Origin of the sequence: Fibrella aquatica, from assembly GCF_041321135.1 — a bacterium.
In the GTDB taxonomy this organism is placed as follows: Bacteria; Bacteroidota; Bacteroidia; order Cytophagales; family Spirosomataceae; genus Fibrella; species Fibrella aquatica.
Genome location: NZ_JBGGWF010000002.1, coordinates 519,044 through 576,714, shown reverse-complemented (window position 1 = coordinate 576,714; position 57,671 = coordinate 519,044). Strand labels below are relative to the sequence as shown.

Annotated in this window: 39 protein-coding genes (2 of these 39 running past the window's edge); 16 read left to right on the top strand and 23 right to left on the bottom strand. The window is 51.3% G+C overall.

All coding sequences use genetic code 11. The annotated features are described in order from the left end of the window. The 4 genes from ACAW87_RS06240 to ACAW87_RS06225 all read left to right on the top strand — a co-directional run. On the top strand, nucleotides 1-906 hold the 3' portion of the coding sequence (locus ACAW87_RS06240; RefSeq protein WP_370722298.1) for a T9SS type A sorting domain-containing protein. Its footprint begins 3,387 nt before the window's first position; the window shows 906 of its 4,293 coding nt (coding positions 3,388-4,293); its start codon lies off the left edge, out of view; it ends in the stop codon at nucleotides 904-906. A gap of 177 nt (nucleotides 907-1,083) precedes the next feature. Beyond that, the gene (locus ACAW87_RS06235; RefSeq protein WP_370722297.1) at nucleotides 1,084-3,921 is read left to right on the top strand and encodes a M16 family metallopeptidase; all 2,838 of its coding nucleotides are present in this window, start codon (nucleotides 1,084-1,086) and stop codon (nucleotides 3,919-3,921) included. 93 nt (nucleotides 3,922-4,014) lie between these two features. Beyond that, entirely contained in the window at nucleotides 4,015-5,436 is a 1,422-nt protein-coding gene (locus ACAW87_RS06230; protein WP_370722296.1) for a tetratricopeptide repeat protein, read from the top strand. A gap of 105 nt (nucleotides 5,437-5,541) precedes the next feature. Beyond that, entirely contained in the window at nucleotides 5,542-6,966 is a 1,425-nt protein-coding gene (locus ACAW87_RS06225; protein ID WP_370722295.1) for a leucine-rich repeat domain-containing protein, read from the top strand. A gap of 99 nt (nucleotides 6,967-7,065) precedes the next feature. Here the strand turns inward: ACAW87_RS06225 and ACAW87_RS06220 are convergent, their stop codons facing one another. After that, nucleotides 7,066-7,920, bottom strand: coding sequence for an LOG family protein (locus ACAW87_RS06220; RefSeq protein WP_370722294.1), 855 nt, complete (start codon nucleotides 7,918-7,920; stop codon nucleotides 7,066-7,068). A gap of 203 nt (nucleotides 7,921-8,123) precedes the next feature. Beyond that, complete coding sequence (locus ACAW87_RS06215; RefSeq protein ID WP_370722293.1) at nucleotides 8,124-9,536, bottom strand: hypothetical protein; 1,413 nt, start codon at nucleotides 9,534-9,536, stop codon at nucleotides 8,124-8,126. A gap of 63 nt (nucleotides 9,537-9,599) precedes the next feature. On the opposite strand from ACAW87_RS06215, the gene rbfA reads away from it, so the two are divergent. Then, nucleotides 9,600-9,977, top strand: a complete 378-nt coding sequence (gene rbfA, locus ACAW87_RS06210; RefSeq protein WP_370722292.1) for a 30S ribosome-binding factor RbfA — start codon at nucleotides 9,600-9,602, stop codon at nucleotides 9,975-9,977. Between the two features lie 132 nt (nucleotides 9,978-10,109). Here rbfA and ACAW87_RS06205 read toward each other — a convergent pair whose 3' ends face one another. Then, complete coding sequence (locus ACAW87_RS06205; protein WP_370722291.1) at nucleotides 10,110-10,535, bottom strand: hypothetical protein; 426 nt, start codon at nucleotides 10,533-10,535, stop codon at nucleotides 10,110-10,112. A gap of 163 nt (nucleotides 10,536-10,698) precedes the next feature. Here ACAW87_RS06205 and ACAW87_RS06200 point away from each other — a divergent pair, with 163 nt between their 5' ends. Next, the gene (locus ACAW87_RS06200) at nucleotides 10,699-11,616 is read left to right on the top strand and encodes a histone deacetylase family protein (RefSeq protein ID WP_370722290.1); all 918 of its coding nucleotides are present in this window, start codon (nucleotides 10,699-10,701) and stop codon (nucleotides 11,614-11,616) included. A gap of 91 nt (nucleotides 11,617-11,707) precedes the next feature. On the opposite strand, the gene ACAW87_RS06195 is transcribed toward ACAW87_RS06200, so the two are convergent. Beyond that, nucleotides 11,708-14,674, bottom strand: coding sequence for a PD-(D/E)XK nuclease family protein (locus tag ACAW87_RS06195; protein WP_370722289.1), 2,967 nt, complete (start codon nucleotides 14,672-14,674; stop codon nucleotides 11,708-11,710). A 374-nt stretch (nucleotides 14,675-15,048) separates the two neighbouring features. Here ACAW87_RS06195 and ACAW87_RS06190 point away from each other — a divergent pair, with 374 nt between their 5' ends. From ACAW87_RS06190 to ACAW87_RS06180, 3 genes are read left to right on the top strand one after another with little or no spacing between them, the layout of a single operon-like run. Beyond that, the gene (locus ACAW87_RS06190) at nucleotides 15,049-15,459 is read left to right on the top strand and encodes a sugar 3,4-ketoisomerase (protein ID WP_370722288.1); all 411 of its coding nucleotides are present in this window, start codon (nucleotides 15,049-15,051) and stop codon (nucleotides 15,457-15,459) included. A gap of 3 nt (nucleotides 15,460-15,462) precedes the next feature. Further along, nucleotides 15,463-16,401: a glycosyltransferase family 2 protein gene (locus ACAW87_RS06185; RefSeq protein ID WP_370722287.1), complete on the top strand. Its 939-nt coding sequence runs from the start codon at nucleotides 15,463-15,465 to the stop codon at nucleotides 16,399-16,401. Beyond that, the gene (locus ACAW87_RS06180) at nucleotides 16,394-17,176 is read left to right on the top strand and encodes a class I SAM-dependent DNA methyltransferase (protein ID WP_370722286.1); all 783 of its coding nucleotides are present in this window, start codon (nucleotides 16,394-16,396) and stop codon (nucleotides 17,174-17,176) included. The genes ACAW87_RS06185 and ACAW87_RS06180 overlap by 8 nt, the downstream gene beginning before the upstream one ends. On the opposite strand, the gene ACAW87_RS06175 is transcribed toward ACAW87_RS06180, so the two are convergent. Next, the gene (locus tag ACAW87_RS06175; protein WP_370722285.1) at nucleotides 17,173-18,981 is read right to left on the bottom strand and encodes a hypothetical protein; all 1,809 of its coding nucleotides are present in this window, start codon (nucleotides 18,979-18,981) and stop codon (nucleotides 17,173-17,175) included. The two genes, ACAW87_RS06180 and ACAW87_RS06175, sit on opposite strands and share 4 nt — an antisense overlap. A 105-nt stretch (nucleotides 18,982-19,086) precedes the next feature. Between ACAW87_RS06175 and ACAW87_RS06170 the strand changes: the two genes are divergently transcribed. Beyond that, on the top strand, nucleotides 19,087-22,032 hold the full coding sequence (locus ACAW87_RS06170) for a leucine--tRNA ligase (RefSeq protein WP_370722284.1): 2,946 nt from the start codon (nucleotides 19,087-19,089) through the stop codon (nucleotides 22,030-22,032). Nucleotides 22,033-22,156: 124 nt separating this feature from the next. On the opposite strand, the gene ACAW87_RS06165 is transcribed toward ACAW87_RS06170, so the two are convergent. Further along, nucleotides 22,157-22,918 carry a 5'-methylthioadenosine/adenosylhomocysteine nucleosidase gene (locus ACAW87_RS06165; RefSeq protein WP_370722283.1) on the bottom strand — a complete coding sequence of 254 codons (762 nt, stop codon included), beginning with the start codon at nucleotides 22,916-22,918 and terminating at the stop codon, nucleotides 22,157-22,159. Between the two features lie 538 nt (nucleotides 22,919-23,456). Here ACAW87_RS06165 and ACAW87_RS06160 point away from each other — a divergent pair. Further along, nucleotides 23,457-25,511 (top strand): DEAD/DEAH box helicase, encoded by a 2,055-nt coding sequence (locus tag ACAW87_RS06160; RefSeq protein WP_370722282.1) that lies wholly within the window; start codon nucleotides 23,457-23,459, stop codon nucleotides 25,509-25,511. 123 nt (nucleotides 25,512-25,634) lie between these two features. Here the strand turns inward: ACAW87_RS06160 and ACAW87_RS06155 are convergent, their stop codons facing one another. The 5 genes from ACAW87_RS06155 to apaG all read right to left on the bottom strand — a co-directional run bounded on the left by ACAW87_RS06155 (nucleotide 25,635) and on the right by apaG (nucleotide 30,761). Then, nucleotides 25,635-27,161 (bottom strand): serine hydrolase domain-containing protein, encoded by a 1,527-nt coding sequence (locus tag ACAW87_RS06155; RefSeq protein ID WP_370722281.1) that lies wholly within the window; start codon nucleotides 27,159-27,161, stop codon nucleotides 25,635-25,637. A 36-nt stretch (nucleotides 27,162-27,197) separates the two neighbouring features. Further along, nucleotides 27,198-28,133, bottom strand: coding sequence for a M23 family metallopeptidase (locus tag ACAW87_RS06150; RefSeq protein ID WP_370722280.1), 936 nt, complete (start codon nucleotides 28,131-28,133; stop codon nucleotides 27,198-27,200). Nucleotides 28,134-28,206: 73 nt separating this feature from the next. Further along, nucleotides 28,207-29,565 (bottom strand): monooxygenase, encoded by a 1,359-nt coding sequence (locus tag ACAW87_RS06145; RefSeq protein ID WP_370722279.1) that lies wholly within the window; start codon nucleotides 29,563-29,565, stop codon nucleotides 28,207-28,209. 10 nt (nucleotides 29,566-29,575) lie between these two features. Beyond that, a complete protein-coding gene (locus tag ACAW87_RS06140) occupies nucleotides 29,576-30,355 on the bottom strand; it encodes an O-methyltransferase (RefSeq protein WP_370722278.1) in 780 nt (259 codons plus the stop codon). Nucleotides 30,356-30,374: 19 nt separating this feature from the next. Beyond that, nucleotides 30,375-30,761, bottom strand: a complete 387-nt coding sequence (gene apaG / locus ACAW87_RS06135; protein ID WP_370722277.1) for a Co2+/Mg2+ efflux facilitator ApaG/CorD — start codon at nucleotides 30,759-30,761, stop codon at nucleotides 30,375-30,377. 168 nt (nucleotides 30,762-30,929) lie between these two features. On the opposite strand from apaG, the gene ung reads away from it, so the two are divergent. After that, a complete protein-coding gene (gene ung, locus ACAW87_RS06130; RefSeq protein ID WP_370722276.1) occupies nucleotides 30,930-31,595 on the top strand; it encodes a uracil-DNA glycosylase in 666 nt (221 codons plus the stop codon). Nucleotides 31,596-31,711: 116 nt separating this feature from the next. On the opposite strand, the gene ACAW87_RS06125 is transcribed toward ung, so the two are convergent. The 7 genes from ACAW87_RS06125 to ACAW87_RS06095 form a co-directional block, all read right to left on the bottom strand. Continuing rightward, nucleotides 31,712-32,233, bottom strand: a complete 522-nt coding sequence (locus ACAW87_RS06125) for a hypothetical protein (RefSeq protein WP_370722275.1) — start codon at nucleotides 32,231-32,233, stop codon at nucleotides 31,712-31,714. Between the two features lie 27 nt (nucleotides 32,234-32,260). After that, nucleotides 32,261-33,742, bottom strand: a complete 1,482-nt coding sequence (locus ACAW87_RS06120; protein WP_370722274.1) for a SusD/RagB family nutrient-binding outer membrane lipoprotein — start codon at nucleotides 33,740-33,742, stop codon at nucleotides 32,261-32,263. A gap of 21 nt (nucleotides 33,743-33,763) precedes the next feature. Further along, nucleotides 33,764-36,937: a SusC/RagA family TonB-linked outer membrane protein gene (locus ACAW87_RS06115; RefSeq protein WP_370722273.1), complete on the bottom strand. Its 3,174-nt coding sequence runs from the start codon at nucleotides 36,935-36,937 to the stop codon at nucleotides 33,764-33,766. Between the two features lie 1,048 nt (nucleotides 36,938-37,985). Further along, nucleotides 37,986-39,488, bottom strand: coding sequence for a RagB/SusD family nutrient uptake outer membrane protein (locus ACAW87_RS06110; protein WP_370722272.1), 1,503 nt, complete (start codon nucleotides 39,486-39,488; stop codon nucleotides 37,986-37,988). A 15-nt stretch (nucleotides 39,489-39,503) separates the two neighbouring features. After that, nucleotides 39,504-42,653, bottom strand: coding sequence for a SusC/RagA family TonB-linked outer membrane protein (locus tag ACAW87_RS06105; protein WP_370722271.1), 3,150 nt, complete (start codon nucleotides 42,651-42,653; stop codon nucleotides 39,504-39,506). 501 nt (nucleotides 42,654-43,154) lie between these two features. Beyond that, on the bottom strand, nucleotides 43,155-44,636 hold the full coding sequence (locus tag ACAW87_RS06100; RefSeq protein WP_370722270.1) for a RagB/SusD family nutrient uptake outer membrane protein: 1,482 nt from the start codon (nucleotides 44,634-44,636) through the stop codon (nucleotides 43,155-43,157). Between the two features lie 104 nt (nucleotides 44,637-44,740). After that, the gene (locus ACAW87_RS06095; RefSeq protein ID WP_370722269.1) at nucleotides 44,741-47,893 is read right to left on the bottom strand and encodes a SusC/RagA family TonB-linked outer membrane protein; all 3,153 of its coding nucleotides are present in this window, start codon (nucleotides 47,891-47,893) and stop codon (nucleotides 44,741-44,743) included. 143 nt (nucleotides 47,894-48,036) lie between these two features. Here ACAW87_RS06095 and ACAW87_RS06090 point away from each other — a divergent pair, with 143 nt between their 5' ends. Beyond that, on the top strand, nucleotides 48,037-49,365 hold the full coding sequence (locus tag ACAW87_RS06090; RefSeq protein WP_370722268.1) for an amidohydrolase: 1,329 nt from the start codon (nucleotides 48,037-48,039) through the stop codon (nucleotides 49,363-49,365). Nucleotides 49,366-49,457: 92 nt separating this feature from the next. On the opposite strand, the gene ACAW87_RS06085 is transcribed toward ACAW87_RS06090, so the two are convergent. Further along, nucleotides 49,458-50,255 carry an SDR family oxidoreductase gene (locus ACAW87_RS06085; protein ID WP_370722267.1) on the bottom strand — a complete coding sequence of 266 codons (798 nt, stop codon included), beginning with the start codon at nucleotides 50,253-50,255 and terminating at the stop codon, nucleotides 49,458-49,460. 118 nt (nucleotides 50,256-50,373) lie between these two features. Next, nucleotides 50,374-51,003, bottom strand: coding sequence for an orotate phosphoribosyltransferase (pyrE, locus tag ACAW87_RS06080; RefSeq protein WP_370722266.1), 630 nt, complete (start codon nucleotides 51,001-51,003; stop codon nucleotides 50,374-50,376). Nucleotides 51,004-51,171: 168 nt separating this feature from the next. Here pyrE and ACAW87_RS06075 point away from each other — a divergent pair, with 168 nt between their 5' ends. From ACAW87_RS06075 to rodA, 3 genes are all read left to right on the top strand, one after another. Further along, a complete protein-coding gene (locus tag ACAW87_RS06075) occupies nucleotides 51,172-52,170 on the top strand; it encodes an SMP-30/gluconolactonase/LRE family protein (RefSeq protein WP_370722265.1) in 999 nt (332 codons plus the stop codon). 230 nt (nucleotides 52,171-52,400) lie between these two features. Next, complete coding sequence (locus tag ACAW87_RS06070; protein ID WP_370722264.1) at nucleotides 52,401-54,368, top strand: peptidoglycan D,D-transpeptidase FtsI family protein; 1,968 nt, start codon at nucleotides 52,401-52,403, stop codon at nucleotides 54,366-54,368. A gap of 21 nt (nucleotides 54,369-54,389) precedes the next feature. Beyond that, entirely contained in the window at nucleotides 54,390-55,667 is a 1,278-nt protein-coding gene (gene rodA, locus ACAW87_RS06065; RefSeq protein WP_370722263.1) for a rod shape-determining protein RodA, read from the top strand. On the opposite strand, the gene ACAW87_RS06060 is transcribed toward rodA, so the two are convergent. From ACAW87_RS06060 to ACAW87_RS06050, 3 genes are all read right to left on the bottom strand, one after another. Continuing rightward, nucleotides 55,660-55,878, bottom strand: a complete 219-nt coding sequence (locus ACAW87_RS06060) for a cysteine-rich CWC family protein (protein WP_370722262.1) — start codon at nucleotides 55,876-55,878, stop codon at nucleotides 55,660-55,662. The genes rodA and ACAW87_RS06060 overlap by 8 nt on opposite strands. 1 nt (nucleotide 55,879) lies before the next feature. After that, entirely contained in the window at nucleotides 55,880-56,584 is a 705-nt protein-coding gene (locus ACAW87_RS06055; RefSeq protein ID WP_370722261.1) for a Dph6-related ATP pyrophosphatase, read from the bottom strand. Nucleotides 56,585-56,675: 91 nt separating this feature from the next. Next, on the bottom strand, nucleotides 56,676-57,671 hold the 3' portion of the coding sequence (locus tag ACAW87_RS06050; RefSeq protein WP_370722260.1) for a YncE family protein. Its footprint extends 129 nt past the window's final position; only the last 996 of its 1,125 coding nucleotides appear in the window; its start codon lies beyond the right edge, outside the window; it ends in the stop codon at nucleotides 56,676-56,678.

The following is a 57,671-nucleotide window of genomic DNA, read 5'->3' as shown; positions in this document are numbered from 1 at the left end:
TCCATTGTCAACGTGGCCAACCAATGTGGAGTGGGGCAGGCAACGGGTGTGTCTTCGGTATCGGTTATTCCTGCCACCGGCGTAACAATCCGGCCAACAATTTATGGTAGTGTATACTGCACAGGAAAAGACTACCAGGTCTTCCTGAGCACTTCCGGCGTATTCAGCACCACGAATACCTTCACGGCCTACCTGACCGATTTAACCGGAGTCAATATTCGTACCTTGCCAACGGTCAGTAGTGCATCGCAATTAACGGTTACCATACCGGCGGGCTTACCTGACGGCGGCCGCTATGCTATTCGGGTAGGGTCGAGTAGTCCTCAGCATGTGGGGGCATCTACCTACCAAAGTTTCGAAATTGGTCAGTCTCCTACAGGTACGTTGACGGGCAACACCTCTCTGGTTAAAGGCGATTCGGCACGTATCAGCGTGGCGCTTACCGGCACACCACCCTGGCAATTTGTGATCACCGATTTCTTTGGACCACGCACGTTCACTACCTCAACCACGCCTTATTCGCTTACTGTGAAGCCCGATACGACGGTTGGTTTCCGGCTCACGGAAGTGCGCAACAATCAGTGTGGGGTGGGTACCGCCATGGGCACGGCCCTGATTACGGTGACCAAACTACTGGCTACGGAGCCCGCTTTGCCCTTGGAGGTACGTACCTGGCCTAACCCCACGTCGGGCTGGCTCCAGATCGAAGGCAACGTACCTGGCCGGGGAGATGTGCTGTTTGGCTTGCGTACAGTGTCAGGTACGTTGGTACAGCAGTCGGTTGGCGCTGTACGGCAGGGACAGCTTCAACACCGCCTCGATTTGAGCAACCAACCCGCTGGCATCTATATCCTGACGGTCGAGCAGGAGGGGCGGCGTAGTCAGTTTAAGGTGCTCAAGCAATAGCACGGCCAGTCGTTCTTCAGCAATACAGCACTATCCAATCAATCAGTTAGCTGATTTAACATCCGTTAACCATCTAGAGTAGGTACGTGAATGCTGGAAAAGTTACCTTGCAATACTCAGCGGCCGAGTTTGAAAATAGAGCTAACTCATCTTTAATCCAGTAAGGTAAAGAACAGCATGAATACGCATTTACAGAGCCGAAACAGCACCCGGATGGGGGTATTGCCGGTTGGCCGGTGGTTTATTGCCGCCGCCATGATCACCACAAGTTGCACGTTTTCCCTGGCTCAGGCACCGGTTAAACTGCCCGATGGCGTCAGCAAAGGTGCTTCGGTAGAGGGTATTTCAGAATACACCCTGAAAAACGGGATGAAAGTACTGATGTATCCCGACCCGTCTAAACCGACGGTTACGGTCAACATTACGTACCTGGTGGGGTCGCGGCACGAGGGGCTGGGCGAAGCAGGTATGGCTCACTTGCTCGAACATATGGTGTTTAAAGGGTCGACTAAACACCCCAACATTCCGCAGGAGCTGACCTCTCACGGTGCCCGCCCCAATGGTACTACCTGGCTCGATCGAACCAACTATTTCGAAACCTTCGCCGCCACCGACGAAAATCTGAAATGGGCACTCGACCTCGAAAGCGACAGGATGGTCAACAGCTTCATTAAAAATGAAGACCTGCAGTCTGAGTTTTCGGTGGTGCGCAACGAGTTTGAAATCGGTGAAAACTCACCGCAGAGTGTACTGAACGAACGCGTAATGTCAACGGCCTATCTGTGGCACAACTACGGCAAATCGACCATCGGTAACCGGTCAGACATTGAGCGGGTACCCATTCAGAACCTACAGGCCTTTTACAAGAAATATTACCAGCCCGACAATGCCGTACTGGTGGTGGCTGGAAAAATTGATGAGCCCAAAACACTGGCGATGGTCAACGAGTATTTTGGCAGTATTCCCCGGCCAACACGGGTATTACAGGAACCCCGTACAGAGGAACCTGTGCAGGATGGCGAACGAAACGTGTTGCTACGTCGCGTGGGCGATACCAAAGTAGTGGCAGCGGGTTATCACATTATGCCCGGCTCACACCCCGATTACCCAACCATGGATGTGCTGGTAGAACTGCTGACCAGCGAACCGGCGGGACGTCTGTATAAAAAACTGGTCGAAACAAAAAAAGCATCGACTCAGTATGGCTACGCTTTCAGCCTTAAAGATCCGGGCTACGTGTATTTCGCTACCGAGCTGCTGAAAGAAAAGTCGATCGATGAGGCCAAAGCGTCCATGTTGAACACCCTCGATTCGGTCAGCATCGACGTACCTACCAAAGCCGAAGTAGATCGGGCGCGGGCCAAGCTGCTAAAAAATGTGGAGTTGCAGCTTCGTAACACCGATCAGGTTGGGCTGGCGCTCAGCGAATTTATTGCTACCGGCGACTGGCGACTGGGGTTCATCTACCGTGATTTGCTGGAAAAAGTTACCCCCGCCGATGTACAGCGCGTGGCCGCTTATTATTTCAAGCCAAGCAACCGGACCGTAGGGTTGTTTATTCCCGAAGCTAGCCCCAGCCGTACCGAGGTACCCCAGGCACCTGATATTGCCAAAGTGGTTGATGGCTACAAAGGCCGCGCACTGATGGCGCAGGGCGAAGCATTTGAGGCTACTCCGGCTAATATTGACGGGCGTACCAAACGCATTGAACAGCCAAACACGATCGAACTGGCCCTTTTGCCCAAGAGTACCAAAGGCAACGAAGTAAATGCGCGTATGACCCTCCGCTATGGCGATATCAAGAGCCTGGCCAACAAAAATACAGTTAGTCAACTCACGGCGTCTATGCTGAACAAGGGCACCACAACCCGGTCGCGGCAGGCTATTCAGGATGAACTGGACAAGCTGAAGGCCCAGGTACAGGTGTTTGGCGGCGGCAATTCGGTCGGCGTCAACATTAAAACCGACAAAGCTAACCTGCCCGCCGTGGTTCGGCTAGTGAGCGATATGCTGAAAAATCCGGTCTTCAGCGCCGAGGAATTTGAGAAGTTGAAGCAGGAAGAACTGGCCGGTATTGAATCGCAGCGGTCGGAGCCCACGGCACAGGCCAGCATTGCGTTTAGCCGCGCCATCAGCCCTTACTCGAAAGATGACATTCGGTATACGCCTACCTTCGACGAGCAGGTGCAGAGCCTTAACGCCACCAAACTCGATGACCTGAAAGCGTTTCACAAGCAGTTTTACGGTGCCCAGAACGCCACCGCCGCCGTGGTGGGTGACTTCGACGAAACGGTGCTGCGCAAAGTGATCATGGATGAGTTTGGTTCGTGGAAATCGAAAACACCGTTTAGCCGCATCATTAGCGAAGTGAAACCGGTGAAAGCAGAACTGATTTCGCTCGAAACACCCGACAAAGCCAATGCTATGATGTTGGCCGGCTACATGTTCCCCATGCGCGACGATGACCCTGACTATGCGGCACTGGTGATGGGCAATTACATGCTCGGCGGCGGTTTCCTGAACTCCCGGCTGGCGACCCGTATTCGGCAGAAAGAGGGCATCAGCTACGGAGTTGGCTCACAATTGAGCGTAAATGCGCTCGATAAGTCAGGCAATTTCACCACCTACGCTATGTACAACCCTGAAAATACAGACCGGCTGGATAAGGCATTCCGGGAGGAGTTGGAAAAAATCAGGACTGAAGGGTTTACCGCCGAAGAAGTGAAAGCGGCCAAATCGGGACTGTTGCAATCGCGTCAGGTTACACGGGCGCAGGATCCTTCGCTGGCGGCAACGCTGAACAACTACCTGTACCTGAATCGTACGATGGCTTTTGATGCCGAACTCGACAAGAAACTCGAAGCCTTAACGCCGGAAGTGATCAATGCCGCCGTTAAGAAGCACATTGATCCGTCGAAAATTGTAACCGTACGGGCGGGTGATTTTGCGAAGGTGAAAAAGCCGGTAGCCGACAAACCAGCCCCTGCCGCCGCTGGTAGTGGCAAGAAAAACTAACGATGCAATGCTTTGCGCAGTAGGTTGCTGTCGCTGGGCCCAGCGACAGCAACCTACTGCGTACTCAGTTTAAGGGAGTAAAAACAATAAAAAATGAAGATAATAAAAGTAGCCGTGTTCAATTTTTTCTGGCTACAGGCTATCCTGTTGCTTGGCGCAACAGCCGGTTATGGTCAGAAAGTAAATAAGCCGATTATCAGTGAGCCATCACTTAAATTCCTGAGTCAGCAGATTTGTGAGTGCCTGAACAAAAAACAACTTGAAAAGACGGAATCTGCCGAGGCGCTTAAATCATGCTTTGAGGATGAGTTTACAGAGCATGGTGAACAGATTCTGTCAGACAATAATCTGGAAGGGTCTACGGAGGTCGGGCAACAAATAGGGTTGCTGTTGTCGAAGGAACTGAGTAAAGATTGTGCCTCCTACGTGTCTTTTTTAGCGGAGTCACCCCAAAAAAAACTCATAAACGAAGCGGAAGCTCTACAACGTGCTGGTAAGCATGAACAGGCCATGAACCTGTTCACCAAACTGATGAAGACAAAATTGATCCTGATTGACTGGACGATTTACAATCAGCGTGGCCTGAGTAAACTGGAGACTGGCGATTATTATGGCGCTCTGGCCGATTTTGAGTACGCTATTCAACGCGATTCTACCGGCGTAGTTGCCTACAATAACCGGGGGTTGGCCAAATACCGCCTGGGTGATAAACGGGGTGCTTTCGATGACTTCACTAGCGCTATCGACCTTGATTCTACGCTGGCGCTTGCCTACGAAAACAGAGGCGTGGTTCTCTATGACGATGATCAGTATGATCGGGCAAAGGTCGATTTGCTAAAAGCCATCGCATTGAATCCATCGTCAATGACAGGCTACTACTACCTTGGCCTCAGTGGCAAAGCGTTGGAAAATTATTCAGATACTACGGCAGGTTATTTCACCAAAGCGATCGAACTGGCTCCGGTCAAGCATGAGTACCAGAACGCCCGGGGCCTTTTTTACAACGATAAAAAAGACTTCAAACGGGCTCGAGCCGATTATGCCGCTGCTATAAAGCTGAGTCCTAATTATAATCCCGCTTTCTACAACTTAGCCCAACTTGACTTATCGGAAAACAAACTTACCGATGCCTTACGTAATCTGGATACTGCTATCCGTCTGGATTCGACCTATGAGATTTACTTTAATAAGAAAGCTCAGGTACTGCTTCAGCTAAAACGGTACAATGAAGCATTGGCCTCCTGCAAGCAAGCTATTGATCTGAATCCTGAAAGGGCTGATTCGTATGATACGCAGGGGGCAATTTTTGATGAAATGGGTGATGCGAAGAATGCCGTTGTCGCCTACACAAAATCGCTGGACATAGCGTCACAGGATGGCCATATCTATTACCGTAGGGGGATGGCCAAACTTAAAGTGAAAGATGCAGCAGGTGCCTGTCAGGATTTTCAGATGGGAAAACTATTAAAGAACACCGATGCATCGAAAGCCGCTCAACAACATTGTAACCGGTAGAAGGGACACTTAATCGGTCGAAAAAATCCAAGGAAGAATGATGAAATGATTTATGGAAACAGGCTTGATTCGGCATCTATTGTCTACTCCTTTTCGATATTCTTCATGAAACCCACTCTGTTTATCCTGCTCAATGCCCTGCTTTTCAGCCTGACAGCCCGCGCTCAGGTGACCGTAATGCTACCCGCCGATACGGCGAAATACGGGATCAGTCCGGCAAAATTAGAGGCGCAATACCTGCCGCTTCGGAAACTGACAGAGTCAATGACTTCCGAACAGAAGACTGGTTTTCAGAAAGTGCGGGCCGAATATGACCGCAGCCGTTACGCCTCCATTGAGAAGCAGGGGCCATTGCCCGGCTATGGTTTTCAATACCAGACAACCGAGTATATTCGGGCCAATGGTAAGGCAGAGTGGGTGATTGTGCGGCCCTACGGCATTGTTCCCGATAAGCTGGTGCAGGAGTTAATCGGTCGGCTGCGGGTTTTTTATGCCGAAACGAAATTTCCGGTTACCGTTTCGAAGCCTTTTCAAACCGTATATGCAACATCGTATGGCCGGCCTATGATGAGTGAAAAGCGCCGGGTACGTACGGGCGACAGCACCATCAGTACGCTAGAAGCGGCTCGTACTACTGCCCGGCCGGATACAGTAAAGTATTTGCATTTCAATCAACTGGGACTGGCAAACGTACCTGAGGTAGTGTACCGATTTCCGAATCTGGAAGAGCTGGATTTGTCTAAAAATCAGCTGACGAAACTGCCTTTGCGGCTGACCGCTCAAATTCCCAGCCTGCTTCGCCTGAGTGTGCTTTACAACCTGATTGGAGACGATAGCGTGTTTATCGCCAAGAATACGCGCCTTCGGGCACTCACCTTGCAAGGCAACAAACTCACGCGCATTCCAGCGTCGGTGCGCAAATGCAGGGAGTTAGAAAGTCTTTGGATGGGGAACAACAACCTGACCCGGTTAAACATCAAGCCATTGCGTGGATTAAATCGCCTGAACGACCTGAATCTATACAACGCCGGACTCACCTCATTACCCAAACAAATCAGGAAGTTGAAGCACGTAGCGGTACTGGACCTGTACTACAACCAGTTGACCAGCCTTCCTCGCCAAATTGGCCGAATGAAACGTATGGAACAACTGGCGGTTGCCAATAACGAGCTTAAGGCCCTGCCACCACAATTGGCTCGCCTGAAACGGTTAACGGTGCTTTTTGCGCACCACAACAAGCTGAGTCAGTTGCCTGCGTCATTTACCCGGCTTACATCTCTGCAAAGTCTGGATATTGGCTATAATCAGTTCAGTAACGTACCCGAGGTAGTGGCCGGACTAGGTATGCTGGAAACCGTAAACATCAGCAACAACAACGTGCAAACCCTACCCAACACACTTGTTGGCTTAAAGAACCTAAAGAAGCTGTATCTCCGCAGTAACCCCCTCACAGAAAACGACGCCAAAGCGGGCCCTTACGCGCAACTCATCGAAGCCTTGGAAACAAACAAAACTGAGGTGTTCTACTAAACAGACCCCACCCCAACCCCTCCCCGTAATGGAGGGGCTTTTAGTCGGCTGATCAGCGAAGCGTTAGCCCCTCCCTTACGGGGAGGGGTTGGGGTAGTGTCAGAAGTTTGGCTTCATCAGGTACTTGTCGTAGAAATCGTCGATGGCTTTTACGGCTTCCGTTGGTGTGTCAACCACCGTGATTAGCTTCATGTCTTCGGGGCTGATATTCTGCTCCTGGTTCAACATGGTCTCTACTATCCAGTCAATTAGACCTGTCCAGTACGATTTACCGACCAGTACGATTGGGAAACGCGCAATTTTCTTGGTCTGAATCAGGGTAATGGCCTCAAACAACTCATCGAGCGTACCCATACCACCGGGCATCACCACAAATCCCTGTGCGTATTTTACGAACATCACTTTGCGGACGAAGAAGAAGTCGAAGTTGATGTTTTTATCCTGGTCGATGTAGATGTTGCTATGCTGCTCGAAAGGGAGTTTAATGTTCAGACCAACCGATTTGCCGCCTTGCTCAAACGCGCCCTTGTTGCCAGCTTCCATAATGCCAGGCCCGCCGCCTGTGATGACGCCATACCCGTGCCGTACCAGTTTGGCAGCAATATCTTCGGTCATTTTGTAATACGGGTTATCCGGCTTAGTGCGGGCCGACCCGAAAATCGATACGCAAGGGCCAATTTGGGCGAGTTTATCAAACCCTTCCACAAATTCGGCCAGCACTTTAAAAATGACCCACGAATCAGATGTTTTGATTTCGTTCCAGTTACGATCCTGAAAGGCTTCTTTAATACGTAGCTCGTCTGGCGTCAGCAGCGATTCGTCGCGTTTGGGGAGCTCTTTCTGAATTTCGCTGGTACTTTGAATATCCGACCGTTGGGTTGTTTCTTTTGAACCGGGGCCGGTATTCACTTGCTGCGGTGTGGTATCAGTTGAGAGGGGATTAGTAGTCTCCATGTGGTTTTGTGTAAACAGCAGCAGCTTTACTAAGCTATTGCTGTGGCTATTGTCAATTCAATTGAAGTTGTCTCACAAACAACCTTCCGGGAAAGTAAGAAAAGGCCCGGAGAACAATAACACGCTTTTAGGGGAAAGCTGTTCAAACGAATCAATGATTTTTTTGTGAATGTGAGTCACACCGGGCAAAACCCGGTGTGACATCATCGAATCCGTTCGTAGATACCGGGTGTTTCGGTGGGTTTATACAGCGCCGCCAGTGCCGGTACCCGCTGGAAAAGCCTTGGCATTACCTGCTGTCGGTCAACGACAAAATCGGGCGGGTCACGCCGGAAATTGTCGTAAATGTCGATTACTGCTTCGTAGTTATCCAGGTTACGCAGGTCATACTTGGCCAGATCCCAATTGAGATAAGGCGTTGCAGGTCGGTTATACCGGTAGCCGCTCAGGTCTTCACCAATAATCAGTAGTTTTTGATTCCGGATACGTTCGGGCAGCGAAGACGGTTTTACCTGAAGGTTGGTGAGCCGGCCCACCTCCAAGCCAGGTAAAAGCCGCATGGAGCCCTGGTATAGCAGTCCGGCAATAGCCATTACCACGCCCAGAAACGCCAGTTCACGTAGCCATGTCTTCTTGAAACTAGCAAAATAGAGTACGGCAAAGAAGGCCATCGGTGGCACAAACGTCAGAAAAAGCATGGGCGCCAAAAAAGGCATAAGCGGAATCGTGAGCACCGCCGTAATGGCCCACATGAGCATAATCTGCTGGCATCGTTGCTGAAAATTGACGTACCTGTTCACACTGTTGAACAGGCTCAGAAAGCCCAGTACACCCACTGTTAGCGGGACAATCAGACAAACGAACGACGTTTTGAAATCGCTCAGATCGTACTGACGTACCCGGAAAACGGAGGTAAGCAAATTCCGATTGAAGTCATCGAGCGAGTTGGTGAAATAATAATAAAAGACGACCAGCAGAATGGGAAACGCGAAACCGAAGACGGTCAGTGAATGCTGCCGCAGGGTAGCTCCTGTAAAAAACAGCAGCGAGAGTGAGGCCCACAGAATAAACAGGCCGGAAGGCAGGTAGAACAGAGCGGCAATACCCACATAAAGGCCAACCTCAAACACTTCATCGGTAGCACCCTGCCTGCCCAATTGCCGAATGAGCGCCCCAAAAGCAAGCAGCAAAAAGGTCATCGACATAAGCACTGGCGAGAGCGTGGTGCAGTCGAAGGAGAGGTTGAGGAAGAGGGTGTAGAACAGACCTGGCCAAAACGAACGTTCGGAAAACACTTCGCGAGCATTCATGATGTAATTGAAATAAACGAGCTGGAAAATGGAAATACCGGCGGCTATGATCCAATAGGCAATTTGCGACCGACCAACCGCCAGATCGATGAGCCAGTAAACACCCGCCGAAAGCGGACTGACGCTATCCCAGATGTCGCTGTAGAGGGTATAGCCCTGCCTCATTTTTTCACCAACGAGCATCCAGTTCAGCTCAGGAATCAGCAGTGGGAGGGGGGCAATCAGCAAAGGCAGCCGGATCAGCAACAGTACGGCCAGCAGGCTGAAATACTGATAGGGCGCGAAGGAGCGAAAAAAACTAAGCAACTTACGGGAGTGAATATGGGTTAGTACACTAAGCCAACCGGCGAAATTACGGATATTTGCCCTATGGAATCGAAACGACAGCAAAAGGTAGCCCGACAATTGCAGAAAGACCTCGGCGAGATTTTTCAACGCGAGCTAACTCACGCATTCAACGGTGCGTTCATTACCGTCACCAATGTGCGGGTGTCGCCCGATTTGGGCATCGCCCGGGTGTACCTCAGTTTTTTGGCTACAAAAAACAAAGCCCTTCTCATGGAAACCATCGAGGAGAAAAATAAAGCCATCCGGCAGTTACTGGGCGAACGTGTTCGGCACCAGCTCCGGATTGTACCACATCTTCAGTTTTTTCTCGATGATACCGCCGAGTACGCTGACAAGATGGACAAACTCTTTGCCGGTATTGTTATTCCGCCCGCCCCTGCCGAGGACGACGACGAGTAACAGATGGCCGGGCCTGTAATGCCGAAGCTCCAGCTTCGGGAGTGAGAGAATCTACTTCGTTCTCACTCCCGAAGCTGGAGCTTCGGCATTACAGGCGTAGTCTATCATAAAGGCGCTAAGCCAGAGGCTAAATCAGCCCCAGCAGAAAGCCTCCCACAAACGGGTATATAACACCTTCGCATAATCGCGCAGACCGTTGGCTGTGCCGTTAATCTCGACCGGTGTAAACCGACGCTGTGACGAAGGCAAAGACTCTACGCGAATCGAACGCCGGTTCAGGCCACTTGCCGATAGACGAAGTCCGGCATCGGGTAAATCCATGAAGGTGTTTTCCGGTCTTGCCGCGTTGGCAAGCTGATACGTAAACTGTTGAAGGCGGTTGGCATCGAACCAGGTAAGCAACGGCATTTTCAGCCGATCAGTTTGACGGCCGCGTTTCCCCACAAAATGCAACGAAAGCAACGATCGGTCTGCATCTCGATCACGGCGGTTCTGAACCAGCACATCGAGCAATTCAAAGGGCGCGTGTTCAGTAGAGGTAGATAGTTCAATATTCATATGTTGATGAATAAATCCATTGGTAAGAAGTAAACTACAGGCAGACTTTTTGGTTTCTATCTGTACCAGAAATCGGGACACAAACATACTAACGTTTTACCCTATACGTTCACTGTCAATTCATAAGCGGCCAAGTCAGTTATTAAATGGTCTGCTTTCCTGTATGCTTCAAATTGCCTACGCTCCGCTGTATAAGCACGAACTGCCACTTAGTGCTACCGGAGAACCCCACCGGTTTCCGATGTTGAAATACGAACTTATACACGAGCAATTGCTCTATGAGGGTACTTGCTCGGATGATAATTTCTTTGCCCCGCTGCCCGTCGACGATCGGTGGGTGCTGGGTGTTCACTCGGCAGAATACGTTCAGGCCCTTAAAACCCAAACCGTGGATGCGCGTATGGTACGCCGGATTGGTTTCCCTATGTCGACCCGCCTCATCGAGCGCGAATGGGTCATTACGCAGGGAACGCTCGACTGTACGTACCTGGCCCGGCGCGATGGGGTAGCCATGAATGTAGCGGGCGGAACGCACCACGCCTACCCCGATCACGGTGAGGGGTTTTGTCTGCTCAATGATGTTGGGGTGGCGGCCCATTACCTGCTGGAAACCAAACAGGCCCGGAAGATCCTGGTGATCGACCTCGACGTACACCAGGGAAATGGTACGGCGGTAATGTTTCAGCACGACCCACGCGTGTTTACGTTCAGTATGCACGGTAAAGACAATTACCCGCTCAAAAAAGAACAGTCTGATCTGGACATTGCCCTGACCTCGGGCACAACCGACGAAACGTACCTGAATATGCTGTACGATACCCTGCCTAATCTGCTGGCCACCCAACAGCCCGATTTCCTGTTCTATGTGGCAGGTGTCGATATTCTGGAAACCGACCGATTGGGTAAACTAAAGGTGTCGATGACCGGCGTTCGGCAACGAGATCAGTTCGTCTTCGAGCAAGCCCGAAAACAGGGTCTACCCATCGTTGTCTCCATGGGAGGCGGGTACTCGCCCCGCGTGGCCGACATCGTAGAAGCCCACTGCAACACGTTCCGCGTGGCGGCGAATATGTATTTTTGAAGGGTTCAATGTTTAACGTTTACTGTCTAATGTTGCGCTGCTGATTATCCCTATGCAGCGCAACATTAGACAGTAAACGTTAAACTCAATTTCATCTCCCGCAAATCTTCGTGTAGTTGCAGTACTTGCAGGTGTCGATGTTGTCGGTCATGGTGAAGGGCGTGGTCGTGTCGAACATGCGCTGTACCATTTGGCTAATCAAGGTTTCGGTTTCCTTGATATAGGTATCTCGGTCGTTTTCTTCGGAAAAAGCAACGCGGTTCGTCAAAAATTGAGGCTCTTTCTGAAACGTACGGAGCGAATAAAAGCCCGCTTCAACCGGCGTGTTTGGATACAGATTCTCCTTCAAAATCAAGTATTTGTAAAGCCACAACTGCCTGATTTTCTCCCACTTATTGTCTTTATCGGCCAGCGTAGTCAGTGATTCGGCCAGGTTTTCGATTTTCGTGGGCAGCTTCACAACGCCCGATTTATAATCGACAATACGAACGGTTCCATCACTGAGCTGCTCAAGGCGGTCAATTTTTCCGCCGATTTTCACCTGCACAATTTCACCGCCAATATCAACCGGCAGGTACGTTAGCAGGGTGCGTTCGGTGGCCAGCACACGTATGCCTTTGCTGAGGGTTTCTTCGTTCTGGTACGTCTGAAAAGCCTGCATCAGTTCCTGGGCCAGTTGGTAAAAAAGCAGGTTATAGCCCGTGTCGGCTACGCGGCCACCCATCAGCTTTCGGTACTCTATTTCAAGTTGTAGCTGTACCACCTCGGGCGTAACGGGCAGGTTTTGCATCCGGTAGTTTTTATCGAGGTTCTCCATCGTATTGTGGAGCCAGGTGCCAAACTCTGCACTGTCGATCCGCTCGTCGACCTCTTCCTCCTCCCTGATTTTCACCACGCGTTCAAAGTAGAACCGCATGGAACAAGCTACAAAATGGTTGAGTGCTGTGGGGTACAGGCCTTTGTCGGTCAAGTAGTCTTTCAGCGCCTGGCGAATGGTGTCTGTTTTAGGCACTGATAACAGAACCGGCTCGGCCCTGCCGGCTCCGTCTATCACCTGAAGTAAAGGTTTACTAAACTGAATATTGCCTCTAGAAGCCTTCACCAGCTCGTGCTCGATCTGGCGCAGAAACCGGCTGGGTTCACCTTTGCCGTTTCCGTAGGCATCGGCCGTAGTGGTGTACAGAAACGTAACGTCTGAGGCGCGCTGCAATAAACGATAAAGGTGATAGGCGGTAACGGCTTCCTGTTCCCGATAGGTGGGTAAGCCCACTTCAATGGCAATATCAAACGGAATCAGCGAGTTCATTCGGCGCGACTGAGGCAAAACGCCTTCGTTGGTCGATAAGATGATAACCCGCTCGAAATCAAGCGTTCGTGTTTCCAGTAACCCCATTAACTGCACCCTGCTATCGCCTTCGCTGGTAAAGGGAATGGTAGTTTGACGAATCAGTTCGTACAAAAACTGCTGAAAACTACGAACTGTCACGGCCGGGGAGTTGGGCGTGGCAATCTGACGATTCAGCGTGGTTTCGAGCTGTTTCAGTAAGCTAAAGAAGAGGTAGAGGTACTCAATTTCAATCGTGTCCTGACTATCTCGGTAGACCTCTCGGAGTAAATCGATCAGCTTGAACATGGCCTCTATGGCATCCGATGGGTGGTTGGGTCGCCAGCGTTTAAACAGCACGCCGAAGAGAGCATCTCCCTGACCCAGTTCCAGCATGTCGCCTTCGCCCAGATATGCCCGTTTGCCCGTCACCACTTCGCTCAAAATCCAGTCGAGCAGGGGGCGGGGCAGTTCGTTTACCTGATCGGGAGCCATCAGCGCGTGCAGCTTTTCGTACTGCCGAACAAACGGATGATTCAACAGCTTGACCACCTGCCGGTGGTGAAATTTGGGAATGCTTGTTACTTTGCCATCCGAGGTCTTAAATTCCATTAGTGTCCGCTGCATCTCGAACATGGTGTCGATTAGCGTAAACAAGAGCGAACTGCGCAACGACAGACCCATCGTCACGTTCAGATCACTGACCGACTCGTTGAGCGAGTACAGCACCGGTACCAATAGCGATTCATCGGCCAGCACAATCACCGTCCGGCTGCTGTCTATCTCGCTTGTTTGGGTCTGGTCAACCAACTGCCCGGCCACTTTAGCCTGAAGTGAAGCGGTAGGTAGGCCGATCATACGCATCTGCTTCGGGGTAGTAGTCAGCCACTGACCGATGCCCACGGTTTCGGCTCCATCCTGCCCCACGAAGCCAGTTCGATTCTTGAAACCGGAAAATCCTTTCTGATTTTTATACTGCCGTAAAAAATAGCCCGCTTCCTGTTCCGGGTCATCGAGGTAATAGCTGTCTATGTCCCAGATTAATTCGGCCTTGGTGGTGTTGGTCAGTACCCGAATAATATGCTCTTCCGATGCTGTGAGCGCGTTAAAGCCCACGAAATAGATTTTCTCGTAAGCCGGATTGTCCAGCACACGGGTACGTACCTCATCGGCCAGCAAGCGATAGGCCATTCCGCGATAAGCGAGGCCGTTGGTCAATAGTCGTTTGCGGAGGGAATAATAAGCAGCTTTCAGATTGCTGAACAGCCCGAAATAGTTGGAAACGGCTGTTGTATTGGGTAAACTGGGCGAATGTTGGTGGTTCTCGGGAGTCCAGCGCTCCAGGGCTTTAGCCTCGGTCAGATACTCAAAAAGGTGGTTGGGATCAACACGGTACTGATCAATCCGGTCCAGATCATTCAGTAATACTGATGCCCAGCCCACAAACTGTTCGAACTCGATCTTTTTGTCTAATTCCCGGAAAACGTCGTAAAGTTCAAACAGCAAACTGACATTGTCGATCAATTGTACCCCGGCTGCTTCGGTGATAAAATCATCGACGGCCGTCATGTGTGGGGCTAGCATGGGGCGATCAACCAGGTTTGCCAGTTCTTGCTCAAAGACCGACACCGCGCGGCGTGTTGGCAGGATTACCCACACATGATCAAGCGGTTGCTGGGTCGTTTGGCCGTGTTTGGCGTAAATGTAGCGGGCAGTTTCTTGAAGGAAAGTCACGGTAAAAGCAGAACATTATCAGTAAAGATAGCGCTGTAGCTGCCCGAGTACCAGCAATTCCTTACGATTATGGCCGTGAAGCCGATCACCTTCAATGTGCCGGATAGTCGGAAAGCTGGTACCCGGAGGGAGGGGTGATAAGCTAAAAGTAAGTATAAATGGCTAGGCCGGGGAAAATGGTTATTGGGGTTTTTGGGGCTCTGTAGCCACTATAAATCTGGCAAATCATATGTATAAATTACTGGTTTTAAGCTGGGCATAGGTCTGCCGGGTTTAATCTGTTTTTAACGTCTGCACTATTTTTTTCTATAGATTAGTAGGGAACTCCGTATTTTTCCACCTGGAAACGATACGAAACCCATATCTAACGAGAAATGGCTAAACTTTTTACTCTAGATACATTTAGTTCTGAAGCCGGTAACTTAACAGTTTATAACAATACGTTGCCCAGTGATATCAGGCGTGTATTCTATATACATGGTGCAGGCAACGCAGAGCGGGGGGGACATCGTCATCATAAATCCTGGAACGCGTTGATTTGCCTGACCGGCCATTGTCACGTGTATGTACAGGATGGTCAGGTAGAGGAAGACTATACCTTAGCAAGTCCGGACGATTGTCTGGTTTTGGAGCCGAAAGACTGGCATGTTATGGATCGCTTTAGCGAAGACGCCATACTGCTCGTGCTCTCCAATGAACCCTACGATCGGGCCGACTATATCGACGAACCATACCCAAACTGTCGATATGCCCATGTGTACAACCCAATCATCGCTACCCGCTAATTTGTGGAACTAAGCATTGTTATTCCCGTATACAACAGCGAGCGAACGCTGACACCGCTGCTCGAACGGCTGGAAGAGTGCCTTATTGGCCGCGACTTTGAAGTCGTATTGGTCAATGATGGCAGTCGTGATCATTCTGAATGGGTGTGTTCTCGTTTGGCAGATCGTTACAGCAATGTTCGGGCCGTAAGTCTGCGACGCAATTTTGGCGAATTCAACGCGGTGCTGTGTGGTTTGAATTATGCGGTTGGCCAGTTTGTCGTGATCATTGATGATGATTTTCAGAATCCTCCCGAATCGATTCTGGCGCTTTTGGCAGAAGCTCAACGCCACGATTACGATGTTGTTTACAGTCAGTATGAAGAAAAACAACATCACTGGTTTAGGAATGCAGGTAGCCAGCTGACCAATTCCCTGGCAACATACCTGCTTCGTAAACCGCACAACCTCTATCTGTCCAGTTTTAAATTAATTCGGCGCGAGGTGGTTCAGGAAATCATTCGGTACACCGGGCCATACCCCTACATCGATGGCCTTATTTTTCGGGTGACCAATCACGTAGGGAGCGTGGTTGTGCCGCACCATTCCCGTCAGGAGGGACAGTCTAATTACACGGTTCGCAAACTGATTTCGTTGTTTTTAACCGTGCTGGTTGGTTATTCTGTACTCCCGTTACGGGTGCTGACCGGCATTGGTGCTTCCTTGTTGGGCTTTAGTATCTGGCTGGGAATCATACTGCTGGTGGGTAAAACACTGGGTTGGCTGGTTGTGAATGATTGGCAACTGGTTCTTTGGGCTGTATCGATGCTGGGTGGCCTGCAATTACTTTTTGTGGGTATCATTGGTGAGTATGTAGGCCGTCTGTCAATGACTCAAAGTGGTATGCCTCCTTACGTCGTGAAACGTACCTGGGGAGTTGTAGAGGTGAAAGCACATGATTGATAAACCAGACGAACAACGCCGCATGTTTGCTGTGGAAGAGCAGCTTTGGTGGTATCGTCATTTGCATAATCAGGTCATTGAGGCCATTCAGGGCCGGTTCGGGAACCGTAAAGACCTGGCGATCTTCGATGCGGGATGCGGCACCGGGGGCATGCTCTACCGGCTTCGTCAACAGGGGTACACCCATCTGCGGGGAGTCGACGGATCAATCGAGGGCGTTGCCTGCTGCCGTGAACGCGGCCTGCTGGTCGATCACCTTGATCTGAATAACCTGGCATCCTATATTCCGGAAGAGCCAACCGACCATCTATTCGATGTGGTGATCTGCAACGATGTCTTCTGCTATTTCCACGATCCTGCGTTGCGAATTCTCCTGAGCGAATTGCGCCGTCGATTAAAGCCGAACGGCATTCTGATTACCAACAACAATGCATTTTCGGTTTTCTGGGGGCAACACGATCTGGCAGTGGGTAGCCAACGCCGGTTTGTTCGGGCCGATTTCGACCGGCTGGCTCCCGAAGCAGGGCTACGCATTACCTACGCAACATATTGGAGTCTGGCACTCTCGCCACTGATTCTGGCAGTTCGGCAATGGCAGGCGCTTCAACTGCGGATGGGCTGGCGATCAGCGGATACGCCCGGGTCCGATGTGTATTTGCCTCATCCGTTCATCAACCGTGCCTTCTATGCGTTGGTTACCGCAGAGCGTAAACTGCTATCCTCTGCGCCCTTCGGCAGCTCACTCTTTATGACCTTCGACCGTTTACCCGACTAACGTACCCGACGGCGCAACGGCACGAACAACATCCTGCCCGCCATCCGATGGCGGGTTTCGGCAATGGCAGGACCGTATCGGGTCAGCACAGCCTGCGTTTGGGCGGGGGGGAGCAAATCCGGGTACAGGTTAATGCCCGCAAACTGATTCGCGCGCAGAAAACGATCGAGAAAGTCCCAATCTGCTTTGGTGAACTCGTGGTCAACCGCCAGAAGTTTTGGCCACCCGTCGCGTAAAAACGGCTTTACCAGGTCTGGATGCATGCGACCTACATACTGCCCAACCACGGCTTTATGGTGGAAGCGTCGGAGCGTATTAATGCTGTTTTGAGCCTCATAGAACGGACAAAGTCCATCACTGTTTACCATTCCGTCGGCCCCCTGAATACAGAATGGCCAGTCGAAAACGGCTCTGCCCGGCGTGTCGCGAACCGTTTTCAGGTACGTCGACAAAGAAGGCGATAGCACCTCCGCCGGGTATGTCGACCGGTAGTAGTAGCCATGATACCATTCGGCGAGCATCAGGCATAGCAGGGCTAAAAGCACGTATCGACCAGTCCGTTTTTTGGGCCATGGAAAAGGGATTGCCAGCATGATCAGTAGGGTAGGGTAAACCATACTGGCCCGGCCCCCGTGCCGGTTGAAAGCAAACCAGGGAAAGATTTTCAGGGTCGGTACTACTACAGGGTGGTACAACAAACAGAGGAGTAACATCAGGACAACCGGTCCCCAAAGCCCCCATTTTTTTCGTTGGTACCAAAACCCAATCGCGCCCAGAATGACCAGATAAAGCCCCGGACTAGTTTGGGCATAGCTCTCGAAAGAAGCGTCGCCCAGGAACCGTTCGTAATGAATCGCGAAGCTATCGACGCCCGGTAAACTGGGAATAAACAATCGGAGCGGATGCGACCAGGCCCGCATTTCGCTACTCTCGGGAAATGTGTAGCCAAGGGCATCCACGCTGATTTGCCAACAGAGGGGAACATAGGCCCAGGCGGTCAGAATCAACAAAAAAAGCAGGCTATTACTCCTAAATTTGCTTGATGTATAGTTGCTTGTAATCCAGTTGGTTAACAGTGTTAACCAACTGGATTTTTCCTGCTTTGAGTTTGTCAATAATTGATACCCGATAAACGGTGTTGTCAGGGTCGTAAACGTCAACGCAAAACCGGCTACGTAGCCTAGTTCAAGACCCAGAATGGCCAGGTGAAGCCAGGCCCAGAACAGCCAGAACGGGAGGCTCACCTTATATCCGTGGTACAGATCGTAAAGAATTCGAAAGGTGGCCAGCATACACAGAACCGTCCAGTGAACTACAGCCATGTTCAGGTGAGCCGGGTATTTGTAGAGGTTGTAAAACGTAAACACCGACACGATCAGTCCAGCAATAATGGCCCGTAGTTGCCCGAAGCGGACCTGCAGTAGCAGGAACGTACCCACCGAACCTACCAGCAGACTAAAGAGATAGTACAGTTGCAACAAGGGTTTGTACTCGGCATCGGGCCACCTATTAAGCAATGCATACAGGTAATCGCGTTCGAAACCCCAGGGTAAAAAAACGTGGTGTGTACCGTAGGGGTAAAGGGTCTGGTTATGGTACAGATCGAGCCGGGGAAGTGGCCATAGCGACAGGTTGTTGGCGAAGAAATAACTGGTATACGAATACTGATCGGCATCGCCCCCGTCGAGGAGGGGAGCGCTGACATCGTGGATGATGCCAATGCCCAGTGCCAGCACTGCCATACCCAGGAGTAAAGCCAGAAGAGCAGTTGATTGACGCTTGATGGTGAATGGTGTAGGAGTCATACCGCGTAAAAGTCCACACGAAGGGCTACTTTTGCAAGGCGCAAAGGCGCTGACACAATGTATAATGGATACTGACATTGTCGATCATACACTACTCATTCCCCAATGGCCGATTACAATCACCGCGAGACCGAACTGAAATGGCAGCGGTTCTGGGAGGAAAACCAGACCTATAAGACTGATTCAGAAACTGATAAGCCCAAATATTATGTGCTCGATATGTTTCCCTATCCCTCTGGGGCCGGGCTGCATGTGGGTCATCCGCTGGGCTATATTGCCTCCGATATCGTGGCGCGCTACAAACGGCTGAAAGGCTTCAATGTCCTGCATCCAATGGGCTTCGACTCTTTCGGGTTGCCGGCCGAACAGTACGCTATTCAGACCGGGCAGCATCCGGCACTGACCACCGAGCAAAATCTGGCGCGATATACCGAGCAGTTGAAAAACATCGGGTTTAGCTACGACTGGAGCCGCGAGGTACGTACGTCAGACCCCAATTATTATAAGTGGACGCAGTGGATTTTCATGGAATTGTTCCGGTCGTGGTACAACCGCGAAACCGACAAAGCCGAACCCATCGACACGCTGCTGGAGAAGTTTGTCCAAAGCGGAACAGCCGATGTGCAAGCGGTATGTGATGACACGGCCCTGTCGTTTACGGCCGAAGAGTGGCTGGCCAAATCGGACGAGGAGCAGTACGCGATTACCCTCAAGTATCGCCTAACGTACCTGGCCGACGCCATGGTAAACTGGTGCCCTGGTTTGGGAACAGTATTGGCCAACGACGAGGTAAAAGACGGCCCTAACGGTCGAGTCTCTGAGCGGGGTGGTTATCCGGTTGAGCAAAAGCTGATGCGCCAATGGATGATGCGCATCACCGCCTACGCCGACAGATTGCTGTACGGCCTCGATACCATCGACTGGTCAGAATCAATCAAGGAGCAACAGCGCAACTGGATTGGTCGAAGTGTAGGTGCCAGCGTGAAATTTTCGCTTGGGGTCGAAGGCTTCATCGAGGTTTTTACTACCCGCGTCGATACCATCTACGGGGTTACGTTCATGGTGCTTGCGCCCGAACACGAGCTCGTTGCCGATCTCACCACGCCCGAACAGCAGGACGCTGTAGACGCTTACATCGCTGCAGTAAAACTTCGTTCAGAGCGCGACCGGATGGTGGACGCCAAAACCGTTTCGGGCGTGTTTACCGGTAGCTATTGCGTCAACCCGATCAGCGGTGCGCAGGTACCCATCTGGCTGGCCGATTACGTGCTGGCGGGCTACGGAACCGGTGCGGTTATGGCTGTACCGTCCGGCGATCAGCGCGATTACCTGTTCGCGAAACAATACAATCTGCCCATCGTCCCGATTCTGGACGGACAAAAGGGCATGGACGAGCAAGCCGACAATACCAAAGAAGGTCGTTACATCAATTCCGATCTGGTAAACGGCTTAACGTACCCGGAAGCAACTGCCAAACTGATCGCTTTGCTTGAAGAAAGGGGAGCCGGTAAAGGCAAGGTAAACTACCGCATGCGCGACGCCGTATTCAGCCGTCAGCGGTATTGGGGTGAGCCTGTTCCCGTTTACTTCAAAGCGAATAGCAAAGGTGAACCCATTCCTTACCTGATCGACGAAGCCGATCTTCCCCTGGAATTACCCGCGATCGACAAATACCTGCCAACCGAAACCGGAGAGCCACCACTTGGCCGCGCCGAAGGCTGGAAGTATAACCCCACCCCTAGCCCCTCCCCGTTAGGGAGGGGAACATCCTCGGAATACGCTGAAGCGGTTCCCCTCCCTAACGGGGAGGGGCTAGGGGTGGGGTACGAGTACGAACTAAGCACCATGCCCGGTTGGGCAGGATCATCGTGGTACTGGTACCGCTATATGGACCCGCAGAACACGGGCGAGTTTGCCAGCCGGGAAGCCATCGATTACTGGCAGGACGTTGACCTCTACATGGGCGGCTCAGAACACGCCACCGGCCATCTGCTCTACAGTCGCTTCTGGAATAAATTCCTGAAAGACCGTGGGTACGTTCCGCAGGAAGAACCCTTCAAAAAGCTCATCAACCAGGGTATGATTCAGGGGCGATCAATGCTGGTGTATCGGCTTGAAGGGACCGGTCAGCAGGGGAAAGCACCGGTATTTGTGTCTCACGGGCTGAAAGATCAGTATGAGACTACCGAACTGCATGTCGATGTTAACATTGTCGAAAACGATGTACTTGATACAGAGGCTTTTCGAGCCTGGCTGCCTGATTACGCCAATGCCGAATTCATACTTGAAGATGGAAAGTATGTTTGTGGCAGTGTAGTCGAAAAAATGTCAAAGCGGTATTACAACGTCGTGAATCCCGACGATGTGGCTGGCCGGTATGGAGCAGATGTGCTTCGTCTCTACGAAATGTTCCTTGGCCCGCTCGAACAGGCAAAGCCCTGGAACACGAACGGCATTGACGGCACCTACCGCTTTATTCGTAAGTTTTGGCGGTTGTTCTACAAGGACGCAACTGAAAGGGGAACATCTGGCATCGAAACTACTGACGAATCGGCGCAGTGGATCGTGACCGACGAGGCACCTACGGCTGAGGAGTTGAAAGTGCTTCACAAGACCATCAAGAAGGCGCAGGAAGATATTGAGAACTTCTCGTTCAACACGTCGGTGTCTGCGTTTATGGTGTGTGTGAACGAATTATCGACGCTGAAATGCCATAAACGGGCCATTCTGCAGGATCTGGTGCTGCTCGTTTCGCCCTACGCGCCGCACATTGCGGAAGAACTATGGGCTGCGCTTGGCAACGAACCGGGTACTGTGTCAAAGGCTGCGTACCCCGTATTCAATCCGCAGTTCCTGGTCGAGAATACCTTCGAGTACCCGATCCAGATCAATGGTAAGGTACGTACTACGATCAACTTCGCCCTCGATCGTCCAGCCACCGAAATTGAGCAGGACGTGTTGGCGAACGAAGTCGTTCAAAAGTGGATGGAAGGCAAGCCCGCGAAGAAAATCGTGGTCGTGCCGAAGCGCATTGTGAATGTGGTGATGTAGATAAAAAAAAGCTATAACACGGAGTTGCACAGAGGTGCCACAGAGTTACACAGAGACTTATTTTTCTAAGTAAAAGAAAAACTCCGTGTAACTCTGTGCAACTCCGTGTTATAGCTTTTTTCTACTACAAAGCCCGAACAACGCTCGTTACAAGCTTAGCTGAATTCTTGGCAGCAGTGCTCAGGAAATCGAGCAGGTCGATAACCGCGTGGCTATCGGCGCGGTCGCTCAGGCTCCGTATCACAATACAGGGGATTTGTTGTTGGTAGCAGACCTGCGCAACAGCGGCCCCTTCCATTTCAATGGCATCGGCGCCGTATTCGGTTCTGAGTTCATTTGCTCGGGCTGCTGAATGAACAAACTCATCACCGGTCAGAATCCGGCCAACAATAACACCGGGCGCACGAGTACTGCCGTGAACCTGATCGAATTGGATGGTTTTGGCCGTCTCCTGAGCCAGAGCAAGCAACAGGGGGTCGGCAGGGAAGTAAAGAGGATTTAGCTCGTAGCTGACCGGGTGCATACTCTGGCGGGTTGGCTCCATTGTCAGCGTCACGGAATGAACATCGTGGAAGCCAACTTCGCTGCCAATCACCAGATCGCCGGGTTCCAGATCGGTGCGTACACCCCCGGCAATGCCCGTGAAAATGATACGCTGGGGCCGGAAATGGGCGATGACGAAAGCCGTTGTCATGGCTGCGTTTACTTTACCTATTCCGGTGAGTGTGACCACAACACGCTGTTGTCCCAACGTGCCTGTAACAAAACGATGCCCGTTTAGATCAACGATATCGGTATTCTGAAGTGACTCTTCAATCAGCTTCACTTCTTCGCCAAAAGCCCCCAGTAAGGCCGTGATTGTGCTGGAATTGGTGTTCGACTGCATGCCGCGAAGCTACAGAGCGCAACATTCTATATGAACTCAAAACGTTGTTTTCTCTGAAATTAGCCTATAGAATTTGGTGAGTAGCTGCTTTCACAATCCTATTTGCGTATCCAATGCTCCGATTGCCAATTTATTCGTGTTGTTAGAATAATACAACAATAATTAACGCTCACTTGCTTTTTTCGGTAATTAGTCTTACTTTTGCACCAGAATTTCAAGCGACATCCGTCGGCTTCTCTCTGTTCTAAGCGATCGTTTCAGGTCGCACTCGTTTGTAAGATGTGGTCTACAGAGCCGGCATGGATGTACAAAAAGACAGTACAGGCTGTGGGGCGGTGGCTTTAAGTTAACGAGGGTCAACTACGCTAGTCTAAGCGATTTCAAAATTCACCTGGGTTACTCGTTGGGGTAGGGGTTATTTCCACGTCGGTTACGACGAACATCCTGGGTTGGTGCTTAGTGGGTATCCTGCACACGTCACTGTCAGCTTGACGAACTTCCGCCGTATGCGGAACGAATTATTTCTTACCAATTTTCTATGAATCTGGACAACATCCAGCCCGAGACCGACGAGATCGTCGATCAAACTCCTGTGCAGGAAGAGGCCGCACAGACCAACAATCAACAAATCGACGCGAATGCCGCTTTTCAGGCTGCACTAGCCGACGAAGAGTTGCCAGCCGCCGAGGTTGAACAACCAATCATTAAAGAAACTATTACGGTACAACCCGTCGTAGCCAAAGGATTTACATTCGCCGACCTAAACGTGTCGCCCGATATTTTGGCTGCCGTAACGGAAATGGGTTTTACAACCCCGTCACCCATTCAGGCTGAGGCAATTCCGCCAATTATGGCCGGTCGTGATGTAATCGGACAGGCGCAAACCGGTACTGGTAAAACGGCCGCGTTTGGTATTCCAGCGCTTGAACTGATCGACCCAAGTGACCGGAGTGTGCAGGTGCTTATCCTGTGCCCAACCCGCGAACTGGCCGTTCAGGTAACAGAAGAACTACGTAAGCTCAGCAAATTCAAGCGGGGTATCTACATTGAAACGATCTACGGTGGCGACTCAATCGAGCGTCAGATCCGGTCGTTGAAAAAAGGAGTACATATCGTGGTGGGTACGCCCGGCCGTGTTATGGACCACATGCAGCGCAACACGCTGAAACTCGACGACGCCAAGATGATCATTCTTGACGAAGCCGACGAAATGCTGGACATGGGCTTCCGTGAAGACATCGAAAGCATTCTGGAAGACTTCCCCGAAGAGCGTCAGACCGTATTGTTCTCAGCCACGATGTCGAAGCCAATTTTGGCCATGACGCAGCGGTTCCAGCAGAACCCGGTGATGGTGAAGGTGGTCAAGAAAGAACTGACCAACGTAAACATCGAGCAGGTATTTTTCGAGGTGAAGCCTAAGGCTAAAACCGAAGTGATGTGCCGGTTGATCGACTTGTATGATCTGAAGCTGATGCTGGTGTTCTGTAACACGAAGCGTAAGGTTGAAGAAATCGTGGAAGACATGATGATCCGTGGCTACCAGGCTGAGGGGTTACATGGCGACCTGCGTCAGGCGCAGCGGAGCAACGTGATGAGCAAGTTCCGCGCTGGTGCAACAACGATCCTGGTCGCTACAGACGTAGCTGCCCGTGGTATCGACGTTGACAATGTGGATGCGGTTATCAATTACGATATCCCGCTCGACGAAGAATATTACGTACACCGTATTGGCCGTACAGGCCGCGCCGGTAAGTCAGGTCGGGCATTCTCGCTGGTTAGCCGTGACGAGAAATTCCGTTTCCGCGACATCCAGACGTATACCAAAGTTCGGGTTGACAAAGGCGTTATTCCTTCGTACGAAGATATCGTTGGCATCCGGAAGGCTCGTTTCATCGAGCAACTGGAAGTAGACATCAACGAGAGCAAAGACCTGCACTTGTACGATGACATGCTGGTTCAATTGCAGCACACGGGCTTCTCTACGGAGCAAATCGTGGCCGCGCTGATGAAGCGGAGCATGGGTATCGAGAAAAACGAATTCTCGGACAAAGACCTGAACGAAGAAGATCGCCGGAACAGTAAGTACGAAGATCGTGGTCCTCGTGAGGGTGGCCGTGGTCGTTTCGATGATCGCCGCAATGATTCTCGCGGCGGTGGACGTTTCGAAGATCGTCGTAGTGGCGGTGATCGGGGCGGTCGTTTCGAAAGCCGTGGCGCTGATTCGCGTGGTGGCGGTCGTTTCGAAGATCGTCGCGGTGGCGGTCGTTTTGAAGACCGTGGCCCTCGTCCTGAGCGTGAAGGTGGCAAAGAAGGGTATTTCGCCCGCAGCAACGAACGTCCTGTTCGTGAGCGTGAGCCAAACATGACCCGTCTGAGCGTAAGCATCGGCCGTCGTGATTATGTTCGTCCGGGTGATTTGGTTGGCGCTATTGCCGGCGAGTCGGGTATCCCAGGCAGCAGCATCGGCAGCATCGATATTTTCGACAAGCACACGTTCGTCGACGTACCTAATGATGTAGCCAGCCGCGTGGTGCAAGCCATGGATGGTAACAACATCAAAGGCCGTCAGGTAAACGTAGAGATCGCTAAGTAAGTTAGCGTATCAATAATTGAAAAGCCGCGTCAGATAATCTGGCGCGGCTTTTTTGTGTGTAGCGCCGAAGCTCCAGCTTCGGTAGTGTGTGTGTATTTTACTACCGAAGCTGGAGCTTCGGTACTACTTCTTCACTTCCGTAATGTCCAACTGCTGAATAAGCGGATTGGCTTCGGGCGTTAGCGTGAAAAAGACGTTGACGCTTCCACGTTCTCCATCGATACGGAAAGTGCCTCTCAGGTTGTTTTCCGGTATCATCTCGCCGACTCGAACAACATTGCCGATCTTCTCAAATAATGCCTGTGTATTCTTTTTGCGAAGGGTGATGGGCGTATCAGGAAAAAAGTTCTCAGCAAAAATGCCGCTGGCTTCGCCATTTTTCCAGTCAGGAAGGAGGGCCATCAACTCCGCTTTCCGTTTGGCCAAAATGGGGGAAACCGCAATCGAATGGGGTTTAAGCCCGGCCAGGGAAATTAATGTGTCAAGGGCAGTTGTATTGATACCGCGCAGGCCGGAATAGGTCAGGTTGGCGCAACCGATCACCCCAATACCGTAGTCGGGTAATACCTGCCATTCGCTGCCGAAACCGGGCAGGCCGCCGCTATGTCCAATGCTTACGCGCCCTTCGCAGTCACGTACCCAGACAAGACCGTAGGCATAACTGGCTGTTTGCGGACATAACCGGCCCGACGCATAGCGGAACTGAGTGTTCAACCCCCGAAAATTCCAGGGTTGCTGCATCTCCCGCACAGAACTGCGCTTGACCGGACCCGTCTCCGCCCCATCACGAGCGGGCCACGCGCTCATCTGAAAACCCATATACTTCGCAAAATCATCGATGGTGGTGATCAGGCCGCCCATAGCTCCCCAAGACCCATCAGCCAGCGGAATTTCGGGTAGGTATTCGCCCTCCTGCCAGCGGTAACCGTTTACGTACCTGGCTGGGTCGGCCTTGCGGTAATCCCAGATCGTGCTGTTCATACCCAGCGGCTTTAAAATGGCCGTGGTAATGTATTGCTGGTACGGCTGTTTGGCCACGTTCGTGATGATTCGACCGAGTAAGGCAAAGCCCAGGTTCGCGTATTCGTAGGCCACCCCCGGCGCATTGGAACTGGATACGCCGCTTGTCAAAAACCGGGTAAACTCGGCCTCTGAATCGGCCAATTGGCGGTCGCCCCAGGGGTTGTCTTCGGGGAAGCCCGCCGCGTGCGTCAACAAATGACGGACGGTGATGGCGGGGGAATCCGTTGTCAAGGGCTTTACCTGCTTCAACTCAGGTACGTAGTTGGCCGCCGGGTCGTCGAGGCGAAGTTTGCCTTCATCGCGGAGTTTCAGAATAGCCATAGCCGTCAGGCTTTTGGTCATCGAGGCAATTCTGAACTGCGATTGAGCGGTGGCCGGACGTTTGGTGTTCAGATCGGCAAAACCGACTCCTTTGCCATAAATCAGTTTTCCGTCCACGACCACGCCAAACCCAAGACCGGGTATGTTACGTTGTGCCGCATAATCGCTATACAACTTGTCGATGACCGGCAGGGCAGCGTTGATTCTGGCTATCCGGTCCGAGTCGGGGCGGGGGGCGGTGGTGGGCTGACCGAGCAACGCCAGGGGGAGGGCTGCCGTCAGCAGGCTGGTAAATAGACGCTTCATCCTGCAAGGTAATCGGGCCCTCGGATGCTTACAACGCTATTTTTTGAAGTAGTTCTTTATATCCCGTTTCGACATCTCCTGTGTCACCAATTCCATGGGGCGGATGGCTACGTAGGTTTTGTTCGGAATCAGCATATCACCCGATTCCTGATTCTGGGCGACGAATTTAGGACGCACGTGTGCATACCTGTAGGCTGTCTGTTGTTGGGCATTGAGCAAAGGCAGGTAAAAGACCGTGAAGAAAAGGCTTGGTTTTTGCGACAGCTCATCGCTGACCACGCCTAAAAACTGTCCGGCCTCCACATGATCACCGTCTTGCACGGCTATGCTTCCCGCCTTCAACCGAGCGTACCGACCGAAAGTGCCATCGTTATGAAACACGTCGACCTGATTGACATTCCGAACATACATTGCGTCTTTTTGGGTGTGCGTGATACCATCGATCAAACCGGTAATTACTCCTCGTCGCGCCGCAAATACAGAGTCGCCCGCTTCCATACGAATCGACAACGAATAGAAGTTAGACAAGGCGTCGCCTTTCAAGCCGAGAGCAGTTCCGATGTATTGTGTTTCCTGAACCAGACAGGGCTTTCCGGGGGCGACAGGGAGAAGATAAACAAAGGGTTTTGGTTCAGCCCGCAAGCTCCGGCCGCGTAGGTACGTATATGAATACCGGAAGGTTCCGTTTGAATTGGGGGAACTGGGCTTCAACGTAAACAACGAATTTTCACCCGGACGAACGACGCCAACGAAGGGTAAACTCGACGAAGAACTGAGTCCTGTCAGGTCAGTGACGTCGACCTTCACTGTGTAGTCGCAGGGGTTTGGATTGGTGGCTCTGAAGGAATATTCGCCGGGGGTATTTCCCTTCACGTAAGTGACTTCTACTCGCTGTTCAGTGGATTGTGCCTGAATGGCGAGCGTATAAAAGCAGAAAGCGATAAAACAACAGGCACGGAGAAATGAAATCATACTAGTTTAGTTTATTGACGAATAATGAGTACAATAAACTAAAATGTATGCGCTTAACCAATATGTTTTTACTCTACAGCTCGTAATAGTAGCCGAAGATGATGCCCATCTCATCGTCGCTCGTCAGGCCGAATTGTATGGCCTTTGCCGAGGTGTTATTGTATGTAATTTCGGAGGTAAGCCCTTCGCCCTTGGCCAGTTGAATGGGCGTAGCGAAGTTGATCACATCGGGGTGTTCCCAATCTGTTGTGGTATAAACAACCTCACCGTCGCGTGGCCCACCCTTGATTTTGATCACAAATTTTTCGCCCATCTTGTGCATGTGCGAAGTGAGCGACAAAATCAGCGACGGCTTACTCATGGTGAATGTTTTGTTAAGCGTCACCCGGCTTTTGGCGGGAATGGCCAGGTTGGTATTGCTCATATTCAGTGTCTTCACCACTTTGGTCACGCTCGATTGGGGTGTGGTATACAGGTTAATATACGATTCTCCCTTGATCAGCGCCTGACTTTTATTCACGTAATGCACATTCAGATCGACCGACGCGTTGGCCGGAATAAGCAATGCAGCACCCTCCGGAAATTTAAACTCGAACGAGGCATTGGGGCTACCCATCAGGTACGTATGGTTCGACATTTGCAGGGCGGTCAGCAAATTCAACGTGCCGTCGACGTTTCGCAAATCACGTACCTGATTCAGTGGGGGTGCCAGTGACTTGTTGTTGAAATCATAGGCGATGAAATGATGACTCCCAGGCCGCATACTGACGGTGAAGCGGTTCACGTAAATGTCGGTGCTATTTCCCACGGCCCGACGCACAAACAGTTCCCGCTCAAAATTGCTAGCCACATCGAACGCCTCAACAGCTAACTGAAAACCCTGACCGGCAGCGGGTGCCGTTGGGGGCGTAAACGCGCTGTTCGGGGCGGTACTGGGTGTTTTGTCGTCGAGCAGGCTGGGGTCGATCAGTTGGCCACTGGCTTTAGCCCCACCATCGATCCAGCGGCGAACGAACTCGATTTGCCCAACCGACAACGCCTCCATGCCGAGGGGCATCGGGTTGCCGTAATTTTTGCTGTTGTGATGGGTTGCGTCGGTATAAAGCTTGTGGTAGAGCAGGCTCTGTTGAGCAACGAATGGTTTAACCCGCTGATGTCCGTCGGCTTTGGAATTGGTATTTTTTGGGTCGATACCCACCATATTCTGGTAAGCAACGCTAGCGGCCAAAACGAGTCCGTGTTGTTTGAATGAAGGGTCGGCTTCCGACGCGTGGCAACCGGCTGTAGCACAACTCGGTGTCAGAATTTTAGTCTGGATCAAACCGAAATCGCTGGCTACCGAATCGGGGGCAGCTTCATTATCAGCTGGCTGGCAAGAACCAAAAAGCACGCTGGCAGCCAGCATGCTGCCGACTAGAATGCGGATTACCATGATGCACGAATTAGAAACGAAGTACGAAGTGTTGTTTCGGCTGTTCGCGGCGGAAGAAAACGAGCCCTACGCCAAACAGATCAATGGTAACCTGAACGGCCGGGTGCTCTTTTATTGCTGCCCAGGCCTGTTCCATACCTTCTGACCAGTGAATGTCGTCAAAAATAAAGACAGTATCGTTATGTATGCTGGATAAACAGGTCGTAAAATACTGTACAGTAGGTTCGTAGCGGTGATTGGCGTCGAAGAAAGCAAGATCGATTTGGGGGAGTTGTGCTACCGTTTTGGCCAGCGTATCGTCCAGATTACCTACAATCAGGTTTGTGGCCGAGTAACCCAACTGATCCAGGTGCCTTCGAGCGAGCGCGGCCGTATTGGGACAACCTTCAAAGGAAGAGAGTTGTCCATTGGTTTGCGCCACGGCATTGGCCAGATAAGCAGTGGTTAGTCCCAGCGACGTACCCAGTTCCAGCACATGTTGGGCGTTGAACCGAAGCACCAGTCGATGCAGCAGCCAGGCATAGCGGGCGGGCTTTTGCGCATTTTTGGCAATGGTGGCCACCGACCGGATCGGGTTATTGCCCCGCCGCGATCCGGCTCCCATATCGGTAATCGTTAGTGATTCAGTGCTGTTGAGCAGCGCTGAGCGAAGTGCCTCGATCGGTAACGTACCTGCAGGCGCGGGGTGCCGGTGGCGGATTATATCGCGGTAGAGCGCATAAACAAAAGGCGAGTGTAACCCGTGCAGGTTACCCGCCCGCCATAGATAACGGATATAGGCGGCGACCACAGATTCCTGGCGACGTTAATTAATTCAACTGGAAAGGGACTATCAATGTGAATTCGGGTACCTGAATGCGAAACTGCTTTCCGTCATACAGTCGTTCAACCAGGTACGTACCCACCATTTTGCCCATGCTGGCGTGCAGGTTGCAACCCGATACGTACTCGTGCCGTTCGCCGGGTTCAAGCACGGGTTGGAGGCCAATAACCCCTTCGCCTTCTACTTCATCCACGTTACCGTGTGCGTCGTAGATCAGCCAGTGCCGGCGCAACAACTGAATGGTGTGCTCGCTATGATTTTCAATGGCGATCCGATAGGTGAATACATAATGAGCCTGCAAGGGGCTGGAATATCCGTGCTGGTATTCCGTTTTTACGCTCACTTTAATGCCTTCCGTTACAGCCGTAATCATAAAAAAAAACCGTTTTTGACAACTTTAGAACGTAAATAAAGTTCATAAGTTTGCTTCCTCAACCAGTGAGGCCCAAAATAAATTTCATTTCTGGCACACAACCCTGCCACCACTGATTCAACACCTGACCTGATCATCGATTAGTGGTTGATCCTCTGTTTCTATCCTATGAAAGTTACTATTGCCGATTCCTGGAAGCCTTACCTGCAACCTGAGTTCGATAAACCTTACTTCACCAAATTGGCTGAATTTCTGCGCGAAGAATACACCACCCAGCGTATTTATCCGCCCGGAAAGCTGATGTTCAATGCTTTCGATAAATGCCCCTTTGAAGCGACCCGTGTGGTCATTCTGGGGCAAGACCCGTATCACGGTGACGGGCAAGCCAATGGACTGTCGTTTTCCGTGGCCGATGGTATTACGAAGCCACCTTCACTTATCAATATTTTCAAAGAAATTCAGGACGACCTGGGGAAACCCATTCCAAAATCGGGTAATCTGGAGCGGTGGGCATCGCAGGGGGTTATGCTGCTCAACGCCACGCTGACCGTTCGGGCCGGACAGGCGGGGTCGCATCAGGGAAAAGGTTGGGAAGCCTTTACCGATGCGGTGATCAAATTGATTTCTGACGAAAAAGAAAACGTGGTCTTTCTGCTTTGGGGTGCTTATGCGCAGAAGAAGGGGACCATTATCGATGACCAAAAACACCTGGTGCTGAAATCGAAACATCCGTCGCCCATGGCGGCCCAGTGGGGCGGATGGTTCGGAAACAAGCATTTTAGCCAGGCAAACGAATACTTGACTAGCAAAGGGTTGCCGCCTATCGAGTGGTAGGACGTTGGATACCTGACAATGGATAATGTCTAAAGTCTAACCTGAGTTAGTACAAAAATAGCCCCGTCGTTATCATACGACGGGGCTATTTTTGTACTAACTCAGGTACGTTGGTGCTAGGGGACTAACCGGGCACGTACCTGCTGAGTTACGATCTGTGTGTTATCGTCGAGTGTAACCAGAAAAATGAAGGCCAGTTCGCGCGGGGTATACGGATTAGCCGAAGGAACATAAGTCTGCGCGTTGGCCGCCGGTGGAAATTGTGTTCTGATGGCAGCTACCGTTGTTTCAAACGTGGCGGTAGTGCCCGAACCCGGGATTGGAGCCGTGTTGATGATCGATGCGGCCGTATTAAGCGACCCGGCGTTTACGGCAGTAGTTGGTCCCGCTACCCGCGTAATTTCCCGAATGGTACGGCCTGTGCTGGCAGGGATAGATAGCGTAAATCGAATCACGCCGGAAGCCGCCGGTACTTCAATGTATGGGTTTCCGCCAAAGGTGGTCGCCCCCGGAAACGTGACCGGAACAGCCGGGCGATTATCGCGCACCAGCGGACCATACTCCAGATCGTCTTTGCAGGAAAAACTGGTGATGACCAATAGGGCCAGCAGCAGGCTTTTTATGAGTGTCTTCGTCATGATTTCAGAAAATTGAGTCTCAGAGATTTAGTTAACATCCCACCACACACGCACGTTAGACTGCGGCGGAACGGCTGGCGATTGCGGAAAATTGGGGTTCCGCTGAATTTCTTCGGCGATGTAAACGGCCCGAACCGGCAATGTTCCATCAACACCCGCTGCATTTTGCGACCGTTGCAATACAGGATAACCCGTGCGGCGGTAGTCGTTCCACAACTCTATGCCATTACCCGTAAAAGCAATGTATTTCTGGTTGATGATCTGGGCAATCTTTTGCTCGTTGGTGCCCGTCAGCGTAGCTACAGCCGGTGTGGCAGTCAGGTAGGCATCAATTTGTACGGCCGTCAGTCCAGCCAGGCTCATCGACGCGCGAATGCCTTCTGTGTACAGCGCCTGCGGATCGCCGGGTGTTCCCAGACGAAGGGCTGCTTCGGCCAGAATAAATGCTCGCTGGAAGTTCGTTACCAGCCGAACAGGGCCTTCGCCATTAGCACCAATGATGGCCGGACCGTAGCGCGAGAAGTTGGCCGGAGCCGGAATACCACCCCGTTGTCCGTTATCGATCGTGCCGTAGTTGCCCGCTGCATTCCGGGTGAAGAATAGCGGTAACCGAGGATCGTTGTTGGCCTGCAGCAAGTTCAGATACCGGGTACTCAGGATCAGATCATCCCGGAACAGACTTACCAGCGAATATTCATACCGGGGGTCGCGGCTACCTACTGCGGCGCCAAAGGGTACTTTCAAATCCTGCGCGTTCGAGGTGATATACTGACCACTAGTCAGTACTTCGTTGATCACCGTGCGGGCCAGTTCAGGTTCCCGGCTGCTGATTTGCAGGGCAAATTTAAGCAACATGGTGTTGCCCGCTGCCCGCCAGTTGGCCAGTGCTCCCTGATAAACAACATCATCGTTGCCCGGACGAACACCTGCCGGATTACCGTTGTTGCTGTTCAGATCGGCCAGCCCTTCGCGGACCAGATCAAACAGACTTTGAATGCCCTGTGCCTGATTGCCCTTGTAAATGTTCTCCTGACTATCCAGACGGGGTTGCAGAAATGCTTCACCCTGAAGGGCCTGCGAGTACGGAATATCACCCCATACATCGGTTGCCAGCGCGAAGGTATATGCCTTCATGATCTTGGCAATGCCCGAGTAGGCGGGTGAATTGGTGCCGGCAATGTTGATGATCTGCTGGTAGTTGACCAGGGCGCCGTCGTAAATCTCGAAACGCCACTGGTTGCCAAAATCAGCTGAACTCAGCACGTAGGTGTCATACGCGGCCGGGCTACCTGCTGCTCCCGCCAGTTGCTGGGTAACCACCGAGGCAAACCGGTTCAGTTCATTGGCATTGGCAAAGGCAGACCCTACCTGTGCGGCCGGCAGCAACACCGAAGGAGGGACTGAGGTTGGGTTGTTGGGCGTTACGTTTACGTCCAGAAACTTGGTACACCCACCCAATCCGGCCAGTAGCGGGAGCAGGTATAGTGTTTTCTTTATGCCTGTTTTCATAAGATTGATGATAAAGTGTGATTACAACGTCAGTCGCAGGTTAACCCCGAAATTGCGCGTTGGCGGCGGACCGTTCAGGTCGAGACCCTGAATATTACCAGCTCCCTGTGTGTTTACTTCGGGGTCAGAGAAATAACCCGGTGCGTAGAAGAACAGGTTACGACCACTGACGCCTACCGAAATGGTACCAAAAGGTGTTCTGTTCAACAGCGATTTCGGCAACACATAGTTGAGTGACAACTCGCGAAGGCGATACACGCTGGCGTCGAAAACAGCGGCTTCAGAGGCCAGTCCACCCAGACCCTGCCAGTACGTTTGTGCCGGTAGCTGAATGTTGTTAGGCCGGTAGCTGGTCGTGCCGTCTGCATTGGCTACGGCAATAACGCCGGGCAAGATGCGGGGCTGGTCGCGGTCGAGTCCGGTTACGTATAACGAACCAGCACTACGGTAATCCACCGCCGAGAATGAATACAACTGACCGCCCTGACGAATATCGATCAGGCCCGACAGGGTGAATCCTTTGTACGTAAACGAGTTGTTGATACCCAGCTGATAATTGAGCTGTGGATTCGACAGAATCTGATTCGGCAGGGTAGGGGCAAACTGACCGCTGGTTGGATTGATCAGGTATTGACCATCGAACTCACCCGTTGGATCATAGTTGGCTGCATTGGGGTTGCTGCTCTGCACGCGCTGATAGCCTGAACCGACAATGACACCATAGGGTTGCCCCTGAACAATGGAAGGGGTAATGCCAATGAATCCGTCGCCAGTGATGGCCGCCGACTGTACGCCTTCAGAAATATCAATCACCTTGTTGCGAATACGCGTGTAGTTGGCGCTGATGTCCCAGCGGAAACCGCTCGAACGGATGGGGGTGCCCGACAATACCAGTTCCAGTCCTTTGTTTTGCAACTCACCTACGTTTGTAGTGCGGGTATCGAAACCAGAAGAGGGAGAGATGGCTACGTTGAAAATCTGGTTGGTCGATTTAGTGACGAAGTACGTCGCATCGACGCTCAACCGATTCTGGAAAAAGCCCAAATTCAGGCCTACTTCCTGCGACAGCACAAACTCAGGCGTCAGCGCGTTATTGCCAATTCGGGTGCCAATGCCAAAACCCGGAATGCTCTGTCCGGCTACGGCGATAGGGAAGTTTACCTGAGCTACGTTATTACCAAATCCTGATACCACGTACACCGAATTGAGCAGGTACGGATCGGCGTCGCGACCAACCTGAGCAACAGCGGCCCGCACTTTAGCGTATGATAACACATCCGATTTGATGTTGAACACCTCTGTTGGTACAAAGCTAACCGACGCAGAGGGGTAGAAGAACGTGTTGCTGTTGACCGGTAGCGTCGACGACTGATCGGCGCGGCCGGTTAGTTCCAGGTACAAATAGTCGCGGTAGTTGAACGATGCCTGGGCATAATAACCAACTAGTCTACGCAACGAGCTCGATTCGCCCGAGTTAGTGAATACCGACGCGTTACTTACGTTCAGGAAGCCAGGAATGGTAAGTTGTTCACCCGTTACTGACGTATTCTGCACCTTGCGTTGGTTGATGTTATGGCCCAACAGCATGGTAGCGCCTAATCCGTCCAAAAAGAATTTGTCGGTTTTGGCCGTTACGATCAGGTCACCGTTGAGCTCAGAACGGAAAAACAGGTCGTCACCAACGCTCCCCTGAGGAGCCCTCGCCGAGCCGATGTTGGCAATGTTTTTCCGACGGTCAGTATATGTATCTGCCGTTACCCGGTACGATGCCGATAACCACTTCGTGATATCGTAACCCACGGTGAAGTTACCGAAGATGCGGTCGACCTGACTATTCAGAGTCACGTTCTCGGTTGCCCAGTAGGGGTTAATGATCGTGGAGTTGAAATACGTGCTCCGGCCGTTGAGATCAACGAATGGCTCGCCTGTGAGGTCGTAGCTGCGTGGAATACGCGTCAGCTGTCCGAAAGCACTGCCGCCATTACCCAGGGCTGTACCGCCCTGAACCGTCTGCACGTAGTTGGCACTCGCCTGAATACGTACCCCGTTGTTGAGCTTCGATTCGCCACTCACCTGCACGTTGGTCCGATTGAATCTTGCTGTTGGAATAATGCCTTGCTGACTCGTGTTGCCCAGCGACAGCAGGAAGTTCCGTGTAGCATCGCCACCAGCAATGCTGGCAGTATTTTGCAAAATGCTGCCCTGCCGGTAGAAATCGTTTACGTTGTTTGGGTACGCCTGGTAGGTACGTGGCTGCCCCTGAATGTTGGTGTACGACGACTGTCCCGAAATAGCACCGGCCGCAAAAGAAGGCCCCCATGAATTGGTCGAGTTGTTCACAAACAGGTTGTTTGTACCCTGTCCATACTCGTTCTGAAACCGGGGAATGCCATACACGTCCTGCACGTTGTACGATGAGGTCAGCGTTACTTCCGTTTTGTTGTTCTGGTTACGCCCCGATTTCGTCGTGATCACAATGGCTCCAGCCGATGCCCGCGAACCGTATAACGCCGCCGCAGCGGGTCCTTTCAATACGTTCAGCGATTCGATGCTCTCCGGGTTGATATCAGCCAATCGGTTCGACGATTGCGCCTGAAACAGCGTGTTACCCGATACGTTGACGTCATTCGAGAAAATAACACCGTCAACCACGATCAGGGGCTGGTTAGAGCCATTGAACGACGTGATACCCCGGATGTTAATGTTCGTTGACGCACCGGGCGCTCCTGATTGCGTGTTGATCTGAACCCCGGCCAGTTTACCCTGAAGCGTGTTCAACAGGCTTGGCTCTGATTTCTGCGTCAACTGGGCGGCAGCTACTTCCTGCGTAGCGTACCCAAGTGATCGCTTGTCGCGTTCGATACCCTGGGCTGTTACTACTACCTCGTCGAGGTTTTGCGCGCCTGCGGCTAGTTTGACATTCAGGGTTGTCTGGTTACCCACGGGTAACTCCTGCGTGGCAAAACCGATAAAGCTGAACACTAATCGGGCATCTGCCGGAACGTTAATCTGGTATCGGCCCTCACCATCTGTGGTGGTGCCGCGCGTTGTGCCTTTTACCTGGACAGTCACCCCCGGAAGGGTAGTGCCATCATCTGATGAAGTTACCTGGCCGCGAACGCTGATGTCTTGCGCCATAGAAGGCAACGCGAACAGCAGCAGTAGCAGCCAACTTCCCATAAACAGTCTGCTCATAGAAGTTTTTTGATAAAGTGAGTTTGTTGAATTGGTACTAAATACACGAACGTTTGACTAACTACGGTGCCAGAGTGGCGGTCATAAAGTGATATAATAGTTAGCCTATAGAATTGTTTCGGTAATTCTAAAAACGTGGGGCAAATGTAATGACAAAGATCAATTACCCGGATGGTTGTTCTGAGAAAAGTATAATTTTGTTAAAATGTTCATTTTTGCATAAGTAGTATTAAATACTCTGTTTTTGCCTGAAAAGCCAAATTTCATATTGCTATAGTGTTAATTGCTCAGTATCCATGTCTGAGTAAAAATTAGAATAGTTATATTTTGGTTTGAGGTTGAATTAAGTATAAATAGGGTGGTTAGCTATCAGTCTGCTCCTTTAATTTCCGGACATTGATAAGTAGCGCTTTTTGCCATCCCGATCGGTCCGCCGGTGCGGTGAGGAGGGTTGACGAAAAGCCTTACTAACCAACAGTTGGAAGTTAAATTGGACAAGCACTAGCCATAGTCGATAGGCTCGGCGGGCCGTAGCATCGGTAGCATCAACGTACCTACATTTCCGCCTAGCCCCAGCGGGGCGAAGTATGCGTTATTTACGGATACCAATGTTACGTTCTCTCTATCCCCAGGGTGCGCATAAAAAAAGCGTAGCCTATCAGCTACGCTTTGCACCAACTCGAAACGGCGAACCGCTCCTGAGATGTCTATTCTCGAACGTACTCGAGGCTAGACACCCACATAAAACACAGAACCAGCATATAATCGCTAGCCGAAAAAGTAACTGTTTCCCAAATCGTCTCCCAGGAATTACCTTGCCAAAGGGGGGAAGCAACGTACCTGAGTAGATTGTAAGCAACAAAAATTGACAAAAAACGCCTGACGTTAAATTTGCTGTAGAGAAGTCGTTGTAACCACATATGATTCAAGGTGATTTGATAATTGGTCTATATGTAAGGGCGTCAGCTTCTTGAGGTTAAGGTACAAAAAAACCGTAGCCTGACGACTACGGTTTTTAAGAAAATGTCAAACAACTATACAGGCATCATTAAGGGTTCTGTACCGCTGCTTTATTAACGTTCAACTCCGCCTGTGGAATAGGCCAGATGTAGATCGACGCAGAAGCGGGTACCGCCTGAATAGTGCCTTTAGCCGGTAATGGCTGTCCGGTACGAACCAGATCATTCGAGCGGAAACCTTCGCCCAGTAATTCAATGCGGCGTTCCAGCAAGATGGCATTCAGCAAACCCGTACCTGTAGCCAAACCAGCGGCGGTGTATACACCGGCTGCATTCGACCGACCACGAACAGCGTTCAGAAGGCCAAGACCCTGCTCATCAACGCTACCTGGCGTCAGGCGGGCTTTGGCTTCGGCCAGGTTCAGCAACACTTCCGAATACCGGATAACGGGCACCCAGTCGGTATGCTGCGGACCGGTTGGAAACTTCGTCAATCGGTTACGACCCTGATCACTGACAAAATCATTTCTGATCATACCGCGACGGGCGTCGGTGGCAGCAAACGCGGCATTACCAATAATACCAGCCGGGTTAAGGCTGTAGTCGCCGATACCGATTACAGCGAGGTAATAACTACCCAGGCCATTTTGTGTGCCCGGAAGGTCATTACTGCTCATCGGCAACGAGAAGACCGACTCGGTGGTGATGTAGTTCGAGAAGGGTGTCAATACGTTGGCCTGTAGCTGATGGGCTACACCCGATGCTGCACGGAAGGGAGCGGCTGCCGACACAATTTTGTTGCCTTCTGTCACTACATCGGCCCAACGACCCATGTTCAGGTACGCCCGTGTTTTCAACGCAATAGCGGTGTTTTTGTGGGCGCGCGTCGTGTTCAGCGTTGCACTGGCATAGTTGGCCGGCAAATTCTGCTCCGCAAAGTTCAGATCTTCCAGAATCTGCGTGTACACCTGGGCTACGGTTGAACGCGCCAGGTCGTTGTTACCCGTGCCTACTTCGGCTTTGATACGAAGCGGCAAACCCAGGCTGGCACCGTTGTCTTTGGTGTAAGGCTGAGCATACAACTGCACCAGTTGCAGGTACGTTAGGGCGCGTAAAAAACGAGCTTCACCCCGGTACTGATTGGCCAGTGCGGCATCCACAACATTCGGATTCGCGTCCAGGCCCGCCAGGAACAGGTTCATCCGGTTTACAGCCAGATAAGCCGCGTTCCAGAGGTTGGTCGGTTCGTTCGACAGGGAGTTCTGCGTGTGGTTCCAGGCACTCAGGGCAGTTACCCCGTTGTTTGTCACGTTCAGAAACTCTTCGCCCCGAACGTCAATATATACCTGGTACCGGCCACCCAGAAACTGGCCTGATTTTACGCTACTGTACAAGCCGTTGATTTGTGCCAGTACCCGATCCGGGTTGGCAAACGCTTCAATATCAGCCAGTGAGGTAAGCGGAGTCGGATTCAGCAACTCGTCTTCGTTACAGGCCGTGAGCGACACGGCAAGAAAGGCGGTAGCCAGGGCAGACCGAAGCATGCCGCGCCGACTGATGGGAGAATTATAGTGAAACTGAGGAAATTTCATAGTTCATATACTGAATTAGAAGTTGAGACCAACGCCGAACGTATACGTACGGGCCTGAGGTGTAGAGTTGCGGTCGATGCCTGGTGAGATGTTGGTGTCACCGTTGGTCGAAATTTCAGGGTCAGCTCCTGTGTACTTGGTAATCACAAAAGCGTTCTGTACCTGTGCATACACGCGCAGTGAGGAAATGTTGGCCCGACGAAGCAGGTCGTTACGAAGGGTGTACGCCAGCGACAGGTTACGGCCTCTGATGAAATCACCTTTCTCTACGTTCTCGGTGATCGGGTTGGCCGAACCGTTCGATACGTTATCGTTCAATACAGGACGTGGAATGTTGGTCACATCACCCGCCTTCTGCCAGCGATTCAGCATATCTGTGTGGTTGTTCCAGGGGCGCTGATCGCGAAGACCGGCTTTGGTTCCGTTATAGATCAGGTTGCCACCCGAATACTGAAGGAATACGCCCAGTTCCAGATTGCCGTACTTGAAGGTGTTATCAAAACCACCGAACCACTTGGGCAGTGCGTTACCGATAACCACGCGGTCGGCACCTGAAATGGCAGGAGCCACAGTGCCGTCAGACACATACGTCCAGCGCTGAGCCGGAGCGGCGGCGTGGTTGTACTGAATCTGGCGATCCTGCGTGGTACCGTCGGCCAGGGTAGTAGTCCGAATGAAGATACGCTGTCCGTTGGCTGGGTTTACTCCGTCAGTCCGTATGGCGAAGATGCTACCGATCGACTCCCCAACGCGCACGATGTTGGCATTTTCCAGACCGCCCGTGAAGCCAAAAATGTCGGCGTTGTTGTTGGCCAGTGCCAGTACTTTGTTGCTCAGCGTAGCCACGTTGAAGGTCGTGGTCCAGTTGAACTTGCCTTTCGTGATGTTGTTCGACGTAATGGCCAATTCGATACCCTTGTTCTCCATCGCGCCTACGTTGGTGGCAATGCTGTTACCTGGAATACCACGTGAAGGCGCGGTTGGTTCTGGCAATACCAGGTCGTTTACCTTCTTCTGGTAGTACGAGAAGTCACCGGTGATGCGGTCGTTGAAGAGGCCGAACGAGAAACCGAAATCGGTGTTTTCGCTAATCTCCCAACGCAAATCCGGGTTACCCGCCTGGGCAAACGCAAACGTTGGAACGGTACCGTACAGACCTGAGTTGAACAGGCTCAACGAGGCAAAGCTACCTATACCGGTGTTACCTACCTGACCGTAACTGGCCCGCACTTTAAACTCGTTCACGATCGAACCCAGCTTGGAGCCTTTCCAGAAAGCTTCTTCTGAAACGCGCCAGCCTACTGAACCACCGGCGAAGTTACCCCACTTGTTACCAGTTGCATAGGCCGAGAAACCATCGCGACGGAAACTGGCGTTCAACAGGTATTTCTTGTCGAAATCGTAGTTGATACGTCCGTAGTACGACGACAGACCCGTCTGCGTCTGGAAGTTACCAGCCGGTGGGTTGTTGGTCGTGAAGTTACCCTGATACGTAGTGAAGAACGGATCGGTCAACCCCTGACGTGAACCACCCCAGCGGTTGATCGTGAACTTCTGCTGTTCTGTACCAACTACGGTCTGAATCGAATGCTTGCCGAAACCGAAATCGTAGTTCAGGTAGTTCTGCAGGTTCCAGAGGTTGATGTTCGAATAGATGTTGAACGCCTGACCACCGTTGGTGCCGCCTTCGCCGTGAATACCGTTTCGGAAGTCGATATCTTCTACTGTAGTGCGGTCAGTACCGTATGAGGTGTGGAAAACCAGTCCTTTGAACAGTTTCACATCGGCGAAGAGGTTGCCAATGATGTGCGTGTTGTCGGAGGTGAATTTGCTCAGATCAAGGTCGGGGAGGGGGTTGTAGTAACCACCTGGACCGATCAGGTTTTTGCCCAGACCCAGGTTATTGCTTGCCCGGTTGATGTTGTACGAACCATCGGCATTGTACGGCGCTACGTTTGGGGCAAGTACCAGGGGTAAACGACCAAGACCACCCGTGCTGAACGCACCGGTTGTACCCGTGTTGGGCGACCGGTTGAAGCTGTTTGCCAGCGTAATGTTGGCTCCCAGTTTAATGGCGCTATTCAGTTGATGCGAAATATTCATCCGACCAGTTACCCGGCTAAAATCATTTTTCTTGATCATCCCCTGCTGGTTAGTGTAACCTACCGAGAAGGCATAACGAGTGTCTTTGGTGCCTCCGTTGATGTTCAGGTTATGATTCTGCTGAAAACCGGTGCGGTAGATATAGTCATACCAGTCCGTGTCTACAATGCTGCCATCGGGGTTGGTCGTCGGGAAGAACTGATCGGCAACACCGGCGTTGCGAGCGGCTTCGTTCTTGATGGTCATGAACTCCTGTGCGTTCAACATATCGAACAGGCGGAACGGTTGCGTGGCACCGGCCCAGCCATCGTAGCTCACCTGCGCACGACCTTCTTTACCTTTCTTGGTCGTGATCAGGATAACACCACCGGCAGCCCGTGAACCGTAGATCGCCGTTGCACCGGCATCTTTCAGAATCTCCAGTGATTCAATGTCGTTCGGGTTAATATCGCCCAGCGGGTTGTTTACTGTAAAACCGCCCGATGATACGTTACCTGAGTTGATCGGCAATCCGTCGATCACGATCAGGGGCGATGATGAACCGCTGATCGATGATACACCACGTACCCGGATAACAGGTGCGTTGTTCAATACACCGTTGGGCGTGATGATGTTCACACCCGCTGCCCGACCCTGAAGGGCCTGGTCAAAGCTTTGTACCGGTTTGTTAGCAATCACAGCGCCTTCTACCGACGAAATTGCCCCGGTGAGGGTTTTCTTGCTCTGTGAACCGTAACCAACTACAACCACTTCATTCAGCACCGCTGAATTAACGGCCAGCTTAATGTTGATCGTCGACTGATTGTTGACGGCTACTTCCTGTGGCAGATAGCCAATAAAGCTGAACACAATGCGTCCGCCAGCCGGTGCTGTCAATTGGTAACGACCCTGGCCGTCGGTGGAAATGCCACGTGTAGTACCTTTTACCTGTACGCTCACGCCGGGTAGGGGCGAGCTATCGTCTGATGAAGTGACCTGGCCACGAATGGTGATGTCTTGCGCCAGCATGGGCAGCGAGAGCAGCATCAGTAGGAGCCAACTTCCTGTAAAGAGTTTTCTCATGGATCTTTTGTGATGAGATGATTAATTAGGTTAATAGAAATTCTAAACAGTCATTTTCACCGATACTTCTAGGACTCCTACCGCAGATTTATGTAACTAATTAGCCGATAGAAATAGTAGATATAAGTGATGATGACAGTGTAAAAGTAATGTAATATGAGTTATTAGCGAATGGTTATTCTGAGAAAAATCTAATAAAGGGAAATTCAATTACTTCATTTATCGTGTTAAAATGTGGGTAATGTTTGTCCGTTTGGGATAAGATACTTTCTTTTTTTGTACTAAATCCAGGTTTAATACTTGAATAAGTTGTAAAATTTATAAAAGATACGTAAGCAATAATACTTATTTGCTCTACGTTTTTAGGTCTTTAAAATTGGTTTTGCACTACTTTTAATCGGATCGAAAGGCTCTTGCCTATTGGGCTACACTACCGCTGCATAAGCAATAAAAAGCCCACTCCCTTGTGAGGAGTGGGCTTTTTAATCTGTTGAAACCGAATTAAAGCGGATTCTGTACAATTGCTTTATTAGCCTGAATTTCACGAAGCGGTATCAGGAATTCCCAACGGTTATCGTCTGCAGGTACGTCGAACAGTACGGCCACGCCAGGGTTGTGGTTCGCACCATTACGGTTCAGGGGCAGATTCAACCGTTTCAGGTCGGTGAACCGGTGGCCTTCGCCCCACAGTTCTACCCGACGATAGGTTGAGATTTCTTCCAGTAAGGCTGCGCCGGTTTTGGTCGACAGGGTGTACGATGGATCGCGGCGTGTGTTGAGAGCAAATAATGCCGCCGCCGCTTCAGCTGACTTACCCAACCGGGCTTGTGCTTCCGCTTCGATCAGGTACATTTCAGCCGCCCGCATGTAGGGGATATCGCCCATTGTGCTGGTTGATGGCGTACCCGGTAGCCGGAACTTCTGGTTGATGTACGGAACACGTACGCCGCCCGTTGGCACCACCGAGTTGGTAGCCGTAGGGGCTTTCACCCACATTTTAGCCCGTACGTCGGTTTGTGGCAACTTCTCATACAACAAACTGTTGATCGCCTTGGGCGTTTGACGAATCACTGACGAGTTGAAGTTACTCGAGATATAGGAGTGGAAAGCTCCGAAAAATTCCGACTGATCTTCAACGTGATCAAATCCCCACATCCATTCTGAATTACCAATATCAGAGAAGCCGTCCTGGTATTGAGCCGCTGTCATCAGCGTAAAGCCGGTCCGTGCTTCAGCCGCAAATCTGGCGGCATCGGCCCAGTTTTGCTGCACCAGCGCTACGCGAGCCTGTAAGCCTTTCACCACACTGCTGTTAATGTGCGATTTGTAGGTACGTGCCGTGGTCAGCAACGTTGCCGCTTCAGCCAGATCTTTGTTGATCTGCGTATATACGTCTTCAACCGACGCTCTTGGCAGTCCTTCGGTGGTTGGGGCGATAACGAGCGGCACAGCAGGCTGCGTGTTTGGCTTCACGGCTCCGTTGTAGCGTTTACCATAGAGCTGCACGAGGTTGAAATAGGAGAAAGCGCGCAGGGCAAGCGCTTCCCCTTTCAACTGATTTCGCTCCGACTGGGCACCGGCTGCATTATCTATGTTAGCAACGGCGAGGTTAGCGTTACCAATCAGTCGGTAATACAACTGATAAGGGAACCGGGCCATGGTGCCCACGTCAGTCCGGTGGCTAATCCAGCGTTGTTCGCCAAAATGCCAGCCGTTCACCGTGTTGCCGAAAACGAGATCATCGCCCATTACATCCAGGATGATCATCATGGCCGGGTGGCCAAAATGGCCTTGTGAATCCAGATAGCGCACTACCATAGCCCGGTAAATACCGTTAATAGCCGCCGTGGCGTTTTTGGTGGTTGCGTAGGCCGAACCGGCATCGACGCTACCTGTTGGATTGGCTTCCAGGTAATCTTCCTTGCAGGAAGTGGCAGTTAATAGGCCCATTGCCAGAAGCAGGGGCAGAAATTTCTTTTTCATTGGTTGTCTGAAGTTTATGAAGCTAGGATGACGACAGTGTAAAAGACAGGTTGTATACGAATGCGTATGTCAAATAGCTGATGTCTCAAGGCTTTCCGGCTGATTTACAGCGATAATGAAATACCAACTACTAAGCTTTTCGCCGCGCTAAACACGTTGCTGGTTGTACCGGCAAAGTTTTGCTGCACGTTCATGCCTTTGCGGTTCGACAGCAGGAAGAAGTTTTCACCGCTGACATACACCTGCGCATTGGTCAGGAACATTTTCCGGCTGATGGTGCTCGGAATATCGTAGCCCAAGGTTACCGAACGGATGTTCAGATAGCTGGCATCGATTAGCCAACGGTCTGAGGCGGCGTCAAAATCAGCGGTACGACCAATATCCATCCGGGGTACGTTAGTTACGTCGCCGGGATTCTGCCAACGGTCCAGAATCTCAACGCTCTTGGCACTACCATACCCTCCTGAACCCATCAATGCAGCATGAGCACCGTCATAAATTTTGCCGCCTAGTTGGTACACCAACAACGCTGATAGACTCAAGCCTTTGAAACGGAATGTATTGGTAACACCACCCGTCAGTTTTGGAATCGAGGTGCCGTTGTAGTGGAAGCGGGCGTTGCTGATGTTCGTTGTCAGGGTATCACCGTCTTCCGTGATGCGTGAGTTGGCGGGTAGGTAACTAACTGCCCGGTACTGCGCCTCACCCGTGTTTGGATTAACCCCTTTGTATTCCCGTAGCCAGAAATCATAGATCGAACTGCCCACTTTGAGCTTTTTGGTGCCGTCGATGATCTCCGGGTTTTCTTCCGGCATTTTTGTGATCCTGTTCTTCAGGCTCGTGGCATTCAGGTCAATACGCCAGGTGAAATTCTTAGTGCGGATGGGTTCAAGGCCGAGTTCAACCTCGATACCCCGGTTGTACATGGTGCCAATGTTGCGGGTAACTGTTTGTAAACCCGATGACAAAGGAAGTGGTACCGCAAAGATCAGGTTCGATGACTGACGATCGAAATACTCGACCGTACCCGAAACCCGGCCCCGGAACAAACCAAACTCCAGCGCTACATCAAGGGCATTGCTTGATTCCCACTCCAACTGCGTATTGCCCAGGCTGGTTTGCAAAATACCCGCTTCCAGGGCGTTGTTCCAGGCAAGACCGTACAGGGGTTGCCAGGCGTAGTTGCTAATACCGGCATCGTTACCCGTCTGACCATATGAAGCTCTCAGTTTAAGCGCGCTGATAGAAGGCACAGACCGCAGGAAAGCTTCCTGATCTAAACGCCACGCTCCGCTCAGAGAGTAGAACGTACCCCAGCGAACATCCCGGAAGAACTTGCTAGACCCATCGCGACGGGCTGAGGCTGACAGGAAGTACTTTTCGTTGTAGTTGTAGTTCACCCGCGAGAAATAACCTTCAATTCGGCGCGTGTTATAGACCGAGCTCAGGTTGGTCGTCGTCGTGAAGTTGATTAATTCGTAGTTACCATCCAGAATCTGTTGCGAACGTGAACCCGTTAGTTCGTTACTGTTCTCGATGAAGTTTTCATGCCCGAGCAGTACGTCAACATTATGGCTGCCAAACGATTTGTTGTAGTTAAGCAGTTGGTTCAGGTTATAGCCCGAGATATTGTCAAAGCTGTGTGTGGCTCGACCAGCTGGGGCACCATCACCAATTTCGGGGTTACCGAATGTGAAATTGTTGAGGTTAGTAATGTCGGCACCAAAGTTCGTTGTGAATTTGAAATCTTTGAGGAACGTTACTTCACCATAAACCCGGGCACCCAACACGTTCCGACGGAAGTAGTTCTGGTTCAGGATCGTTTCGGCAATAGCGTGGCGACCGCCAAACTGTGGCCGGTTAGGCAGGCCCAAGGCGTTAAGGTTACCATAGTCAAAACGACGCTCTCCGTTTGGAAGAGTCAAAAATTGACCCGGATTGGCGGGATCGAAGGCGTATACCGGGTAGATAGGACCCATATTTCTAGAGAAGAAAAACGGGTTGACAAACGACGTACTACCATCGGCATCGGCCTGGTTTGAATTAGTAACCGTTGCTGACAGGTTGGCGCCCGTGCGGAACCATGGCTTCAGTTGCGTGTTGATGTTCAGGCGACCTGTAAAGCGCTCGTAATCAGAACGGATCAGGAATCCTTTGTCATTCAGGTACGAGAGCGACAGGAAATAATCCGTTTTGTCCTGACCACCCGAGAAGTTCACGTTTAACTCGTCGCGATTTCCCTGACGGGTAATTGGCTTCTCCCAGTTCAGATCGTCGCCCGAATAAACCAGGTTGGCATTAGGGTTGAATTGCCCATTGGTGTTCACCAGTTGGTTGTTGGGTACGTCATAGATGTTGTAACCCACCAGGCTAACCAAACGCTCTGTGGCATCAGCACTAGCCGCCGACAATGAAACCGGGTTGGTTGCGCGATACGCACCGCTGTTCCTGTAGGCTTCCCACATGAGCGGATAATATTCGGCTGGGCCTACGCGGTCATACTCAGGCAATGCCCGACTGTTGATCCCCTTCGTGTACCGAATGCTGATGGTGTTGCGGTCTTTTTTGCCTTTCTTGGTAGTGACCACCACTACACCGTTGGCTGCCCGGGCACCATAAAGCGCCGTTGAAGCGGCATCTTTCAGAATGGTGATGTTCTCGATGTCGTTCGGGCTCAGGTTGGCGATACTGGCCGTATACGGAATACCATCGACCACATACAACGGATCATTCGATGACGAGATCGAACCAAATCCGCGAATCCGAATCTCAGGAGCAGTACCAGGCTGACCACTACCAGCGGTGGTTTGCACCCCCGACGTGGTTCCCGAGATGGCCTGTCCTACGTTGGTAATTGGGCGAAGGGCAAGGTCGTCGGCCGAAATCGTACCGGCCGAACCCGTAAACGCTTCCCGCTTAGCCGTACCGAACGATGTAACCACAACCTCATTAAGGTTTGCGATGTCAGGTGCTAAGCTAATGTTGATCGTTGTGCGATTGCCAATGGCTACTTCTTGTACGGCATAGCCGATAAAGCTAAATACTAACCGGGCATTGGCCGGGGCGTTGATCTGATAATTACCTGAGGCGTCTGTTACGGCCCCACGAGTGGTGCCTTTTACCTGTACACTCACACCCGGCAGAGGGGCGTTGTCGTCTGATGAAGTGAGGCGACCTTTTACTGTCACGTCCTGCGCCAATGAGGGCAGGGCGAGCAGCATTAGAAGCAACCAGCTTCCCAAGAAGAATTTTCTCATAGAAGTTTGACGATAGAATTAGTTTGTTAAAGATGACTAAACGGCCGCAAAATTATTTAATACATTGTTAACACCGCTATAATCTTCGGAAATTATTTAAATTTCCAGTCGAAAATATCTCTTGTACTTAATTGAACTATATCATGATTCCAAGCGAAAAAATTGCAGTATTGGCCACTTTAATTGCACTTACGGGAGCGCCTGTAAAATACGTGTATGGACAGGCAATCCCGGTAAAGCAACAAATAGACAAAATGGCTAATTCGGTAGAGCAAAAGGTGGTTACATGGCGTCGCGATTTTCATCAAAACCCTGAATTAGGGAACCGGGAAACGCGAACGGCGGGCATCATTGCTGCTCATCTTCATTCGTTGGGCATCGAAGTGAAAACCGGAGTAGGCAAAACAGGCGTTGTCGGTATTCTAAAAGGGGGTAAGCCCGGACCGGTGGTGGCATTACGTGCCGACATGGACGGATTACCCGTTACCGAACGCGTGAATTTGCCGTTTAAGTCAACCGTAACGACCACCTTTAACAGTCAGCAAACGGGCGTTATGCATGCCTGCGGGCACGATACGCACGTGGCCATGCTGATGGGCGTTGCCGAGGTGTTGGCTTCGATGAAAAGCGAGTTGAAAGGCACCGTTAAGTTCATTTTTCAACCCGCCGAAGAAGGCGCACCCGTTGGTGAAGAAGGTGGCGCACAGTTGATGGTGAAAGAAGGGGTGCTCGAAAACCCGAAAGTAGATGCCATTTTCGGGTTGCACATCAATTCGCAAACCGAGGTTGGCACCATTAAATACCGGCCCGGCGCCACTATGGCTGCTGTTGATCAGTACGCCATTAAAATTCGGGGTAAACAAACCCACGGAGCCGCTCCCTGGTCGGGCGTTGACCCGATTGTGACGGGGGCTCAGATGATTATGGGTCTTCAAACCATCGTCAGCCGGAACGTACCCCTAACCGAAAACGCTGCCGTAGTGACTGTGGGCGCTTTTCACAGCGGTATCCGGCAGAATATTATTCCCGAAGAAGCGGATATGATCGGCACAATTCGCACGTTTAGCCCGGAGGCACAACAGTTGGTGCATCGCCGGATTAACGAAATCGCCCAGGGTATTGCTACGAGTGCAGGTGCGAAAGCCGACGTGAAAATCGACGTAATGTATCCGGTGACCTACAATGATCCAACGCTAACCGATCAGATGATTCCAACGCTGGAAGCGGTAGCCGGTAAGAACAATATCAAGTTGACGCCCGCCCAGACTGGTGCGGAGGATTTCTCTTTTTACCAGCAAAAAGTACCCGGCTTTTTCTTTTTCCTAGGTGGTATGACCAAAGGTAAAAAGCTGGAAGACGCGGCGCCGCACCACACGCCTGATTTCCAGATCGATGAAAGCGGTTTCACACTCGGCGTTCGCTCACTCTGCCATTTGACAGTTGATTACATGGAGCAGAAAAGTAAAAAGTAATGGCATTAAAACAGAGGGTGCTAAAAGCAAAAGTTGTTTCAGCTTTTGCTTTTAGCACCCTTTCGTTTTCTGTCAACGTACCTAAAATCACCTCAACTTTCCACGTTGCGGTTGCGGAGTATGCTGGATAACAGGCCGGGCCAGAAGCGCTTCAGGTAAATCCCCAGTACCTCACTTCCGCCGATGTTTACCTCTTCGCGGCCCTTCGCCACTGCGCTCAGAATACGTTTGGCACAGTCATCAGCCGTCATTCCCTGTTCCTGATGTTGGTCTGAACGGCCATAGTTGTTACCTCTGGCATCGAGTGCCGATTTGGAGATTGGGGTGCGGATGTAGCCGGGGCACACTATCGTTACTCGGAGGCCCTCGGCATGTACCTCGGCCCGGAGCGAATCGAAAAAGCCGTGCAGGGCGTGCTTAGAGGCACAATAGCCCGACCGCTGTTTCACGCCAATTTTACCTGAAACGCTGCTGGTTACCACAAAATGACCGCTTTGTTGCGTCGTCATAATTGGTAATACGGCTTGCGTCAAGGCAACAGCACCGAAAAAGTTAACGTCCATTAGCCGCCGGTATACCGAAAAATCAGTCTCGGTAACGAAACTACGCTGCGTAATGCCTGCATTATGAAAGACATAGTCGATTTGCCCAAAATGCGTCTGAACTGCGCGAACGTACCCGGGCAGTGAGGCGTCGTCGGTCATATCCAGGGGGAGCACCATACAGTCCGACGGTCCTAATCCGGTGGCGGCAGCCACACGCCGTAACTCTTCGACACGCCGGGCCGACAGCACCAACCGCGCTCCACGACGGGCCAATTCCATAGCCAGCGCCTCACCAATGCCCGATGAGGCCCCGGTTATCCAGGCAACCTTGTGCTGAAATGACATAAGCAATGTGGGGTTTAGAGTTTGAGGTTTGTAGTTTGAGGTTGCGCTGTAAGGTCACGACAGGTTCATTGGCAGCGCAACCTCAAACTACAAACCTCAAACTCTAAACTCTAAACTGTTATTTCCATTCAGATGGGTTCTGCCGCCAGTTGGCTAGTGATTCAAGGGCGTCGGCGGGGATGTAGTTGAGGGATTGGGCTTCCTGAACTAAGGTATCGTAATGACTTAGGCACACTAGTTTTACACCGGCCCGCTCGAAGTTTTCGTCGGCAAGGGCAAATCCATAGGTGAAGATGGCAATCATGCCGATTACCTCGGCGCCTGCCTGCCTGAGCGCTTCAACCACTTTGAGCGAACTACCGCCGGTTGAGATCAGATCTTCAACCACCACCACTTTTTGGGCACTGTCTAGTCGGCCTTCGATCTGATTACCCATGCCGTGCTTTTTAGGTTCAGGACGAACATAGCAATAGGGAAGGTTCAGTTCATCGGCAACCAGCGCGCCCTGCGGAATTCCGGCCGTAGCCACGCCAGCCATAACCTGCACATCAGGAAACTGCTGACGAACAACCTCGGCCAGCGCCTGTTTTATGTAGGTACGTACCTGCGGATAAGCCAGTGTAACCCGGTTGTCGCAGTAAATAGGTGATTTCCAGCCCGAACTCCAGGTAAACGGGTCGGAGGGACGAAGGCGAACGGCCTGCACATCGAGCAGATGGCGGGCTACAGTTTGAGAAACGGACGACAAAATAGACAGCTTGGCTTGATTGAACTGCAAACTTTGCCAAACTTCCGCGCTTTGACAAAAGTAGGAGGGTATACAACGCTGTATTTTATTTATAGCTAACTTCCAGTACCAATAACCTCTATGTTCAGGAAAATCCTCCTTTTTGCTCTTATGCCTATGACTTCACTCATGGCACAAGTCTATCCAACCATTGGCAACGTAGTTCGGCTCGATCCCAGACTCGACCAGTTACTGGCGAAAGAGGCTAAAATCGAAGTGCTGGCTTCTGGTTTCGAGTGGACAGAAGGGCCGGTGTGGGTACGTCAACCGGCCAGCACCACAGGAACGACATCAACTGGTTACCTCCTTTTCTCAGACGTACCCAAAAACACGATCTACCGCTGGACGGCCGTCGATGGCTGTCAGCCCTTCCTGTCTCCTTCGGGTTATACAGGACTGGGAACATATAGCGATGAACCGGGCTCTAATGGCCTGGCGTTGGATGCACAGGGTCGGCTGATTAGCTGTGAGCACGGTGACCGCCGTTTATCGGCTATGCCGTTACCGGGGCCAGGAGGTAAAGTAACGCTGGCCGATAACTACAGGGGCAAACGTTTCAATAGCCCGAACGATGTAGTGACACATCCAGATGGTAGCTTTTACTTTACCGACCCGCCGTATGGCCTGGCTAAAAAGGAAAACGATCCTTCCCGAGAAACGCCTTTGTTCGGGGTCTACCGCGTAACGCCCTCCGGCGAAGTGACGCTGTTGATCAGTGACCTGACCCGCCCCAACGGCATCGCGTTCTCGCCCGATTATAAAACACTTTACATCGGACAGTCGGATGACAAAGCGCCTGTGATTAAAGCCTATTCGGTGTTGAGCAATGGAACGGTGGGGAATGGCCGCACTTTTTTCGATGGGACGGTCCTCAAAAAACAGGGTTTGTCCGGAGCCTTCGATGGCTTGAAAGTTGATAAACAGGGTAATCTCTGGGCTACCGGTCCGGGTGGGATTTTGGTAATTGCACCGGCTACTAATGGGAATTCAGGTACGTTACTGGGACGGCTGGAAACCGGGGTCGCCACCGCCAATTGTGCGTGGGGCGATGATGGCCGAACGCTCTACATCACAGCAGATATGTACCTGTGCCGGATAAAAGTGCTTACTACCGGAATGGGTTTTTAGCCAATAATGCCCGATTTAATCGTACTTAATTTACAGGATTTCTGGATTAAACAGGATTAAACTAACCTGACTTTTTGATGCAATTCATGTCAAAAATGAGGGCTGTGATAAATCAAAAAAAACTTGTGTCAGATTCTGCGGCGCGATCGTTACTAACTTCGTAGATTTGTAGTAGGGTTCGAAAACCGTAATTCGAATTTGATACAGCGTCTCTCAGGAGTTGAGAACCAATGATTGAAAACCGGAAATTTGTTATTTTAGGCGTATTCTGCCTGGTTGGACTGATCTATGCTGTCCGCTTGTTTTACCTTCAAATTCTGGACGACAGTTATGCCCTCGAATCGTCCAGTAACTCCATAAAACGTGTCATTGAAATTCCTTATCGCGGTCAAATTTATGATCGGAGAGGCGAACTGATCGTTTACAATACCCCCGTTTATGACCTGTACGTAACGCCCAAGCGGGTACGTATTCAGGATACCCTTGCGTTCTGTCGGATGATGGAGATGACCCGGCCGGAATTCGACAGTATCATGGATTTGGCCAAATCATATTCAAGAGTGAGGCCGTCTATCTTCATGCGTCAGTTATCGAAAGAAGACTACGCCCGTATTCAGGATGCCTTGATCGACTACCGGGGTTTCGAGCCGGTGATGACTTCGATGCGAACGTACCCGGCTCATACACTGTCTAACGCGCTTGGGTACGTGTCGGAGATTAGTAAGAAGAAGCTCGAGAGCCAGGACTTTCCATATTACCGGCAGGGTGATTACATCGGGCGCAACGGGCTGGAAGAGCAATATGAGGAGGAACTCCGTGGTCGCAGAGGTATCAAATACGTCATGCAGGATGTACATGGCGTCGCCAAAGGTTCATTCAAAAGCGGTGAGCATGATACGGCGGCCGTAGCCGGCAAGAATTTATATACCGGAATTGATGTAGCCGTGCAGCAATATGCCGATAGCCTGATGCACAACAAGGTTGGGTCTATCATGGCCATCGACCCAAGTACAGGCGAGATTCTTGTGTCGGTGTCAGCGCCTACCTATGACCCTAATCAGCTCTCGTCGCGCTTTTTTTCGAAGAACTACCGCAAGCTGCTGAAAGACCCGTATAAGCCGCTGATTAACCGGCCCGTTATGGCCAGTTATCGCCCAGGGTCTACATTCAAACTCATTCAGGCGCTGATTGCTCAACAACAGGGGTCGCTATCGACAGGAACCGTGTACGGACATGGAGGATCTCCCATGCGCTGTCACTGCCACGGCGGTAATAACCTGCGCGGTGCCGTTCGGTTCTCGTGCAACCCATACTTTTATCAGGTCTTCCGTAAATACATCTACCACAACGGAAACCCTAATACGTTTAAAGCGTCGGCGGCGGGTTTGAAAGAGTGGCACGACCATGCATCCAAATTTGGTATTGGTCAGAAACTAGGTATCGATCTACCGAGTGAACTGAAGGGCAACTTACCGGATGTGTCAACCTATAACCGATTGTATAAAGGGGAACTGGCCTGGAAATTCTCCAATATTTATTCGCTCAGCATCGGCGAAGGCGAACTGTTGATCAGTCCATTGAAACTCGCCAATCTGGCCGCTACCATTGCTAACCGGGGCTGGTACATCACGCCTCATTACGTGAAAGGAATCGGCAAGTTAGGCGAGGGTATTCCGGCTCAGTACAAAGAGAAGCATTACACCGACATTGATCCGCAGTATTACCTGCCCGTTATCGAAGGCATGCGGATGGCCGTGGTGGCCGGTACCACGAAGCGCGAGGCCGATATTCCCGGAATTGAACTATGCGGAAAAACAGGTACGTCGCAAAACGCCAAGTTTGGCCACGCCCATGACCACTCGATTTTCATTGGTTTCGCGCCTATGAATAACCCCAAAATTGCCGTTGCCGTGTTCGTAGAAAACGCGGGTTGGGGTGGGGTTGCTGCGGCATCGGTGGCGGCACTCGTTGCCGAGCGTTACCTGAAAGGCAAAAATGAAGCGCAGGGCCAGCGACTGAAGGAGTGGTTGATCAAGCAGAATTACATGCCACCCCTCTCGATGCTCCCGAAACCAAGGGCGCCCAAAAAACCAGATTCGACGGCTAAGAAGCCCGTAGTGAAAGATACCATCCGCAAACCACGCCCGATGATGACCCAAAATCAGGGCGCACCCAGAAGTACAGTTAGCGGAAACTAATTTTATTCTTACTTGTGAATAATGGCTCGTAACGCCGAATTAACCTGGAAAATTGACACACTGACTGTACTCTTGTATGTTAGCTGTGTGCTTATGGGCTGGCTCAATGTCTATGCCGCCGTGTATAGTCCAGAAGAACAGACCAGCTTGTTTGACTTTTCCAGCAATGCGGGGAAACAGTTGATTTGGATTGGAACGGCAGTGCTGCTCATTATCTGCGTGCTGGTGATCGACCACAAATTTTACGATACGTTCGCCTTCGTATTCTACCTCGTCATGATAGCTCTGTTGTTGCTGGTCATGGTGGCGGGGGCAAACATCAATGGGTCGCGATCGTGGTTTAAATTTGGCTCTTTCACCATTCAGCCTGCCGAGTTTGCCAAGCTATCAACCAGTTTGGCCTTGGCTAAGTACCTCGATCAGCCGGGTATCAACCTGACCAAACAGAAAGATCTGCTCTGGATTGGCGGTATTATTGGTCTGCCTGCCGCCCTGATTATTCTGTCGAATGAAACTGGCTCTATGCTGGTCTTCGCGTCATTTGTGATCATGCTATACCGCGAAGGGCTTCCCGGCTGGATTCCGTTGTTGGGAATTACCCTGGCCATTCTGCTGATTTTGGCCCTGGTAGTGCCGCCGCTCTATCTGTTTGCCGGTATTGCGGCTCTTTGCATCATTGTCATTTTATTGTTGCCGCGCTACAACCGCACGGCCCGAAGCATGCTGGGTATTGGCCTGATTGGTGTCGCCATGATGCTGACGGCTACGGGCGTTGACTTCTTTGTGAATAAAGTGCTGCAACCCCACCAACGCAACCGAATTAAGGTATTGATCGACCCTAATATTGATCCGCACGGCGTTGGCTGGAACGTCACGCAGGCGAAGATCGCCATTGGGTCGGGCCGACTGGATGGGAAGGGGTTTCTGGAGGGTACCCAAACCAAATTTGATTTCGTTCCCGAGCAGAGCACCGATTTTATTTTCTGCACCATTGGTGAAGAACATGGGTTTATCGGTAGCCTCATCGTGGTCATTCTCTTTATCGGACTTATCAGCCGCATCGTGATTCTGGCTGAGAAACAGCGAAGTAAATTTGCGAGGGTTTACGGATACTGTGTGGCAGGAATCATGTTTTTCCACATCCTGATCAACATCGGTATGACCATTGGCCTAATGCCAGTGATCGGCATTCCACTGCCTTACTTTAGTTACGGCGGGTCATCGCTTTGGTCGTTTACAATACTCCTGTTCATTTTCCTGAAGCTTGACTCACGGCGGACAAACTCGCTTTTTAACTAAGCGTAGACGATCGTTTTGACTGTAGTTCGCGCAGACAACTAACACAAAGGCAGGTGTACTCGCCAAATGCCAGCTCGGTGTATTCCCGAATATAAGCTAAATCTGCTGCCGTTAAATTGAGCCACATGCAGTCGCATTTGAGCACAGAATTGACGCCGCAGGTGAACAGACTACCACAACGGGGACAGCTATCAGTAGCGTGTTTTTCCATGTCAATCAATTGCTGGTAATAGGTCGGCAAAGTAGTAAGTCGAGTTGTGCTCCAGCCCGTCGGCATCGGTGAAATTGTAGGTACGTTCTACTACCTCGCCAACCGTAACGCTGATGGCACTTGTGAAATAAGGCGCGTCGAAGACAAACGTGTGAAATTCGCCATTCTCACCGCAGGGGTCAACATTAGCGGGTAAATCGACCACGAACTGCCTATCAAGCAAGCGTCCGCAGAACGATTTGTCGAGGTACTGACCGTTTACGGCAACTACAATCGTCTGAAAGCCAGCCGCCCAAAACTCCTCCAGCAAGTCGAGCGATGGTGTTTGCCAAAGTGGGAAAATACCGGATAAGCCAACGGAGGTCAATTGTTCTTCGCGCCATGTTCGAAGGTCTTCCAGAAAAATATCGCCAAAAATGGCATGCGTGATACCCTCTTTCATTAGCGGATCAAGGGCCTCATTCATGGTGATTTGATAGAGCTCCATACTGGCTGTTTCGGGTAGCCGAACAGTAGTCAGGGGCAAGTTTATCCGGTCGGCCTGTGCCTGAATCAACTCTTCCCGAACACCGTGCATGGATACCCGTCCGTAGGCTCCGTTAATAGTTGTCAGCAGGCGTTGAACAGCGAAATGGCCCTGCTGCCGAATACGGTGCAGGGCCAAAGCCGAATCTTTCCCGCCCGACCAGTTCATGATCGTTTTCATGTTGATTGGGGAATGGGTAAAATTGGATAGGGGTTAATGAGATAAATAGTCTCACTGGGCCATGCCCGGTGAGACTATTTATCTCATTAACCTACTTGAAATAAAAGCCAACCGGAGATATTTCAACTCGTACTGAGTCAACCAACTGGCCGGTCGATTGGTAGCGGTATACATACCCGGATTGGGCCAAACTAGGCGTTACGCCGGTATACACGATGTTGGTAGCTGGGTCGTATCCTAAGCCGGTAATGCCTGCAAAAGTGCGATTGATAACCGGCGTAGTTGGCGTAATCGTCGCATCCGCAATGCCGAAGCGATAAACCTGCCCTATAGTTTGGTAGTTGGTGCTGGCGTTATTGACGGCGTATGTGTAGTAGAACGTCCGTCCGTCTGAGCTAACGGTTAAGTCGCCCGGCCTGTTTGTGCTAGTAGTTGAGCCAACTGGAATTGTCGCTTCAATAGCCTTGGTAGCTGGGTTAAACCGGATGGCGTTTCTACCTACCAGAGCCCATAGCTTATTGTTGGCGTCGCGCACCAGTTTACCCACGTCCGACGTGACGGGCAATTGCTGCTTAACGGCATCGGTTTGCGTGTCAATTACCGTGATGACGTTTGCACCACTGTACTCGCTCGAAACGAAAGCTTCACTACCAACCACCGTCACGTATTCGGCTCCTTTCTGAACGGCTATTTTTTTAGTTACCGTGTTCGTTGTTAGGTCAATGATGGCAACGTACCCGGCCGTTCCATAAAAATTAGAACCAGAGCCTGTTGTCCCCCAGCAGGTGATATATACTTTGGTGTCGCTGATACGGGCGGCATAACGGGGATTTTCAATGTCGGGCGCACCCAATGTTTTCACCGATCGAAGCGAATCGCTAGTGACGATTTCGACTTTGTCAAGCCCTGCTGCTGAATTGTCGACCAGCAGAATACCCCGGTTGCCAGCTTCAACATATTCCTGAATACCACCTGAAGTAGGCCGGTTGTTACGTGCCCGGAAAATGTCTGTTTGGGCTGTGCTATTTGTGCGATTCAGCCAGGAAAGTGAACCGTTATTCTGGCTGAAATTGCCAAAATTCATCAC

Coding starts and splice junctions, on each gene's coding strand:
- ACAW87_RS06235 (WP_370722297.1), top strand. CDS start 1,084: ATGAATACGCATTTACAGAGCCGAAACAGCACCCGGATGGGGGTATTG.
- ACAW87_RS06230 (WP_370722296.1), top strand. CDS start 4,015: ATGAAGATAATAAAAGTAGCCGTGTTCAATTTTTTCTGGCTACAGGCT.
- ACAW87_RS06225 (WP_370722295.1), top strand. CDS start 5,542: ATGAAACCCACTCTGTTTATCCTGCTCAATGCCCTGCTTTTCAGCCTG.
- ACAW87_RS06220 (WP_370722294.1), bottom strand. CDS start 7,920: ATGGAGACTACTAATCCCCTCTCAACTGATACCACACCGCAGCAAGTG.
- rbfA (WP_370722292.1), top strand. CDS start 9,600: ATGGAATCGAAACGACAGCAAAAGGTAGCCCGACAATTGCAGAAAGAC.
- ACAW87_RS06205 (WP_370722291.1), bottom strand. CDS start 10,535: ATGAATATTGAACTATCTACCTCTACTGAACACGCGCCCTTTGAATTG.
- ACAW87_RS06200 (WP_370722290.1), top strand. CDS start 10,699: ATGCTTCAAATTGCCTACGCTCCGCTGTATAAGCACGAACTGCCACTT.
- ACAW87_RS06190 (WP_370722288.1), top strand. CDS start 15,049: ATGGCTAAACTTTTTACTCTAGATACATTTAGTTCTGAAGCCGGTAAC.
- ACAW87_RS06180 (WP_370722286.1), top strand. CDS start 16,394: ATGATTGATAAACCAGACGAACAACGCCGCATGTTTGCTGTGGAAGAG.
- ACAW87_RS06175 (WP_370722285.1), bottom strand. CDS start 18,981: ATGACTCCTACACCATTCACCATCAAGCGTCAATCAACTGCTCTTCTG.
- ACAW87_RS06170 (WP_370722284.1), top strand. CDS start 19,087: ATGGCCGATTACAATCACCGCGAGACCGAACTGAAATGGCAGCGGTTC.
- ACAW87_RS06165 (WP_370722283.1), bottom strand. CDS start 22,918: ATGCAGTCGAACACCAATTCCAGCACAATCACGGCCTTACTGGGGGCT.
- ACAW87_RS06160 (WP_370722282.1), top strand. CDS start 23,457: ATGAATCTGGACAACATCCAGCCCGAGACCGACGAGATCGTCGATCAA.
- ACAW87_RS06155 (WP_370722281.1), bottom strand. CDS start 27,161: ATGAAGCGTCTATTTACCAGCCTGCTGACGGCAGCCCTCCCCCTGGCG.
- ACAW87_RS06150 (WP_370722280.1), bottom strand. CDS start 28,133: ATGATTTCATTTCTCCGTGCCTGTTGTTTTATCGCTTTCTGCTTTTAT.
- ACAW87_RS06145 (WP_370722279.1), bottom strand. CDS start 29,565: ATGGTAATCCGCATTCTAGTCGGCAGCATGCTGGCTGCCAGCGTGCTT.
- apaG (WP_370722277.1), bottom strand. CDS start 30,761: ATGATTACGGCTGTAACGGAAGGCATTAAAGTGAGCGTAAAAACGGAA.
- ung (WP_370722276.1), top strand. CDS start 30,930: ATGAAAGTTACTATTGCCGATTCCTGGAAGCCTTACCTGCAACCTGAG.
- ACAW87_RS06125 (WP_370722275.1), bottom strand. CDS start 32,233: ATGACGAAGACACTCATAAAAAGCCTGCTGCTGGCCCTATTGGTCATC.
- ACAW87_RS06120 (WP_370722274.1), bottom strand. CDS start 33,742: ATGAAAACAGGCATAAAGAAAACACTATACCTGCTCCCGCTACTGGCC.
- ACAW87_RS06115 (WP_370722273.1), bottom strand. CDS start 36,937: ATGAGCAGACTGTTTATGGGAAGTTGGCTGCTACTGCTGCTGTTCGCG.
- ACAW87_RS06110 (WP_370722272.1), bottom strand. CDS start 39,488: ATGAAATTTCCTCAGTTTCACTATAATTCTCCCATCAGTCGGCGCGGC.
- ACAW87_RS06105 (WP_370722271.1), bottom strand. CDS start 42,653: ATGAGAAAACTCTTTACAGGAAGTTGGCTCCTACTGATGCTGCTCTCG.
- ACAW87_RS06100 (WP_370722270.1), bottom strand. CDS start 44,636: ATGAAAAAGAAATTTCTGCCCCTGCTTCTGGCAATGGGCCTATTAACT.
- ACAW87_RS06095 (WP_370722269.1), bottom strand. CDS start 47,893: ATGAGAAAATTCTTCTTGGGAAGCTGGTTGCTTCTAATGCTGCTCGCC.
- ACAW87_RS06090 (WP_370722268.1), top strand. CDS start 48,037: ATGATTCCAAGCGAAAAAATTGCAGTATTGGCCACTTTAATTGCACTT.
- ACAW87_RS06085 (WP_370722267.1), bottom strand. CDS start 50,255: ATGTCATTTCAGCACAAGGTTGCCTGGATAACCGGGGCCTCATCGGGC.
- ACAW87_RS06075 (WP_370722265.1), top strand. CDS start 51,172: ATGGCACAAGTCTATCCAACCATTGGCAACGTAGTTCGGCTCGATCCC.
- ACAW87_RS06070 (WP_370722264.1), top strand. CDS start 52,401: ATGATTGAAAACCGGAAATTTGTTATTTTAGGCGTATTCTGCCTGGTT.
- rodA (WP_370722263.1), top strand. CDS start 54,390: ATGGCTCGTAACGCCGAATTAACCTGGAAAATTGACACACTGACTGTA.
- ACAW87_RS06060 (WP_370722262.1), bottom strand. CDS start 55,878: ATGGAAAAACACGCTACTGATAGCTGTCCCCGTTGTGGTAGTCTGTTC.
- ACAW87_RS06055 (WP_370722261.1), bottom strand. CDS start 56,584: ATGAAAACGATCATGAACTGGTCGGGCGGGAAAGATTCGGCTTTGGCC.